Source organism: Halomonas getboli (assembly GCF_023094245.1).
Lineage (GTDB): Bacteria > Pseudomonadota > Gammaproteobacteria > Pseudomonadales > Halomonadaceae > Halomonas > Halomonas getboli.
This window is the reverse complement of sequence record NZ_JALMEW010000001.1, coordinates 500,262-556,440: the sequence shown is the minus strand read 5'-3', so window position 1 is coordinate 556,440 and position 56,179 is coordinate 500,262. Positions and strand designations below refer to the sequence as shown.

The 56,179-nt window shown below is 68.6% G+C and carries 52 protein-coding genes (2 of these 52 only partly in view); 34 read left to right on the top strand and 18 right to left on the bottom strand.

Annotated elements, in window-relative coordinates:
- Positions 1–2,072 carry the 5' portion of a type I secretion system permease/ATPase gene (locus MYL53_RS02750; RefSeq protein WP_247851878.1) on the bottom strand. The gene continues 100 nt to the left of window position 1, outside the view, so 2,072 of the gene's 2,172 nt are visible here — the first part of the coding sequence; it begins with the start codon at positions 2,070–2,072; its stop codon lies off the left edge, out of view.
- Between the two features lie 77 nt (positions 2,073–2,149).
- Complete coding sequence (locus MYL53_RS02745; RefSeq protein ID WP_345740346.1) at positions 2,150–3,928, bottom strand: TolC family outer membrane protein; 1,779 nt, start codon at positions 3,926–3,928, stop codon at positions 2,150–2,152.
- 477 nt (positions 3,929–4,405) lie between these two features.
- Here MYL53_RS02745 and MYL53_RS02740 point away from each other — a divergent pair, with 477 nt between their 5' ends.
- The 7 genes from MYL53_RS02740 (at position 4,406) to MYL53_RS02710 (ending at position 13,262) form a co-directional block, all read left to right on the top strand.
- Positions 4,406–4,687 carry a hypothetical protein gene (locus tag MYL53_RS02740; RefSeq protein ID WP_247851877.1) on the top strand — a complete coding sequence of 94 codons (282 nt, stop codon included), beginning with the start codon at positions 4,406–4,408 and terminating at the stop codon, positions 4,685–4,687.
- A gap of 117 nt (positions 4,688–4,804) precedes the next feature.
- Complete coding sequence (thiI, locus tag MYL53_RS02735) at positions 4,805–6,298, top strand: tRNA uracil 4-sulfurtransferase ThiI (protein ID WP_247851875.1); 1,494 nt, start codon at positions 4,805–4,807, stop codon at positions 6,296–6,298.
- A gap of 130 nt (positions 6,299–6,428) precedes the next feature.
- Positions 6,429–8,570, top strand: coding sequence for a putative bifunctional diguanylate cyclase/phosphodiesterase (locus MYL53_RS02730; protein WP_247851874.1), 2,142 nt, complete (start codon positions 6,429–6,431; stop codon positions 8,568–8,570).
- Between the two features lie 152 nt (positions 8,571–8,722).
- Positions 8,723–10,759 carry a methionine--tRNA ligase gene (gene metG, locus MYL53_RS02725; RefSeq protein ID WP_247851872.1) on the top strand — a complete coding sequence of 679 codons (2,037 nt, stop codon included), beginning with the start codon at positions 8,723–8,725 and terminating at the stop codon, positions 10,757–10,759.
- Positions 10,760–10,766: 7 nt separating this feature from the next.
- Positions 10,767–11,786 carry an RnfABCDGE type electron transport complex subunit B gene (locus MYL53_RS02720; RefSeq protein ID WP_247851870.1) on the top strand — a complete coding sequence of 340 codons (1,020 nt, stop codon included), beginning with the start codon at positions 10,767–10,769 and terminating at the stop codon, positions 11,784–11,786.
- 17 nt (positions 11,787–11,803) lie between these two features.
- On the top strand, positions 11,804–12,439 hold the full coding sequence (gene nth, locus MYL53_RS02715) for an endonuclease III (protein ID WP_247851869.1): 636 nt from the start codon (positions 11,804–11,806) through the stop codon (positions 12,437–12,439).
- 55 nt (positions 12,440–12,494) lie between these two features.
- Positions 12,495–13,262 (top strand): YdcF family protein, encoded by a 768-nt coding sequence (locus MYL53_RS02710; protein WP_247851867.1) that lies wholly within the window; start codon positions 12,495–12,497, stop codon positions 13,260–13,262.
- Between the two features lie 87 nt (positions 13,263–13,349).
- Here MYL53_RS02710 and MYL53_RS02705 read toward each other — a convergent pair whose 3' ends face one another.
- The 4 genes from MYL53_RS02705 to MYL53_RS02690 form a co-directional block, all read right to left on the bottom strand.
- Positions 13,350–13,544 (bottom strand): hypothetical protein, encoded by a 195-nt coding sequence (locus tag MYL53_RS02705; protein ID WP_247851865.1) that lies wholly within the window; start codon positions 13,542–13,544, stop codon positions 13,350–13,352.
- 15 nt (positions 13,545–13,559) lie between these two features.
- Positions 13,560–14,768 carry a YeeE/YedE family protein gene (locus MYL53_RS02700; RefSeq protein ID WP_247851863.1) on the bottom strand — a complete coding sequence of 403 codons (1,209 nt, stop codon included), beginning with the start codon at positions 14,766–14,768 and terminating at the stop codon, positions 13,560–13,562.
- Between the two features lie 63 nt (positions 14,769–14,831).
- A complete protein-coding gene (locus MYL53_RS02695) occupies positions 14,832–15,800 on the bottom strand; it encodes a sulfurtransferase (protein WP_247851862.1) in 969 nt (322 codons plus the stop codon).
- A 142-nt stretch (positions 15,801–15,942) separates the two neighbouring features.
- Entirely contained in the window at positions 15,943–16,620 is a 678-nt protein-coding gene (locus MYL53_RS02690; protein WP_247851861.1) for a glutathione S-transferase family protein, read from the bottom strand.
- Between the two features lie 133 nt (positions 16,621–16,753).
- Here MYL53_RS02690 and MYL53_RS02685 point away from each other — a divergent pair, with 133 nt between their 5' ends.
- From MYL53_RS02685 to MYL53_RS02670, 4 genes are read left to right on the top strand one after another with little or no spacing between them, the layout of a single operon-like run.
- Positions 16,754–17,140, top strand: coding sequence for a response regulator transcription factor (locus MYL53_RS02685; protein WP_247851859.1), 387 nt, complete (start codon positions 16,754–16,756; stop codon positions 17,138–17,140).
- On the top strand, positions 17,137–19,200 hold the full coding sequence (locus MYL53_RS02680) for an exonuclease domain-containing protein (RefSeq protein ID WP_247851857.1): 2,064 nt from the start codon (positions 17,137–17,139) through the stop codon (positions 19,198–19,200). The genes MYL53_RS02685 and MYL53_RS02680 overlap by 4 nt, the downstream gene beginning before the upstream one ends.
- Entirely contained in the window at positions 19,197–19,385 is a 189-nt protein-coding gene (locus tag MYL53_RS02675; protein WP_247851855.1) for a hypothetical protein, read from the top strand. The genes MYL53_RS02680 and MYL53_RS02675 overlap by 4 nt, the downstream gene beginning before the upstream one ends.
- Positions 19,382–22,165 (top strand): ATP-binding protein, encoded by a 2,784-nt coding sequence (locus MYL53_RS02670; protein ID WP_247851854.1) that lies wholly within the window; start codon positions 19,382–19,384, stop codon positions 22,163–22,165. The genes MYL53_RS02675 and MYL53_RS02670 overlap by 4 nt, the downstream gene beginning before the upstream one ends.
- Here MYL53_RS02670 and MYL53_RS02665 read toward each other — a convergent pair.
- The 3 genes from MYL53_RS02665 to MYL53_RS02655 form a co-directional block, all read right to left on the bottom strand.
- Positions 22,125–23,255, bottom strand: a complete 1,131-nt coding sequence (locus MYL53_RS02665; protein WP_247851853.1) for a DUF294 nucleotidyltransferase-like domain-containing protein — start codon at positions 23,253–23,255, stop codon at positions 22,125–22,127. The two genes, MYL53_RS02670 and MYL53_RS02665, sit on opposite strands and share 41 nt — an antisense overlap.
- A gap of 147 nt (positions 23,256–23,402) precedes the next feature.
- A complete protein-coding gene (locus MYL53_RS02660) occupies positions 23,403–23,705 on the bottom strand; it encodes an HlyU family transcriptional regulator (protein WP_247851851.1) in 303 nt (100 codons plus the stop codon).
- 50 nt (positions 23,706–23,755) lie between these two features.
- Positions 23,756–24,976, bottom strand: a complete 1,221-nt coding sequence (locus MYL53_RS02655) for an argininosuccinate synthase (protein ID WP_247851850.1) — start codon at positions 24,974–24,976, stop codon at positions 23,756–23,758.
- A 148-nt stretch (positions 24,977–25,124) separates the two neighbouring features.
- Between MYL53_RS02655 and rnt the strand changes: the two genes are divergently transcribed.
- The gene (gene rnt / locus MYL53_RS02650) at positions 25,125–25,790 is read left to right on the top strand and encodes a ribonuclease T (RefSeq protein WP_247851849.1); all 666 of its coding nucleotides are present in this window, start codon (positions 25,125–25,127) and stop codon (positions 25,788–25,790) included.
- Between the two features lie 162 nt (positions 25,791–25,952).
- On the opposite strand, the gene MYL53_RS02645 is transcribed toward rnt, so the two are convergent.
- The gene (locus MYL53_RS02645) at positions 25,953–26,297 is read right to left on the bottom strand and encodes a Grx4 family monothiol glutaredoxin (protein ID WP_247851847.1); all 345 of its coding nucleotides are present in this window, start codon (positions 26,295–26,297) and stop codon (positions 25,953–25,955) included.
- 156 nt (positions 26,298–26,453) lie between these two features.
- Between MYL53_RS02645 and argF the strand changes: the two genes are divergently transcribed.
- The 5 genes from argF to MYL53_RS02620 all read left to right on the top strand — a co-directional run bounded on the left by argF (position 26,454) and on the right by MYL53_RS02620 (position 30,463).
- Positions 26,454–27,374, top strand: a complete 921-nt coding sequence (argF, locus tag MYL53_RS02640) for an ornithine carbamoyltransferase (protein WP_247851846.1) — start codon at positions 26,454–26,456, stop codon at positions 27,372–27,374.
- A 213-nt stretch (positions 27,375–27,587) separates the two neighbouring features.
- Positions 27,588–27,890, top strand: coding sequence for a hypothetical protein (locus tag MYL53_RS02635; protein ID WP_247851844.1), 303 nt, complete (start codon positions 27,588–27,590; stop codon positions 27,888–27,890).
- A gap of 238 nt (positions 27,891–28,128) precedes the next feature.
- Positions 28,129–29,049: a beta-keto acid cleavage family enzyme gene (locus MYL53_RS02630; protein WP_247851843.1), complete on the top strand. Its 921-nt coding sequence runs from the start codon at positions 28,129–28,131 to the stop codon at positions 29,047–29,049.
- A complete protein-coding gene (locus tag MYL53_RS02625; RefSeq protein WP_247851842.1) occupies positions 29,046–30,002 on the top strand; it encodes an L-carnitine dehydrogenase in 957 nt (318 codons plus the stop codon). Before MYL53_RS02630 ends, MYL53_RS02625 begins: the two co-directional genes overlap by 4 nt.
- Complete coding sequence (locus MYL53_RS02620; RefSeq protein ID WP_247851841.1) at positions 30,002–30,463, top strand: thioesterase family protein; 462 nt, start codon at positions 30,002–30,004, stop codon at positions 30,461–30,463. The genes MYL53_RS02625 and MYL53_RS02620 overlap by 1 nt, the downstream gene beginning before the upstream one ends.
- Before the next feature lie 96 nt (positions 30,464–30,559).
- Here MYL53_RS02620 and MYL53_RS02615 read toward each other — a convergent pair whose 3' ends face one another.
- Positions 30,560–31,579, bottom strand: a complete 1,020-nt coding sequence (locus MYL53_RS02615; RefSeq protein WP_247852397.1) for a hypothetical protein — start codon at positions 31,577–31,579, stop codon at positions 30,560–30,562.
- 153 nt (positions 31,580–31,732) lie between these two features.
- On the opposite strand from MYL53_RS02615, the gene MYL53_RS02610 reads away from it, so the two are divergent.
- Entirely contained in the window at positions 31,733–32,407 is a 675-nt protein-coding gene (locus MYL53_RS02610; protein ID WP_247851840.1) for a Fe2+-dependent dioxygenase, read from the top strand.
- Between the two features lie 9 nt (positions 32,408–32,416).
- On the opposite strand, the gene MYL53_RS02605 is transcribed toward MYL53_RS02610, so the two are convergent.
- On the bottom strand, positions 32,417–33,379 hold the full coding sequence (locus MYL53_RS02605) for a GlxA family transcriptional regulator (protein ID WP_247851839.1): 963 nt from the start codon (positions 33,377–33,379) through the stop codon (positions 32,417–32,419).
- Between the two features lie 157 nt (positions 33,380–33,536).
- On the opposite strand from MYL53_RS02605, the gene MYL53_RS02600 reads away from it, so the two are divergent.
- The 3 genes from MYL53_RS02600 to MYL53_RS02590 all read left to right on the top strand — a co-directional run bounded on the left by MYL53_RS02600 (position 33,537) and on the right by MYL53_RS02590 (position 36,316).
- On the top strand, positions 33,537–34,490 hold the full coding sequence (locus MYL53_RS02600; RefSeq protein ID WP_247851838.1) for a GlxA family transcriptional regulator: 954 nt from the start codon (positions 33,537–33,539) through the stop codon (positions 34,488–34,490).
- A gap of 123 nt (positions 34,491–34,613) precedes the next feature.
- Positions 34,614–34,988 (top strand): Rieske (2Fe-2S) protein, encoded by a 375-nt coding sequence (locus MYL53_RS02595; protein ID WP_247851836.1) that lies wholly within the window; start codon positions 34,614–34,616, stop codon positions 34,986–34,988.
- 101 nt (positions 34,989–35,089) lie between these two features.
- Complete coding sequence (locus MYL53_RS02590) at positions 35,090–36,316, top strand: TauD/TfdA family dioxygenase (protein WP_247851835.1); 1,227 nt, start codon at positions 35,090–35,092, stop codon at positions 36,314–36,316.
- A 16-nt stretch (positions 36,317–36,332) separates the two neighbouring features.
- Here the strand turns inward: MYL53_RS02590 and MYL53_RS02585 are convergent, their stop codons facing one another.
- The gene (locus MYL53_RS02585) at positions 36,333–37,361 is read right to left on the bottom strand and encodes a GlxA family transcriptional regulator (RefSeq protein WP_247851834.1); all 1,029 of its coding nucleotides are present in this window, start codon (positions 37,359–37,361) and stop codon (positions 36,333–36,335) included.
- 134 nt (positions 37,362–37,495) lie between these two features.
- Here MYL53_RS02585 and tmpA point away from each other — a divergent pair, with 134 nt between their 5' ends.
- The 10 genes from tmpA to MYL53_RS02535 all read left to right on the top strand — a co-directional run bounded on the left by tmpA (position 37,496) and on the right by MYL53_RS02535 (position 47,803).
- Complete coding sequence (tmpA, locus tag MYL53_RS02580; protein ID WP_247851832.1) at positions 37,496–38,635, top strand: 2-trimethylaminoethylphosphonate dioxygenase; 1,140 nt, start codon at positions 37,496–37,498, stop codon at positions 38,633–38,635.
- Positions 38,632–39,219, top strand: coding sequence for an HD domain-containing protein (locus tag MYL53_RS02575; RefSeq protein ID WP_247851830.1), 588 nt, complete (start codon positions 38,632–38,634; stop codon positions 39,217–39,219). Before tmpA ends, MYL53_RS02575 begins: the two co-directional genes overlap by 4 nt.
- On the top strand, positions 39,216–40,811 hold the full coding sequence (locus MYL53_RS02570; protein WP_247851828.1) for a 5-guanidino-2-oxopentanoate decarboxylase: 1,596 nt from the start codon (positions 39,216–39,218) through the stop codon (positions 40,809–40,811). Before MYL53_RS02575 ends, MYL53_RS02570 begins: the two co-directional genes overlap by 4 nt.
- 67 nt (positions 40,812–40,878) lie before the next feature.
- Positions 40,879–41,820: an ABC transporter substrate-binding protein gene (locus tag MYL53_RS02565; RefSeq protein ID WP_247851827.1), complete on the top strand. Its 942-nt coding sequence runs from the start codon at positions 40,879–40,881 to the stop codon at positions 41,818–41,820.
- Positions 41,821–41,856: 36 nt separating this feature from the next.
- Entirely contained in the window at positions 41,857–43,050 is a 1,194-nt protein-coding gene (locus tag MYL53_RS02560; RefSeq protein ID WP_247851825.1) for a pyridoxal phosphate-dependent aminotransferase, read from the top strand.
- 7 nt (positions 43,051–43,057) lie between these two features.
- Positions 43,058–43,861, top strand: a complete 804-nt coding sequence (locus tag MYL53_RS02555) for an ATP-binding cassette domain-containing protein (protein WP_247851824.1) — start codon at positions 43,058–43,060, stop codon at positions 43,859–43,861.
- Positions 43,862–44,065: 204 nt separating this feature from the next.
- Positions 44,066–44,833 carry a transporter substrate-binding domain-containing protein gene (locus tag MYL53_RS02550; protein WP_247851823.1) on the top strand — a complete coding sequence of 256 codons (768 nt, stop codon included), beginning with the start codon at positions 44,066–44,068 and terminating at the stop codon, positions 44,831–44,833.
- Positions 44,834–44,911: 78 nt separating this feature from the next.
- Entirely contained in the window at positions 44,912–45,625 is a 714-nt protein-coding gene (locus MYL53_RS02545; RefSeq protein ID WP_247851822.1) for an ABC transporter permease, read from the top strand.
- Position 45,626: 1 nt separating this feature from the next.
- The gene (locus MYL53_RS02540) at positions 45,627–46,376 is read left to right on the top strand and encodes an ABC transporter permease (protein WP_247851821.1); all 750 of its coding nucleotides are present in this window, start codon (positions 45,627–45,629) and stop codon (positions 46,374–46,376) included.
- Positions 46,364–47,803, top strand: a complete 1,440-nt coding sequence (locus MYL53_RS02535) for an aldehyde dehydrogenase family protein (RefSeq protein ID WP_247851820.1) — start codon at positions 46,364–46,366, stop codon at positions 47,801–47,803. The genes MYL53_RS02540 and MYL53_RS02535 overlap by 13 nt, the downstream gene beginning before the upstream one ends.
- A 120-nt stretch (positions 47,804–47,923) precedes the next feature.
- Here the strand turns inward: MYL53_RS02535 and MYL53_RS02530 are convergent, their stop codons facing one another.
- Positions 47,924–48,910, bottom strand: coding sequence for a LysR family transcriptional regulator (locus MYL53_RS02530; protein WP_247851819.1), 987 nt, complete (start codon positions 48,908–48,910; stop codon positions 47,924–47,926).
- Positions 48,911–49,054: 144 nt separating this feature from the next.
- Here MYL53_RS02530 and MYL53_RS02525 point away from each other — a divergent pair, with 144 nt between their 5' ends.
- The 3 genes from MYL53_RS02525 (at position 49,055) to MYL53_RS02515 (ending at position 53,397) form a co-directional block, all read left to right on the top strand.
- The gene (locus MYL53_RS02525; protein WP_282103358.1) at positions 49,055–50,188 is read left to right on the top strand and encodes a 4-oxalomesaconate tautomerase; all 1,134 of its coding nucleotides are present in this window, start codon (positions 49,055–49,057) and stop codon (positions 50,186–50,188) included.
- Positions 50,189–50,251: 63 nt separating this feature from the next.
- Positions 50,252–51,373, top strand: coding sequence for a Bug family tripartite tricarboxylate transporter substrate binding protein (locus MYL53_RS02520; RefSeq protein WP_247851816.1), 1,122 nt, complete (start codon positions 50,252–50,254; stop codon positions 51,371–51,373).
- Between the two features lie 74 nt (positions 51,374–51,447).
- Positions 51,448–53,397 carry a tripartite tricarboxylate transporter permease gene (locus tag MYL53_RS02515; protein WP_247851815.1) on the top strand — a complete coding sequence of 650 codons (1,950 nt, stop codon included), beginning with the start codon at positions 51,448–51,450 and terminating at the stop codon, positions 53,395–53,397.
- 98 nt (positions 53,398–53,495) lie between these two features.
- Here the strand turns inward: MYL53_RS02515 and MYL53_RS02510 are convergent, their stop codons facing one another.
- The 4 genes from MYL53_RS02510 to MYL53_RS02495 form a co-directional block, all read right to left on the bottom strand.
- Positions 53,496–53,834, bottom strand: a complete 339-nt coding sequence (locus tag MYL53_RS02510; protein WP_247851813.1) for a tRNA-binding protein — start codon at positions 53,832–53,834, stop codon at positions 53,496–53,498.
- 49 nt (positions 53,835–53,883) lie between these two features.
- The gene (yddG, locus tag MYL53_RS02505; RefSeq protein ID WP_247851812.1) at positions 53,884–54,816 is read right to left on the bottom strand and encodes an aromatic amino acid exporter YddG; all 933 of its coding nucleotides are present in this window, start codon (positions 54,814–54,816) and stop codon (positions 53,884–53,886) included.
- A gap of 73 nt (positions 54,817–54,889) precedes the next feature.
- Complete coding sequence (locus MYL53_RS02500; protein WP_247851806.1) at positions 54,890–55,573, bottom strand: helix-turn-helix transcriptional regulator; 684 nt, start codon at positions 55,571–55,573, stop codon at positions 54,890–54,892.
- A 51-nt stretch (positions 55,574–55,624) separates the two neighbouring features.
- Positions 55,625–56,179, bottom strand: the 3' portion of a protein-coding gene (locus MYL53_RS02495; RefSeq protein WP_247851805.1) for an NAD(P)-dependent oxidoreductase. The gene runs 327 nt beyond the window's last position; 555 of the gene's 882 nt are visible here — the last part of the coding sequence; its start codon lies off the right edge, out of view; it ends in the stop codon at positions 55,625–55,627.

Genomic DNA, 56,179 nt, shown 5'->3' with positions numbered 1-56,179 from the left:
CGATCGACCAGCGACAGCAGCGACGTGCGGTGGGTCACGATCAGCATCGTCTTGCCGGCGCCCACATCCCGGAGCTGCGCCTTGAGCGCCTCCTCGGAGGAGTGGTCCATGGCACTGGTGGGCTCGTCGAGCAGCAGGATGCGCGGATCGTGCACCAGCGCTCGGGCGATGGCGACCTGCTGACGCTGGCCGCCGGAGAGGCGCTGGCCGCGCTCGCCGACATCGAGATCGATGCCATCGGGATGCCCGTCGACCAGCCCCGCGAGCCCGCTGATGTGGATGACTCTCAGCAGCGACTCGTCATCGACGCCGTCGCTGCCGGCACCGGACAGGATGTTGTCGCGCAGCGAGCCGTGGAAGAGCGTGACGTCCTGGGGCACATAGCCGAAATGGCGCCGCAATTGCACCGGGTCGTACTGGCGAACATCCACGCCGTCCAGGCGTACCGCTCCGGACTCAGGCTCATAGAGCCCCAGCAGCAGCTTGTGCAGGGTCGTCTTGCCGCACCCGACCCGCCCCAGCACCGCGACCTTCTCGCCGGCCGCCAGGGTGAGCGACACGTCACGCAGCGCCTCGCGCTGCTCGTCAGGATAGCGGAACGTCACCTTGTCGAAGCCGAGCTCGCCACGCACCACCGGACGATCGATGAAGGGCTTCGCCTGGCCCCGTTCCACGGGCAGCGACATCATGCCGTCCAGCGAGCGCAGGGCCGTCGCGGCCTGGTGGTACTGCGCCAGCAGCGCGGCGGCCTGGCTGACCGGCGCCATGGCGCGCGACGACAGCAGGTAGGCGGCGATCAAGCCCCCCTGGGTCAGCTCACCCTCGATGATCAGATAGACGCCGGTGATGACGACCGCCACGGCCACGGTGTGCTGCGTCCACAGCGCCACGCTGGTGACCGAGGAGCTGACCAGCCTCAGCTGCGCCGCCGTGCGCGACAGGAAGGCCGAGGCCCGCTCCCAGATGCCCTGCACCCGGCTCTCGCCGCGCAGCGCCTTCAGGGTCTCGAGCTGGGAAATCGACTCGACCAGCGTCGCATTGCGCTGGGCGCTGGCTCGCCAGGTCGTTTCGGACAGCTCGTGCAACTTGCCCTGCGCCGCCAGCGCATAGAGCAGCACGAAGACGATGCCCGCCAGCACCGGAATCACCAGCGGCGGGCCGATCAAGGCGATGATGGCGGCGAACAGCAGCACGAACGGCAGGTCGACCAGCCCCACCACCGTGGCCGAACCGATGAAGGCACGCACCGACTCGAAGGACTGCAGCATGGACGCGAAGGATCCGGTAGAGGTCGGCCGAGCCGCCATCTTGAGCCCCAGCACCTGCGCCATCAGCGCCGAGGACAGCTTGACGTCGGCGCGACTGGCCGCCAGGTCGACGAAGGCCCCGCGCATCAGCCGAAGCGCCAGATCGAAGCACAGCACCACGAAGACACCGATTGCCAGCACCCACAGCGATTCGGTGGCATGGTTGGGCACAACGCGATCGTAGACGTTGAGCACGAACAGCGGCATGGCCAGCGCGAAGAGATTGATCACCACCGAGCCGGCGATCACATCGCGATAGAGACGCCGATTCTCGCGGATAACGCCCCAGAACCAGTGTCGATCGCGCTTGCGTCTGACCTCCGGACCACGGGCGTCGAAGCGGAAGCGTGGCCGCACGTAGATGGCCTGGCCGCTGTAGCCGTCCTGCAGGCCATCCAGATCGACCTCGGTCTCCGCTTCGCCAAGCTCCGGAAAGATGACCCGGGCACGGCGTGCCTTCAGGTCCAGCGCCAGCAGCACGCAGGCACGGCCCGGCTCGAGCAGCAGCACAGCGGGAAAGAGCGCGGGATTGAGCTGTACCAGGCGAGAGCGCACGATTCTTGCCGACAGACCGGCCCGCGCCGCCGCCCGCGGAAACACTCCCGGCGTCAGCCGCCCGTCCTCGAGCGGCAACCCTGCCGTCAACGCATCGGCGCTGACGTCATGTTCATGCGCCAGCGCGATGCTCTGCAGACATTCGAGCAGCTCGTCCTGAACGGCCGACCGAGCAAGACCGCCGTCGTCGAGCGCTTCACGTTGTGTCAATTCGTACCCCTGCGTGACGAACTTTCAGAAAACAGCGCGGCCGGGCCACCGGCCCGGCCTCTCGCCGACGACACGACCTAGGGTCGATAACCGGCCATATCGAGATTCTCCCCCGCTCGCTCGAGGGTGATCTCCACGCGACGATTCTGCCGGCGCCCCTCCACGGTAGCGTTGGTCGCCACGGGCCGGCGCGACCCGAAGCCCTCGGTCTGGATCAGTGACGCGTCCACGCCCTGGCTCACCAGATAGTCACCGACGCTCTGGGCGCGTCGACGGGACAGCGGATCATTGATGGCATCGCTGCCGGTGGAATCGGCGTGACCGGCAATATAGACACGCACCAGGTCATCGCGACCGCGGATCCGCTCGGCAAGCTCCGACAGTTCATCGCGCGATTGCAGGCTCAGCTCGGCGCTGTTGACCGCGAACAGCGCATCCGCCGAGAGCGTGACATCCGGCGCCCGGGCCGGCGCCGTGATATCGCCCGTGAAGTCGGCCAGGGTAAAACCGGTCGGCCCCGGCGCCGGACAGATCGTCTCGGGATCGAGCGACACGCCATCGCTGCCCAGCTCGGCCAGGGTCGGCATGTCGTCCCGCCGCACATCCAGGGTCTGCATCAGTTCGCCCATGGCCGCCAGGGTCCGGGCATCGGCCAGCGCCACGTCGTAGCGGGCATTCGAATAGGCGCGGCTGGACTCGAAGTACTCGTTCTCGGTGTCCAGCACGTCCAGCAGGCTGCGCTGGCCGATATCGAACTGCTGCTGGTAGGCGCCCCGCACGCGGTCGGTGGAGAGGCGATGCTGGTTGAGATATTCGAGCTGCTCACGCAGCCGCTGGGTATCGTTGTAGGCGATCTGCGTCGTCTGGCGCACGTCGTTACAGGCCTTCTCGCGCAGGTTCACGGCCTGCTCGACGCGCTCGCTGGCGGCGCGGAAGCTGGCCAGATCGCTGCCGCCGCGATACAGGTTCATGCTCGCCACCAGCTCGACCCGGCTGCGATCCTGCCGCTCGTCGGGGTCTTCGATCGTACCGCTGTCGCTGTCCCGGTAGCGCCCGGTGCTGGCGACCAGATCGAGGGTCGGATGGAAGGCGGAGCGCTCGCCGCTCTCGGCGGCTCGCTTGGCGGCGATGTTCTCGATGGCGGCATGGAACTCGGGATTACCCTGGAAGGCCATGTCCAGGGCGGCGGCGACATCCGCGGGCAGTCGATCGCCGAAGTCCGGCGCCGGCGCCAGCGAGGCCGCCGGCAGATCGCCGACGATGCGCTGATAGCGGGCGGTCACGTCGTGCAGGTTCGAGGCCTCGGTCATCAGGTTGGATTCGGCCAGCGCCAGGCGCCCACTGATCTGCTCGAGATCGACGCCGCGACCGGCCCCGGACAGGGTGCGCTCCTCGATCTGGTTGAAGACCTCCAGATGCTTGGCATAGTTGTCCTGCGCCAGCCGCACCAGCTCGCGATAGCGCTGCACGTCCAGGTAGGCCTGAACCGCATCCAGCGAGACCTGCTCACTGGCGCCGAGCAGCTCGTAATAGCGCACCAGCTGGGCACGATCGAGACGCTCCACTTCACTGCTGGTGGCGAAGCCGTCGTAGATCATCTGGGTCAGCGCCACCTCGGCATAGTCGGTGCCATAGCTGCCGCGGCCGTCGTGCTCGCGATCCTCGCGCCCTACCCCGGCGTTGACGTCCACGCTCGGCAGATAGTTGCCCCAGGCAGCGCGACGATCCTGCCCCGAGGCCAGGAACTCGCGCCAGGCGGCCTGCACCTCGGGATTGGTCGAGATCGCCTGCTGCACGACGCTCTGCAGGTTACTGGATCCCGGTGACATCAGCCCCGACGGCAGCGACTGGGCCACGGCCGACGCGATGGGTAGCAGGGCAAGCCCGGCTCCGACAACGAGCCCCCTGACGAGACGCCCGGTCGAGGGGCGCAGCGGAGTAACGACGCTCGTGCGATTCATGTCAGTTCCCATCCCTTGTGAGCCAACGACAGGCAGGCGCGGCTGTTATCGAGTGTTGTGACCTGCCGCCCGCGCCAACCGCAGGAAAACCGAATCGGCCGAAGGCGACATTGCTCCTTTCGCGCGGCATGACCCTCATGCGAAAAGAGCAGCCCGTTGCGATAAACGTATTAACACACATCCTGTTACATAGAGTAACCAAATTCAGACGCGACGCCAGTACTCGGGCATGGCGTCGACGTACGATATATGCTCACAGAAATGTAAGACTTGTCTTACAAGGCCGCCCCGACCGCCGCTGCTCTCACGGCCGGCCCCAAACGTGCTATCGTCGGCACCATCAGTCACACGGCCCGCCCAAGGAGAAACGGCATGTCGTCATCGGAGATCCAGAAGACTCGTGTCATCAATGAGCTACGCAGCTTCATCAAGAAGCTGCTGCAGGACCCCAAGATCCTCGAGCAGTCGCTGACGATCGCCCGTGAACGCCTCGGCGAGGGCGATCAGGCGAACGTCATGGCCCAGATCGCCAACGAGATTTCCGACACCACCAGCGTGCACATTCCGGAAGATCCCAAGGAGCACTCCGAGGCCGACCGCCTGTTCCTGGAACTGCTCAAGGAAGTGGTGCGCGAGGAGCAGGCGCTCTACTGAGCCCTTGACCGCCTCCGGTCGAGGGTGGCCTTACCCGGCATCGCCTCCCTCGACCTGCGCGCGTTCACGCCAGCTGGTACAATGCGCGCCCTTTTCCCCGCTTCAACGCCGCCTCGCATGCTCTATCTCCTCAAGCTCCACCCCGAGATCACCATCAAGTCCCGTTCGGTCCGCCAGCAGATGACACGCTGCCTGACGGCCAATATCCGCAATACCTTGCGCCGCCTGGACGAGCGCGTGCGGGTCAAGGACCAGTGGGATGCCATTCGCGTACGGCTGCCGGAGGGCCTCGACGCCGACACGACGGCCGCCATCGAGGACAGCCTCACCCGCATCCCCGGCATCCAGCAGATCCTGGCCACCGAGGAGCTACGCTTCGACTCGCTGGAGCAGGCCGCCGAGCACATCGTGCCGCTGTGGAGCCCGGTGATCGCCGGACGCAGCTTCCGGGTCCAGGCCAAGCGGCGTGGGGAGCACGATTTCACCTCGGCGGACATGGAGCGCTATCTCGGCGGTCGCCTGCTGCAAGCCACCCCGAGTGCCCGCGTCGACCTCAAGCACGCCGAGGTGGTGGTGCCGGTGGAGCTCAACGATCGGCGCCTGCAGGTGATCCGCGCGCGCTGGAAGGGGCTTGGCGGCTACCCGCTCGGCGTGCAGGGCCAGGCCCTGGCGCTGATGTCCGGCGGCTTCGACTCGCCCGTGGCGGCCTGGAAGATGATCCGCCGCGGGGTCAAGACCCACTTTCTGTTCTTCAACCTCGGCGGCCCGGCCCACGAGGCCGGCGTGCGCGAGGTCAGCCACCATCTGTGGGAGCGCTATGGCGTCTCGCACAAGGTGAAGTTCATCTCGGTGCCCTTCGACGGCGTGGTCGGCGAGATCCTGCGCACCATCCCCGACGGCCTCATGGGCGTGGTGCTCAAGCGGCTGATGATCCGTGCCGCCAACCGCGTCGCTCAGCGGCTGCGCATTCCGGCCCTGGTGACCGGCGAGGCCATCGCCCAGGTCTCGAGCCAGACGCTGGCCAACCTGGCGGTGATCGACGACGTCAGCGAGCGGCCGATCCTGCGACCGGTGCTGACCGACGACAAGCAGGACATCATCGACCGGGCCCGCCTGATCGACACCGCCCGCATCGCCGAGTCCATGCCCGAGTACTGCGGCGTGATCTCGCGGCGCCCCCACAACAAGGCGCCGCTGGATGACGTCCTGGCCGCCGAGCGCGACTTCGACGACAGCGTACTGGACGCGGCCATCGAGGCCGCCGTGGTCAAGCGCATCGATCAGGTACTGGAACGCGAGACCGCTCCGGGCGAGGTCGTATCGGTGGACAGCCCGGAAGCCCTCACCAGGCTCGATGCGCCCTGCATCATCGATATCCGGCGCGCCGACGAGCGCGAGGCCGCGCCGCTGACGCTGCCCCGGGCGCTGTCGCAGGTGCCGCTGATCGAGATCCCCTTCTACGAGCTGCAGGACAAGGCCTCGGAGCTGTCCGACCAGCGACACTACCTGCTGTACTGCGACCAGGGCGTGATGAGCCGCATGCAGGCGCTGCATCTCGCCGATCGCGGCCTGCATCACTTCGGCGTCTATCAGCAGCGCGCCGAGGCCTGATACAACGCCTTTACTTCCCTGAGATCATTCTATTTTCCTACTTCGTGATGGAGTGATCTCCTACTCGACGGCCCGGCGGACGACGAGCTTCCCCACTATAGTGAGGACACTTCTCTCCACGAGTCGTCTGATGATGGGTATAGGTTCCGATGCCCGGGCCGGCAGCCAGCTGCTGGCCTGTCTTTCCTCTGCGGCCGAAACGGCCGATGGGCGTCACGACGGTCGCGATGACATTCTGGCCCTGATCGAGCACCTGTTTGGCCGCGCCCCGATCCTGCTCGACGGTTTCGATGCCCGGGGCCGCTGCATTCTCTGGAATCGCCAGTGCGAGGCCACCTTCGGCTGGACGGCCGACGAGATCATGGCCCACCCCGACCCGCTCTCCCTCTTTTATCCCGATGCCGCGGAATATCAGTCGGTCGCAGCCGGCCTGTCCTCGCACGACGGCTCGATGTTCCAGGAATGGACGCCCACCACTCGAGACGGGCGGCGACTCACCATTCTCTGGGCCAACGTGGCCCTGCCGGGCGGCGACATGATCTGTCTCGGGCATGACATCACCCAGCAGCGTCAGGCGGAGAACCAGCGCCGCCTGGCCGCCAGCGTCTTCGAGTCCAGCTCGGACGCCATTCTGATCACCGACGCCGAACGACGCATCTGCGACATCAACTCCGCCTTCACGCGCATCAGCGGCTTTTCCCGAGAAGAGGTGCTGGGCCTGACGCCCGACATGCTGGGCGCCGCCCATCACGACACCGAAACCTATGAGGCCATCTGCCAGCACCTCGACCACCAGAACCACTGGAAAGGCGAAGTCATCGGCCAGCGTCGCAACGGCGACGATTATCCGCTGCAACTTTCCGTCTCGGTGGTACGAGATGCGCTGGGCCAGGTGCTCCACTATGTCGCCACCTTTGCCGACATCACCCACCTCAAGCGTCATCAGGACGAGCTGCATTACCTGGCCCGCCACGATGCGCTGACCGAACTGCCCAATCGCCGCCACTTTGCCGAAAAGCTCGTGGAGGCCCTGCCCAAGGCACGACACGACGACACGCTGCTGGCGATCTGCTTTCTCGACCTGGACGGCTTCAAGCCGATCAACGACACCCTGGGACATGCCGCCGGCGATCAGGTCCTGGTCACCATCAGCCAGCGGCTGCGAAACGCCTTGCGTGCCGATGACATCCTGGCACGCCTGGGCGGCGACGAATTCGCCCTGCTGCTGACCGGGCTGAAGGACCGCCACGAAGGCATGCAGATCGTCGAACGCATTCGGCGCCTGATCAATCAGCCCATGCCGCTGGACGATACCCTGGTGCGCATTTCCACCAGTATCGGCGTCACCCTGTTTCCCCACGATGACGCGGAGGCGGAGATCCTGCTGCGCCACGCCGACCAGGCCATGTACCGCGCCAAGCACAGCGGCAAGAACCGCTACAGCCTGTTCGACCCGGCACTGCGTCAGGAAGCGCATCGCAGCCGCCGACGGCTCGACCGTCTCGAGCAGGCCTTTCGCGATGACGAGCTCGTGCTCTATTACCAGCCACGCGTGGATCTGCGCAGCGGCAAGGCCTGCGGACTGGAGGCCCTGCTGCGCTGGCAGCATCCCGAGCGCGGCCTGCTGGAACCCTCCGACTTCCTGCCCCAGCTGCTCGGCAGCCGACTCGAGACGCCCCTCGGCGACTGGGTGATCGAACGGGTCCTCGTCCAGCTCGACCACTGGCAGCGCCAGGACCTGTCGCTGCGGATCAGCTTTAACGCCAGTGCCAACCACCTGGCCCTGCCGGAGTTCACCGACCGCCTCGGCGCGGCCCTGTCGCAGCATCCCGGCCTGAACGGTCAGCTGCTCGAGATCGAGTTCCAGGAAAGCGCCGCCCTGGAGGATCTCGACGCCATCACCCGATCGCTGCGGCGCTGCCGCGAGGCGGGCCTGACCATCTCCCTGGACGACTTCGGCACCGGCTACTCGTCGCTGTCTCACCTGCGCGAGCTGCCGATCGACACCCTCAAGATCGACCAGCGCTTCGTCGGCACCCTGCTCGCGGACGATCGCGACGCGGCCCTGGTACAGGGCATCATTCAGCTGGGCGAGTGGCTGGGGCTCGACGTGGTCGCCGAGGGGGCCGAGACGCCGGCGCACTGTCGACGACTCCGCCAGCTGGGTTGCCCCATGGCGCAGGGCTACGCCATCGCGCGCCCCATGCCCGCCGCTCAGGTCATTCCCTGGCTGGCCGCTCACGCCTCCGGCCGCGCCCCACCCGCGTCCTGAGGCCCGCCAGCGCGAAGCAGGCGGATGCAGTCGGCGAGGAAAATGCTACAATCCGGGGCCTGATTTCACGGATATCCGCATGGCGGCCTCGACTTCGCCCAGGCGTCGAGTCGGCCGCCATGTTCCACGTCTACGGGAACCTCTGAGCCACCATGTCGAACACCGCCCCGCGCAAGATCCTGGTCACCAGCGCCCTGCCCTACGCCAACGGCGCCATCCACCTGGGCCACCTGCTGGAATACATCCAGACCGACATCTGGGTGCGCTTCCAGAAGAGCCGCGGCCATGACTGCCACTACGTCTGCGCCGACGACGCCCACGGCACCGCCATCATGCTGCGCGCCGAGCAGGAGGGCATCACCTCCCAGGCGCTGATCGACCGCGTCAGCAACGAGCACCAGGCCGACTTCTCGCGCTTCGGGGTCGCCTTCGACAACTATCACTCGACCCACTCCGAGGAAAACCGCTACTTCAGCGAGCTGATCTACACCCGGCTGCGCGACCAGGGCCATATCGCCACCCGCGACATCGAGCAGATGTACGACCCGGAGAAGGGGCTGTTCCTGGCCGACCGCTTCATCAAGGGCACCTGCCCGAAGTGCAAGGCCGACGACCAGTACGGCGACAACTGCGAGGCCTGCGGCGCCACCTACACCCCGGCCGAGCTGATCGAGCCGGTCTCCGCCATCTCCGGCGCCACCCCCGAGGTGCGCAGCTCCACCCACTACTTCTTCAAGCTGCCGGACTTCGCCACCTTCATGGAAGGCTGGATCAACGACGATCACGTCCAGCCGCAGATCCGCAACAAGCTGATGGAGTGGTTCGAATCCGGCTTCAACGAGTGGGACATCTCCCGCGACGCGCCCTACTTCGGCTTCGAGATCCCCGACGCCCCGGGCAAGTACTTCTACGTCTGGCTGGATGCCCCCATCGGCTACCTGGCCAGCTTCAAGAACCTCTGCGAGCGCGAGGGCCTCGACTTCGACGCCTACTGGCGCGAGGACTCCGACGCCGAGGTCTACCACTTCATCGGCAAGGACATCGTCTACTTCCATGCCCTGTTCTGGCCGGCCATGCTGCACGGCGCCGGCATGCGCACGCCGACCGCGGTCAACTGCCACGGCTTCGTCACCGTCAACGGCGCCAAGATGTCCAAGTCGCGCGGCACCTTCATCAAGGCCGCGACCTACGCCGAGCACCTGAACCCCGAATACCTGCGCTACTACTTCGCCGCCAAGCTGACCGCCGGCGTCGATGACCTGGACCTCAACCTCGAGGACTTCGCCCAGCGCGTGAACGCGGACCTGGTCGGCAAGGTGGTCAACATCGCCAGCCGCTGCGCCGGCTTCGTCAAGAAGCTCGGCGGCGGCAAGCTCTCGGCCCACTGCGCCGAGCCCCAGCGCGTCGCCCGCTTCGTCGCCGCCGGCGACGAGATCGCCGAGGCCTTCGAGGCCCGCGAGTTCGGCCGCGCCATGCGCAAGGTGATGGAGCTCGCCGACGAGGCCAACACCTACATCGCCGAGGCCGAGCCCTGGGTGCTGGCCAAGCAGGAAGGCCGCGAGCAGGAAGTGCTCGACATCTGCTCGGTGGGCATCAACCTGTTCCGCCAGCTGATGGTCTACCTGGCCCCGGTGCTGCCGGAGATGGCCGAAGGCGCCCGTGCCTTCCTGAAGCTCGACTCCCTCGACTGGGACAGCCGCCAGGAACTGCTGGTCGATCATGAGATCGCCAAGTTCAAGCCGCTGATGACTCGGGTCGAACGTGACCGCATCGACGCCATGATCGAAGCGTCCAAGGAGGATCTGGTGGAAGAACAGAAGCTCAAGGACACGCCCAAGGGGCCGCTGGCCGACAATCCCATCGCCGAGCAGATCGAGTTCGGCGACTTCGCCAAGGTCGACCTGCGCATCGCGCGCATCGCCAAGGCGGAATACGTCGAAGGCGCCGACAAGCTGCTGCAGCTGACCCTCGACCTCGGCGGCGAGACCCGCAACGTCTTCGCCGGCATCCGCAAGGCCTACGCCCCCGAGGCCCTGGAAGGCCACCTGACGGTGATGGTCGCCAACCTCGCGCCGCGCAAGATGCGCTTCGGCGTCTCCGAAGGCATGGTGCTGGCCGCCGGCGACGACGACGGCATCTACCTGCTGGAGCCTCATTCCGGCGCCCAGCCGGGCCAGCGCGTGAGCTGAGTCGGGCATGACGCAGCCCGCCCTGATCGAGGCCGTCGATGCCGCCTTGCCGCAGACCCAGTGCGGCAAGTGCGGACACGACGGCTGTCGTCCCTACGCCGAGGCCATCGCGGAAGGCGAGGCGATCAACCGCTGTCCGCCAGGCGGCGAGGCCACCGTGTCACGGCTGGCCGAGCTGACCGGCCGCGCCGCGCTGCCGCTGGAGCAACCGGCTCAATCGCCGCTGGTGGCGCGGATTCGCGAGGCCGAGTGCATCGGCTGCACCAAGTGCATCCAGGCCTGCCCGGTAGACGCCATCCTCGGCGCCGCCAAGCACATGCACACGGTGATCGAGACCGAATGCACCGGCTGCGAGCTGTGCGTGGCCCCCTGCCCGGTCGACTGCATCGACCTGCTGCCGCATCCGGACTGGCAGGCGGCCGACAACGAGGCCGAGCAGGATGCCTACCTGGCCCGACGCGCCGAGCGTGGCCGACGCCGCTTCGAGGCGCGCAACGCGCGTCTAGCCCGCGAGGAAGAGGCCAAGCGCCGGCGGCGGCGCGAGCGCAGCGCCCGGCACGCTTCTGCTGCCACCACGCCCGCCCAGGCCCAGGCGCAGCAGCCCGCTCAGGCGCCGGCGACCTCCTCCAGTGCCCTGCGCGCCAGTCGAGTCAGCCTGGTCGCCAGCCTCAAGCGACTGGATCGCCAACGGCAGGCGAGCGATCTCGCGCCCGACAAGCGCGACGAGCTCGAGCGGCGCGACGCGGAGCTGCGCGATCGCCTAGCCGACATCGATCGCCAGCTTGCAGGTGCCGACGGCAGGCAGGCATCGCATGGCGCCGCGGACAAGGCCACCCGGCAGGCCGAGCGTCAGCGCCGCTTCGCCGTCAACGCCGCCGAGCAGGCCCGGCGCCGCGCCCGCCAGCAGCTGGCCCACGCCGAACGCCAGCGCGACGACGACGCCATCGCCGCCGCCCACGAGCAGATCGAGCGCGCCGAGCGCATGCTCGCCGAGGCGCGCGCCGCCCTCGATCCCGCCTCCCACTGATCACTGTCGGCCATGCCATGAACGCCCAGAAACGCCACGAGATCTTCGCCCGCTTGCGCGAGCACAATCCCGAACCCACCACCGAGCTCAACTGGTCGACGCCCTTCGAGCTGCTCGCCGCGGTGCTGATGTCGGCCCAGGCCACCGACGTGGGCGTCAACAAGGCCACCGACCGGCTGTTTCCGGTGGCCAACACCCCGGCGGCCATCCTCGAACTGGGCCTGGACGGCCTGAAGGAACACATCAAGACCATCGGCCTGTACAACACCAAGGCCGAGAACCTGATGAAGACCTGTCGCATCCTGATGGACCAGCACGGCGGCGAGGTCCCGCGCACCCGCAAGGCGCTCGAGGCGCTGCCCGGCGTCGGCCGCAAGACCGCCAACGTCATCCTCAACACCGCCTTCGGCGAGCCGACCATCGCCGTGGACACCCATATCTTCCGGGTCTCCAACCGCACCGGCATCGCCAAGGGCAAGGACGTGGTCGAGGTGGAGCAGAAGCTGCTCCGCCACGTGCCCAAGGAATTCCGCCAGGACGCCCACCACTGGCTGATCCTCCACGGCCGCTACACCTGCGTGGCGCGCAAGCCGCGCTGCGGCAGCTGCGTAATCGAGGATCTGTGCGAGTTTCCCGACAAGGTGGAGCTCTAGGCGCCCTTCACATACCGCCCAACGCGCCGGACATGACCGGCGAGGGAGACGCTGGATGGCCCTGCTCCAATCGCTGCTGCTGCCCCCGTTGCTCAACGCCTGGCTGATTCTGCTCGGCGGGCTGCTGTGGATGCGCCTGCACGTGATCGGCGGACTGCTGGTCGCGCTGGGACTGGGCGGCCTCGTCCTGCTCGCCACGCCGACGGTCAGCCATGCCCTGCGTCAGGGGCTGGAGCCGCCTCCCCTCACCGCCGGCGCTCTCATGGACGGTGCCCAGGGGCAGCGAGCAAGCGCCATCGTGATCCTCGGCGGTGGCCGCGACGTAGACGCCCCCGAATTCGGCTGGGGCGACGCTCCGTCCAACGCCAGCTGGCGACGCCTGGCCTACGGCGCCTGGCTGCACCGTCTGAGCGGCCTGCCGATCCTGGTCAGCGGCGGTCGGGTCCATGACGAGCACAGCGCCGAGGCCAGCCTGATGGCCGCCGCGCTGCGCGACGTGTTCGACGTCCCCGTGCGCTGGCTGGAGGGTGGCAGCGCCGACACCGCGGAAAACGCCCGAAACAGTGCCGCCATCCTGCAGGCCGAGGGCATCGAGCATATCGCGCTGGTCTCGCAGGCCTGGCATCTGCCCCGGGCCACGGACGAGTTCGAACGCGCGGGCCTGACCGTGACCCCGGCCCCCACCGAATTCGCCAGCCCACCGCCGGCGGGGCTCCTGGCCTGGCGACCGAGCGCCTATCACCTGCATCAGAGCACGCGGGCCCTGCACGAATGGCTGGGGCGCGGTGAGGGGTGGCTTCGCGATACCCTTCTGCATCGCTGATATACCAAAACGCCGCGGCTGGGACGCGGCGTTTTTTCCTGGTCGGGCGAGGTCGCGTCAGGCAACGTTTCCCGGGTGTCCAAGTACCTAGTCTCGCGTCGATGGACACGGCGCCCCGCAGGGCGCACAGGCGCTGGCATCGCGCTGTACCAGCGCGGACGGCGCCCGACCATCGCCCATGTTGAAGGCGAAGGTGGGGCTGTTCAGGTGATCGATCAGGATCAGCACCAGAATCGCCAGCAGGATGCCGACGATGCGGTGACGTTTGTAGGCAGCATTCATGGCGTCTTCCTTCGATCAGTTGGGCAGGCGGAAACAGGGCCGCAGGCGAATGCCGATCATCGAGCCGGCGAAGGCGCAGGCGAACCAGATCCAGGCATGCACGCTGGCCGAGGCCAGGCCGGAGAACAGCGCGCCGATGTTGCAGCCGAACGCCAGCCGCGCCCCGTAGCCCAGCAGCAGGCCTCCCACGACCGCCGCCAGGAAGGGCCGCCCCCGGGGCGTCTGCCGGCTGGCCTCGTTGAAGCGGCGGGCCATGCCCGCGGCCAGCATCGCGCCCAGCAGCAGGCCGAAGTTCATCACCGAGGGAATATTGACCAGCACCGAGTCGGCCAGCGCCTGGGCGGGATAGGCCCAGTTCCAGAACTCGAACTGGCCCATGTCCACCCCGAGCCCCTGCAGCACCTTGGCGCCCCACAGGTTGAAGGCGAAGGTGATGCCCCAGGGCGAGCCGCCGATCACCAGCGTCAACGCATTGCCGACGGCCAGCACGATGATCGCCCACAGGAACGGCCAGCGGCCGGTGAACAGGGCCTTGGCCACGCTGCCCTCGGCCGGCCGCAGGCGCAGTTCGGTGCGCTCCAGGGAACCGTGCGCCCGCCGTTCGACGCGATTGACCCACAGCGCCACGGCGCCGAGGCCCAGCCACTGCACGGCGATCGCCCCCGGCACCCCGACCCAGTCGATCAGGCTGATCGGATCCACCGCCGGCAGGTCGAGCCACCAGGGCAGATGGATGGAGCCGAGCACGGCCCCGACGATGAAGAACAGCAGCGTCACCATCATGCGCAGATTGCCGGCGCCGACGGTGAACAGGGTGCCGGAGCCGCAGCCGCCGCCCAGCTGCATGCCGATGCCGAAGATGAAGGAGCCCACCACCAGCGAGGTGCCCACCGGCGCCACCGCGCCGATCACGTCGTCGCGGCCGCTGCCCAGGATCGGAATCATGATCAGCGCCGCCAGGGCGAACAGCATCAGCTGGGCCCGCATGCCGGCCCCGCGCTTTTTGGTCACCAGGTTGCGCCAGCCGGCAGTGAAGCCGAAGGCACCGTGGTACAGGGCCACGCCCAGCACGGCGCTTACCGCCAACAGCGCCAGCAGAAACGGCGCCGTCTCGAGCCACACCAGCCCGCCCAGCACCACCAGGCCGGCCAGCGCCAGCCCCACCACGAAACGATCGGGCCCCGGGCGGGTCGCCGCCGGGGCCATGGAAGTCGCTTGAGTCATCGTATCCCTGCTCTACTCAAATGAGCCTCCCGGGCACACCGCCTCGAGAGGCGTGGTCGCGGCTCAGTCCTCGACGCCGAAGAAATCGAGCACCTTGCCCAGGCCGCGCTTGGCCACCGTGACCGGGCGCGCGTCGTCCTGGGACCACTCGGCCATCGAGCCGTCGTAGAGGGCCACATCGTCGAGCCCCATCACCTCGCTGAGCACGAACCAGTCGGTCGCCGCCCAGTGCCCGGTATTGCAGAAGGATACCGTCGGCTTGCCGGCCTCGATGCCCGCCGCGTCGACGCGCGACTGCAGCACCTCCTGGTCGAGATACCAGGCCTGCTGACGCTCGCCCAGCAGCGTCTGCTGGGGCAGGTTGAGGGCGCCGGGAATGGTGCCGGGGACCTTGGCCGCGGGCGACTGGTTCTCGCCGCGGAAGTAGTCCGCCGGGCGGGCATCGACCAGCTGGGCCTGCCCCGCCTCGCGGGCGGCCTGCACTTCCTCGGTGGTGGCGATCAGCTCGGGCTGCAGCTCGCCCTCGAAGTCGGCGAACTCGCCGCGCTCGGGCGCGCCGCTGGCCACGTCCATGCCCTGGGCCTGCCAGCCGGCGAAGCCGCCATCGAGGATCGCCACCTCGTCGTGCCCCAGAACCTTGAAGGTCCAGTAGACACGGGCCGCGCTGCCGAAGTCCGTGGCGCCGGTGCCGGCGGGCACGACCACCACGGTGTCGTCGTTGTCGATGCCGAGACCGCCGATCAGGCGTTCGAGGCTGGACACGGGGGGCAGCACACCGGTCACGCCGTCGCGCGACTCGCGCCAGCCGTCGTCGGTGTAGCTGCTGTAGACGCTGCCGGGAATATGCGCCGCCTCGAAGGTGCCTCGATCGCCGCCGCCGTCGATGCCGGAGCGCACGTCGAGCACCACCAGATCGTCATCGCCGAGGTGATCGCTCAGCCAGTCGGCCTCCACCAGCGGCGAGATGTCGGCGGCCAGCGCCGAGGAAGCCGCCATCATCAGTCCGGCGCCTGTCAGAAGGGGTTTCCACATATACCTGACCTCTATCATCGGGATTAAGGGGCAACCATTATCCGGGTCGACATGGCGACTGCAATATACGGCAAACGCATAAATCCAAATTTTTTAAACGCATATCGTTATTTCAAGGAAGCGCATCGCCCAGCCAGTGTGATCAGCCCAGCGAGAACTCTCCGCCGCACTCGATGGCCCGCCGATAGGCCGGGCGCTCACGGCAGCGGGCCAGGAAGTCCTGCAGCCGCGGCGCTCCCTCGAGCCCGCCGCGGCCCTCCAGCGCCAGCACCGGGAAGCTCATCTGGATGTCCGCGGCGCTGAAGGCCTCGCCGGCGAACCAGGGCGAACCCTCGAGCTCGCCCTCCCAGTAGTCGCGCAGTTCGGTGATCCGCGGACCGAGGAAGCTCCGCTCCACGCCCTTGGCGAACTGGCGCCCCAGCGGCCGCACCAGCGCCGGCACCGGCGGCTTGCCGAGCCGCGAGAACACCAGCCGCATGACCAGCGGCGGCATCGCCGAGCCCTCGGCGTGGTGCAGCCAGAAGCGATAGCGCTCGCGCTCGTCGCTGCCGACCGGCGGCGCCAGCCGGCCGTCGGCATCGTGATGCTCGAGCAGGTACTCGATGATCGCCCCGGACTCGGCGATGGCCCGCCCGCCCCGCGCCTCGTCGGTGATCACCGGCGACTTGCCCAGCGGATGCACCGCCTTGAGCGAGGCCGGGGCCAGCATGGTCTCGGGATCACGCCGATAGACGACCAGCTCGTACTCGGCGTCCAGCTCCTCCAGCAGCCACAGCACACGCTGGGACCGCGAGTTCTCCAGGTGATGCACGTGAATCATGAGGCGTCCTCCCTGTCCTGACATGAATCGCCAGTGTAGCGGGCTTGGCCCAAGGTCGTCTTTGCCCTCCTGCGGAGCGACACTAGACTCGAAGAAACAGGCATTTAATGCGCGGCATCGCGGGGAGTGCGACATGACCAAGGTGCTGGTGGTAGACGACGAGCCCAACATCGTCCTGTCGCTGGAGTTTCTGATGCAGCAGGCCGGCTTCGAGGTGATGACCGCCGAGGACGGCGAGACGGCGCTGACCCGCGTGGCCGAGACGCGACCGGACCTGGTGCTGCTCGACATCAGCCTGCCGGGCATCGGCGGCTTCGACGTGCTGGAGCGGCTGCGCGCCGACCCCGACCTCGCCCGACTGCCGGTCATCATGCTCACCGCCCACGGCCGTGAGGTGGAGCGCGAGAAGGGCCTGGCGCTGGGCGCCGACGACTACGTCACCAAGCCCTTCTCGACCCGCGAGCTGGTCGAACGGGTCAAGGCACTGCTGGGCGAGGCCGGCCAGGAAGGCGCATCATGACCCGCCGCTCCGGACCGCCGCGCCGCCAGACCCTGATCGGGCTGTGGCTGCTGCTCAGCGGCGTGAGCCTGCTCGGCGGCGCGCTCTTCGCCCTGTGGCTGGACGGCCTGCTCGCCCCCGAGGGCCCGGCCCGCTGGGCGCTATGGGCCGGCAGCTTCTCCGGCGGCGGCACCCTCTTCGTGGTCGGCCTGATCCTCGAACGCCGGCTGTTCGCGCCGCTGCGCCACCTTCAGGTGCAGCTGGCACGCCTGGTGGCCAATCCCGACGCCCAGGACGACTACCCGCCGGAAGGCTGGCTGCGCGGCCTGGGGCCCGACCTGATGCGCATCCGCGAGGCCTGGCGCGACGATCGCGCCCGGTTGGGCAACGCCCGCGCCGAAGGGGCGCGCAGCGCCGCCCGCATCCGCCAGGAGCTCGAGGCGCTGCTGCAGGTGCTCGACACGCCGCTGCTGCTGTGCGACCGCCACCGCCGGCTGCTGCTGTTCAATCCGGCCGCCGAGGCGCTGTTCGCCGACGCCCCCGGGCTGGGGCTCGGCAAGCGACTCGACGCCCTGCTGCCCACCGCCAGCCTGCAGGAGGCCCTGCGCCGGCTGCCCGAGGACGCCACGCCCCGAGAACTGCTGGTGCCCTGCGGCGAGCGCTGGCTGCGCGCGACCCTGAGACGCATCCCGGAGAGCCAGGGCGAGACCCTGCTGACGCTGGTGGATGCCACGGCCAGCTGGCACAACGAGCTGGGTGCCGGCGCCGCCCTGGCAGAGCTGCTGCCGGCCCTGCGCCGCCACGGCGCCGGCCTGACCAGTGCCGCCGATGCCCTGGGCCATTTGTCCGGCGCCGACAGCGACGCCCTGCGCCGGCGTCTGGCCAACGTGGTCGAGGAGGAAGGCCGCGGGCTGGCCGAACGCCTGGAGCGGCTGGGCGAGACCCTCGACGCCCAGCAGCGCCAGGCCGAACGCCTGTCGCCGCTGTGGTCCAACGACCTCTGGGCCAGCCTCGCCGAACGCCTGCCCGAGCAGGGCCTGACCCTCACGCCGGTCGGCATGCCGGCCTGGCTCAAGGGCGACGCCCCGGTGCTGCTCGAGGCCCTGAACAGGCTACTGATGCGGCTCAGCGAGCGCACCGGTGAGACCCGCTTCGACGGCGAGGTCTGCCTGGGCAACCAGCGCGCCTACGTCGACCTGTGCTGGCAAGGTGCGCCGCTCAGCGAGCACGAGCTGTCGGCCTGGCGAGGCGAACGCCTCGAGGCCCTGCCCCTCGCCCCGACCCTCGGCGAAGTGCTGCGCCAGCATGCCAGCGACGCCTGGAGCCTGGCCGACCACGACGGCGTTCATGCCCGCCTGCGGCTGCCCCTGCCGGCCCTGGAACGCGTGGGCGCGCCCCGCCAGGTCCCGCCGCCGCGGCCCGAGTTTCACGACTTCGGTATCGCCGAGCTGCCGCCGCCGGACGCCGAGCTCGCCGCCCGGCCGCTGCGCGCGCTGGAGATCGTGGCCTGCGACACCGAGACCACCGGCCTGGAGCTGCGACGCGGTGACAGAGTCATCAGCATCGGAGCCTGCCGCATCGTCAACGCCCGGCTGCTGGCCAGCGAGACCTTCGACCTGCTCATCGATCCGGGCCGGCCGATCCCCCCGGCCAGCACCGCCATCCACGGCCTCACCGACGCCGACGTCGCCGGGGCCCCGCCCGCCGCCGTCGCCCTGCCGCGCTTTCGCGACTACGTCGGCGACGCCGTGCTGCTGGCCCACAACGCCGCCTTCGACCTGCTGGCCCTGCAGCCATCGGACGGGGGCGTCTCCCTCGACATGCCGGTGCTCGACAGCCTGCTGATCTCCCGCGGCCTGGATCCCAGCCTCGACGGTCATGATCTGGATTCCCTGGCCGAACGCTACGGACTCGCCTTCCCGCCGGGCAGCCGCCACACGGCGCTGGGGGATGCCCGAGTCACCGCCGAACTATGGCTGGCCCTGCTGCCGCGCCTCGAGGCCCGGGGCATCGACACCCTGGAGGCCGTGCTGGCCCTGCAGGCCAGGGCCTTCGATCGGGAGGACGCCAGCGCCTCATGATGCCGACACGCCGCAAGGAACGCCTGATTGCCCTGATCATTCTGGCGACGCTGCTGTTCACGCCGCCGCTGCTGCTGGTCACCGAGCGCCTGGGCCCCGGCGCCCTGACGCTGTCTGTCTTCCTGGCCTGGGCCGCGGTGATCGCGCTGGCCGCCTGGCTGCTGGAAGGCGGGCGCAGAGAGTGAGCTGGCGCAGCGAAGCGACGGTGCTGGCCGTGGCCTTCGGCTATCTGGCCCTGCTATTCCTGATCGCCGCCTGGGGCGACCGGCGCGCCGAACGCGGCCGCTCGATCATCGGCTCGCCCACCATCTACGCGCTGTCGATCGCCGTCTACTGCACCGCATGGACCTTCTACGGCAGCGTCGGCCGCGCCGCCGAGACCGGGCCCAGCTTCCTGCTGATCTATCTCGGGCCGACGCTGGCCATGCTGCTGGCCCCCTTCGTGACGCGCAAGATGGTGCGCATCGCCCGCGCCCAGCGCCTGACGTCCATCGCCGATTTCATCAGCGCCCGCTACGGCAAGAGCACCGGGCTCGGCGCCCTGGTGGCACTGATCGCCCTGGTCGGCATCACGCCCTACATCGCCCTGCAGCTCAAGGCCATCACGCTGAGCCATGCGGTGCTGGTCGACTACCCTGAGGCGACCGGCGGCACGCTCGAGAACGCTCCCTTCTGGGCCGACAAGTCGTTCTGGGTGGCCCTGGTGCTGGCGGTATTCATCATCCTGTTCGGCACCCGCCATCTCGACGCCAGCGAACGCCACGAGGGCATGGTCGCCGCCATCGCCTTCGAGTCGCTGGTCAAGCTGACGGCCTTCCTGGCGGTCGGCGCGTTCACGGTCTTCGTGCTCTACCGCGGTCCAGGCGAGCTGTTCGCACGGGTCGCCGAGACCCCGGCGCTGCTCGAGGTGCTGGGCCTGGCCGCGGTACCGGGCGGCGCTCTGGGCTGGGTGGGCACCCTGGCGCTGGCCTTCCTGGCCTTCCTCGGTCTGCCGCGCCAGTTCCAGGTGATGGTGGTCGAGAACGTCGACGAGCGGCACATCACCCGGGCGGCCTGGCTGTTTCCGCTGTATCTGCTGGCGATCAACCTGTTCGTGATGCCCATCGCCCTGGCCGGCCTGCTGGGCGATGCCGGCGGCAACCCGGACGGCTTCGTGCTGACGCTGCCGCTGGGCACCGGCGCCGAGGGGCTGCCGCTGCTGGTCTTCATCGGCGGGCTGTCGGCGGCCACCGGCATGATGATCGTCGAGACCATCGCGCTGTCGACCATGGTCAGCAACCAGCTGGTGATGCCGCTGCTGCTGCGCGCCCGCCTGCTGCCGCGCGGCGGCCAAGGCGCGCTGGCCGGCTGGGTGCTCGGGGTGCGTCGCCTGGCGATACTGGCCATCCTGCTGCTGGGCTACGGCTACCATGCCCTGGTCGGCGATGCCTACAGCCTGGTTACCATCGGCCTGGTGTCCTTCGCCGCCGCCGCCCAGTTCACCCCGGCGCTGCTGATCGGCCTCTACTGGCGCGGCGCCAATCGGATGGGCGCCGGACTCGGCCTCACGGCCGGCTTCGTCCTCTGGGCCTGGACCCTGCTGATTCCGGGCTTCGCCCAGTCCGGCTGGCTCGACGCCGGCTTCCTGACCCAGGGGCCGTTCGGCATCGAGTGGCTCAGGCCCTATGCGCTGTTCGGCCTGGAAGGTTGGGATATCTACACCCATGCGCTGCTGTGGAGCCTGGTGGCCAACGTCGGCCTGCTGGTCGGCGTCTCGCTGTTCACGCGCCAGTCATCGCTGGAGCAGACCCAGGCCGCGCTGTTCACCGAGGCGCTGCATCCGCGGCTCGACCAGGCCTCGCTGGGCCACGCCGGCCACACGCCGCGGGGCGAGCTGCGCGCCCTGCTCGATCGCTATCTGGGCGCGGCCACCACCGCCCGGGTCTTCGCCGAGGAACCCGATCAGGACGACCGGCACCCCGCGTCGCCGGCGCTGGTGGCGCGGGGCGAACGGGCGCTGGCCGGGGCGCTGGGCAGCGCCTCGGCGCGGGTGCTGATCGACTCGGTGGTGCGCGGCGAAGCGCTCGACTTGCCGGCGCTGCTGAGCATCCTCGACACCACCTCCGAGACGCTGGAGATGAACCGCCGCCTCGAGCAAAAGTCCCGCGAGCTCGAGCGCGCCGGTGAGGCGCTGCGCGAGGCCAATGAACGGCTACGCGAACTCGACCGCCTCAAGGACGAGTTCGTGGCCATGGTCAGTCACGAGCTGAGGACGCCGCTGACCTCGATCCGCGCCTTCGCCGAGATCCTGCGCGATCATCGCGACCTGCCCGACGACAAGCGCGAGCACTTCCTCGAAGTGGTGGTACGCGAGAGCCAGCGCCTGTCGCGGCTGATCGAGGAGATCCTCGACCTGGCCCGGCTGGAGAGCGGCCGACTGACGCTGCATCCCGAGCGGCTCGACCTCGCCGAGCTGGCCCGTCGCGGCGTCGAGGCGATGCAGCGCCCCCTGGAAGAACGCGGCATAACGCTGGAGGTCGCCTTCGAGGCGGACGCCGCGCCGGTGATCGGCGACCCCGACCGGCTCGAGCAGGTGGTCATCAACCTGCTCGACAACGCCGGCAAGTTCGCCGACGCCACAGCGCCCCGGGTGCGCCTGACGCTGGCGCGCCACAAGCGCGGCTTCCGGCTGGCCGTGGAGGACAACGGCGCCGGCATCGCCGAGGACGAGCGCGAGCGGGTGTTCGAGAAGTTCCACCAGATCCAGCATCAGGACGACGGCGCCCCGCGCGCCCGCCCGCGAGGCAGCGGGCTGGGCCTGCCGATCTCACGCGGTATCGTCGCCCATCTCGGCGGCCGACTGTGGGTCGAGGACGCCCCGACGCTGGGCGGCGCCTGCCTGGTGATGGAACTACCGGAGGCGCCGGACGACGACGCCGCCCCGCCTACTCCACCGACTGCACCCGCTTCACCAGCCGCCGAATGACGGTGAGGTCATGGCGCAGCAGCAGGCGCCGATCCTCGCCAAGCGCGTCGAGGTCGATCCAACCATCGGCGATGCGACCCTGACGCAGGGCATCGCGCTGGGCCGTCAGCAGCAGCACCTGCAACCGCTCCAGCGCCCGCCGCAGTTCGGCCGAATGCGATGCTTCCAGTGTCCCCGCCGCCACCAGGGCGGACAGCCGTTCCCGGGTGGCCATCGCCCGCACCCGATGACGCACGCTCAGCAGGCGCACGGCGCCGATCAGCAGCAACAATCCACGATGCTTGAGATCCAGCGCCGACTCGGCCGGCGCCCCCTCGCCCCCGCCGGCCAGTCGTCCGAAGCGGTCGAGCGCCACCGGGCATTCATTCAGCAGCGCCGCCATCTCATCGAGAAACAGTCCGGCCTCGGGAACGTGACGCATCACACCATCGATCAGTCCGGTCGCCAGCGCGGCATCACCGTACACCGGTGAAGCATCGAGCAGGATAGTGGCCTGCTGCACGCGCTTGACCCGCCGCTCGGCGGTCCAGATGGCCAGCTGGGCCTGCCACTCCGAAAGGCGCTTGCGCCACATCGGCCAGCGCGCCATGACGTGCCCGGGGCAAAGCGGGATGCCGGCGGCGTCCAGGCGGTCGGTGAAGCGCTGACCCAGCGCCTGGAAGTAGCCATCGATCTCGGTATGACGGGCGTCGGGATAGTCGGCGATGACCATGGCGTTGTCCTGGTCCGGCACCAGCAGGCTCTCATGGCGAGCCGCCGACCCCAGCGTCATCACGCAGAACGCCACCGGCGGCGCGCCCCAGCCCTGCTCCTGCATGGCGTCGAGTGACATCTCGATGGCCCGGCGATAGAGCGCATCGTTATGGTCGCTGATCAGCTGAGCGATGCGCCAGGCGGGCAGGTCGAGACGCACCAGCGCCTCCACCAGGTGCCGCTGCCAGGCATGCGCCTCGGCCAGGCCCGGCGTCGGCCCCAAACGCTCGACGGCCTCGTCCAGCGGCGCTAGCAGCGCCGGCAGCCGGCCGGCATCTGGCACGAGATCGTCGGCAAACAGCGAGCGCCAGGTCGAGGTTCGGTGGAGCAGATGCATCGGCACTCCGAGTGATGGGACCGCTTCCAGCGTAGCAATCCCCTCGCCCACCGCGATTGACCTCGGGCACTCGCCGAGCGAGCCACATATAAAAAAAGACGGCGCCCGGGATGGGGCACCGCCTTCTGGCAGGAGGCGTGAGCCGGCTCAGCGATCGTCGAACAAGGCGTCGCCGACCTCGTCGATCATCCGCTCGGCCTTGCTGACCATCAGCGCCTCGCAGGCCTCGCGACCGGGCACCACGTCGGAGCGCTCGAAGCGATGCTCGAGCATCGCCTCGCCCTCGCCGCCGGGCTTGCGGATCCAGCCGCTGACGCGATACTGGCCGCCCATCTCCTCGCACTGGGGCACGATCAGGTAGCCCTGGTAGGACACCGGCTCGCCCTCGGGTGCGGCGGCGGGCGTCGACTCTCCCTGGCCGAACAGACCGGATAGCAGTTTCTTCAGCATCGAAGCCTCCTGGATCAAGAGCGCCGACTTGATCGTCGGCGCTTTCTGGATCAGTCCTGCTGACGCCCCTTACCCGCCGCAATGCGCAGACGCAGGGCGTTGAGCTTGATGAAGCCCTCGGCATCCTTCTGATCGTAGGCGCCGGCATCGTCCTCGAAGGTAGCGATGGACTCGTCGAACAGCGAGGCGTCGGACTTGCGGCCGGCCACGGTGGCGTTGCCCTTGTAGAGCTTCATGCGCACCACGCCGGAGACGTTCTTCTGGGTCTCGTCGATAGCGGCCTGCAGGGCGCGGCGCTCCGGACTCCACCAGTAGCCGTTGTAGATCACCTCGGCGTACTTCGGCATCAGCTGATCCTTGAGGTGGGCCTCCTCGCGATCCAGGGTCAGCGACTCGATGGCGCGGTGGGCGCGCAGCATGATGGTGCCCCCCGGGGTCTCGTAGCAGCCGCGGGACTTCATGCCCACGTAGCGGTTCTCGACGATGTCGAGACGACCGATGCCGTTGTCGCCGCCCAGCTGGTTGAGCTTGGAGATGACTTCATGGGGACGCATCGGCTCGCCGTCGATAGCCACGATGTCGCCGTTCTCATAGGTCAGCTCGACGTAGGTCGGGGTGTCCGGCGCGGCCTCCGGGGAGACGCTCCAGCGCCACATGTCTTCCTCGGCCTCGGTCCAGGGGTCCTCGAGGTTGCCGCCCTCGTAGGAGATGTGCAGCAGGTTGGCATCCATGGAGTACGGCGACTTCTTATTCTGGCTGGTGAAGTCGACCGGGATGTCGTGCTGCTGGCAGTAGGCCATCAGCTTCTCGCGGGAGTTGAGGTCCCACTCGCGCCACGGGGCGATCACCTTGACGCCCGGCTTCAGCGCGTAGGCGCCGAGCTCGAAACGCACCTGGTCGTTGCCCTTGCCGGTGGCACCGTGGGAGATGGCGTCGGCGCCGGTCTGGTTGGCGATCTCGATCAGGCGCTTGGCGATCAGCGGACGCGCGATGGAGGTGCCGAGCAGGTACTCGCCTTCGTAGATGGTGTTGGCGCGGAACATCGGATAGACGTAGTCGCGGGCGAACTCCTCGCGCAGGTCCTCGATGTAGATTTCCTTGACGCCCAGCGCCTCCGCCTTGGCGCGAGCCGGCTCGACTTCCTCGCCCTGGCCGATGTCGGCGGTGAAGGTCACCACTTCGCAGTCGTAGGTTTCCTGCAACCACTTGACGATGACGGACGTGTCCAGGCCGCCGGAATAGGCAAGCACGACCTTCTTGACATCGGACATGCTGAGGCTCCTTTTAGCTATTCGGTGTAGGGCAGCGATTATAGCGCGCCGAGACTGGCGCGAATACCGGCCCGGCGGGACGCATCGCGGTGAAACTGCTAGACTCCCGCGTTTCGAGACAACCCGACCCCAAGTCAAGGAGAGGTGCATGAGCGAGGTGGCCGCCCGCGAACTCATGGCACAACGCTTCCGCAGTTTCCTGCCCGTGGTGGTGGACCTGGAAACCGGCGGCTTCAATGCCCAAGGCGACGCGATCCTGGAGATCGCCGCCGTGACCCTGACCATGGACCCCGAGGGCAACCTGATGCCCGACGCCACCTATGCCTATCACGTCAATCCCTTCGAGGGGGCCAACGTCGAGCAGTCCGCGCTGGACTTCACCGGCATCCGCCTCGACGACCCGCTGCGCCAGCAGGTCGCGGTGAGCGAGGCCGAGGCACTGGGCGAGATCTTCCGCCCGGTGCGCAAGGCGATCAAGGCCAGCGGCTGCACCCGCGCGGTGCTGGTGGGGCACAACGCCGCCTTCGATCACGGCTTCCTGAACGCCGCGGTGGAACGCTGCGGGGTCAAGCGCAACCCCTTCCACCCCTTCTCGAGCTTCGACACCGCCTCGCTGGCCGGTCTGGTGTACGGGCAGACCGTGCTGGCCCGCGCCTGCCGCGCCGCCGGCATCGAGTTCGACAACAGTGAAGCCCACTCGGCGCGCTACGACACCGAACGCACCGCCGAGCTGTTCTGCGCCATGGTCAACCGCTACAAGGACCTGGGCGGCTGGCAGCTGGCCCAGCGCGAGCAGGGCATCGAAGAGCCGTAAGCTGCGAGGCGCGAGGCGCGAGGCGCGAGGCGCGAGGCGCGAGGCGCGGCAACATGTTACGGTGCCCCCAGATGCAAACACCCCCCGCAGCCAGGCTGCGGGGGGTGTTGTTCTTCCAGCTTCACGCATCCAGGCGCGAAGCGCCGCTCTTCAAGCTTCCGATCAGCCTTCGGCCTGATCGTCCTGATGCTTGGCGGCGGTTTCCTTGATCAGGGGCTCGAGCTCGCCGTTCTGGTACATCTCGACGACGATGTCGCAGCCGCCGACCAGCTCGCCCTCGACCCACAGCTGCGGGAAGGTCGGCCAGTTGGCCACCTTGGGCAGCTCGGCACGGATGTCCGGGTTGTCCAGCACGTTGACGAAGGCGAAGCGCTCGCCGCAGGCCATCAGCGCCTGGACGGTCTGGGCGGAGAAACCGCACTGCGGCAGCTGGGGGGTGCCTTTCATGTAGATCAGGATCGGGTTCTCGCTGATCTGGCGCTGGATGTTCTCGACGGTGGTACTCATCTGCATTCCCTCTGGATCGGTGGTGGCCGCCGCGCCTAAGGACAATACCCGAGCGCGCAGGTGGGCCTTCGATGCCGACATTGTACGGATGCCGGCCGCGTTGCGCATCCCCCGCCGGCTGGCTAGGATGGTCGTTTTTCTCCGTGGAGTGACGCCATGGCCACCCGCCATTTCCTGACCCTGCTCGACCTGAGTCCGGAAGAGCTGCGCTACCTGATTCAGCGCGGCATCACGATCAAGAACGGCCTGAAGACCCACGGCCCGACCTACACCCCCTTCGCCAATCGCACCCTGGCGATGATCTTCGAGAAGTCGTCGACGCGCACGCGGGTGTCGTTCGAGACCGCCATGGCCCAGTTCGGCGGCCACGCCCTGTTCCTGTCGCCCCGCGACACCCAGCTGGGCCGCGGCGAGCCGATCGGCGACACCGCCCGCGTACTCTCGGAGATGGTCGACGCGGTGATGATCCGCACCTTCTCCCATGACGGCCTCGAGGAGTTCGCCGCCGCCAGCGAGGTGCCGGTGATCAACGCCCTGACCGATGATTACCATCCCTGCCAGCTGCTGGCCGACGTCATGACCTGGACCGAGCTGCGTGGCAGCGTGCGCGGCCGCACGGCGGTATGGATCGGCGACGGCAACAACATGTGCCACTCCTGGATCAACGCCGCCCGCCAGTTCGAGTTCGACCTGCGCGTGGTCTGCCCCGAGGGCTACGAGCCACGCCAGGACATCCTCGACGCCGCCGGTGATCGGGTGACCATCCACCGCGACCCCATGGCCGCCGTGGAAGGCGCCGACCTGGTGACCACCGACGTCTGGGCTTCCATGGGTCAGGAAGAAGAGCAGGCCAAGCGCGAAGCCGACTTCGCCGGCTTCCAGGTCAGCGAGGCGATGCTCGACCGCGCCGCCGCCGACGTGCTGTTCCTGCACTGCCTGCCGGCCCACCGCGGCGAGGAGATCAGCGAGACCCTGCTCGACGATCCTCGTGCCGTGGTCTGGCAGGAAGCCGGCAACCGCCTGCACGCCCAGAAGGCACTGATCGAGTTCCTGCTGCTGGGCCGCGTCGAGAACTGATCGACGTCTGCTTCGCTGCCCTCACGACGCCTCGGCAACGCCGGGGCGTCGCTGTGTCTGCGGCTTTTCCACGCGACTGACACCATCGCAGCCACCGGCGACCAGCCGAGGAGCGGCGACGACTCACACCTCACACCTTATACCTTGGTCTAACTCCCTCCCGCCGGTATAATGCGCCGCAACATATGTCACCGCGAGACAGGCCGTCCCTCCATGACCACCCTCTCCGCCGGCACCATCGCCCAGCGCAGCCTCCGCCAGTGCCTGTGCAACATGGCCGAGCTGCTCTATCGCCAGGGCCATGTCCTGGAAACCGTCTCCAGCCCGCACCGCGGCCTCGACCGCCGCGCCCTGAACGCCCTTGCCCAGGCCGAGCACGACTGGCCGAGCCATCAGCGCACCCTGGAGCACAGCGAGGCCGCCACCTTCAACGCCCAGCGTCGCTTCGTGCTCACCGACCTGGGTCGCGAGCTGCTGTTCGAGATGTTTGGCGAGGGCGCCGCCGATATTGCCTAGGTGCGAGGTGCGAGGTGCGAGGTGCGAGGTGCGAGGTGCGAGGTGCGAGGTGGGCGTAGAGTAGATACGCGTCAGCGCATCTACCATGGTCAGGTCCCGAGGAAACCGACCCTCGGCCAGGAGAAATAAGCGCCAGCGCATCCGATTCGGCGACTTGCGTCAACTCTGCGTCGCCTTGTGACAACTCCCTTCCGACGCCATGACGGACACTCCGTGCAGTTCACGCAAGGAGGTCCCCATGAACCGCAATGTCATCCTGACCTGCGCCATCACCGGCGCCGGCGATACCGCCGACAAGAACCCCAACGTGCCGGTCACGCCCAAGCAGATCGCCGACGACTGCATCGCCGCCGCCAAGGCCGGCGCCAGCGTCGCCCACATCCACGTCCGCGACCCCGAGACCGGCGGCATCAGCCACTCCACCGAGCACTTCCGCGAGGTGATGGATCGTGTCCGCGAGGCGGACACCGACATCGTCATGAACATCACCGCCGGCGGCGGCGGCGACTGGATCCCCGACGCCGAGGACCCGACCCGCGGCGGCCCGGGTACCGATATCCAGACCCCGGCCGAGCGCCACGCGCCGGTGGGCGAGCTGCTCCCCGAGCTGTGCACCCTGGACTGTGGCAGCCTCAACTTCGGCGACATGGTCTACGTCAACACCGCCGACTGGCTGCGCGAGCACGCCCGCCTGGTGCAGGCCGCCGGCGTGAAACCGGAGCTCGAGTGCTTCGACCTGGGCCACGTCTGGTTCGCCCGCCAGCTGCAGCAGGAAGGCCTGCTCGACGGCGATCCGCTGTTCCAGCTGTGCCTGGGCATTCCCTGGGGCGCCGAGGCCGACCCCGAGACCATGCTAGCGATGCGCAACAAGCTGCCGGAGAATGCCAACTGGGCGGCCTTCGGCATTGGCCGCCAGCAGATGCCCATGGTCGCCCAGGCCATGCTGCTCGGCGGCCACGTCCGCGTCGGCCTGGAGGACAACCTCTATCTGAGCAAGGGCGTGAAGGCCACCAACGCCCAGCTGGTCGAGAAGGCCGGCACCCTCATCGACAACCTCGGCGGGCGCATCATGACCCCGGCCGAGACCCGGGCGCATCTCAAGCTGCGCGACCCCAAGACCGGCCTGACCGCCGAGACCGCCGTGGGAGGTGAGGCATGAGCCACCAACTCTCCGTCATCGGCACCGGCGTCATCGGCAACGGCTGGATCGCCCGGGCCCTCGCCCAGGGCTGGGACGTGGTCGCCTTCGACCCGGCCCCGAACGCCGTCGAACGCACCCGCGCCTTCGTCGACAATGCCTGGCCGTCGCTCGAGAAGCTCGGCCTGGCCGAAGGAGCAGCCCCCACGCGCCTGACCTTCGTCGACAGCCTCGAGGAGGCCGTGGCCGGCGCCGACCTGGTCCAGGAGAACGTGCCCGAGCGCCTCGAGCTCAAGCGCGAGATCCTCGCCGCCATCGACGCCGCGGCCGCACCGGGTGCGATCATCGGCTCCTCCACCTCGGGCTTCAAGCCCAGCGACCTGCAGCGCGACTGCCGCTGGGTGCCGGGCCGGGTGATCGTCGCCCACCCCTTCAACCCGGTCTACCTGCTGCCGCTGGTGGAGCTGGTCGGCGGCGAGGCCACCGAACCCCGCCAGATCGAGCAGGCCCAGGCCCTCTACCAGGAGCTGGCCATGCGGCCGCTGGTGGTGCGTCGCGAGATCGAGGGGCATATCGCCGACCGGCTGATGGAGGCGCTGTGGCGCGAGGCCCTGCACCTGGTCAACGACGGCGTGGCCACCACCGAGGAAGTGGACGCCGCGGTCGTCTACGGCTGCGGCCTGCGCTGGTCGCTGATGGGCACCTTCCTGACCTTCCATCTGGCCGGCGGCGAACAGGGCATGCGCCACATGCTCGAGCAGTTCGGCCCGGCGCTGAAGCTGCCCTGGACCAAGCTCGAGGCGCCCAAACTCACCGATGAGCTGATCGACAAGGTCGTCGAGGGCTGCGAATTCCAGGCCGCCGATCGCCCGGTGGCCGAGCTCGACCGCCGCCGCGACGACTTCCTGGTCGAGCTGCTCGACCTGGTGCAGAAGTACTGGCCCGAGGCCGAAGGCCTGGAAGGACGCATCTGATGGCGCTGCTCGACACCCGCGTCGCCCCGGAATGGGTCGACTACAACGGCCATATGAACGATGCCGAATACGCCCGGGTGTTCTCGCTCGGCGTGGAGGCGCTGATGGACGCGATCGGCCTCGACGAGGCCGGCCGCCGCGATCATGGCTACACGATCTACACCCTGGAGACCCACCTCTGCTATCGCCGCGAGGCTCACGAGGGCCAGCCGCTGGTCGTCGAGGCGACGCTGCTGGACCGCGACCCCAAGCGCCTGCACGTGTTCTTCGAGATGTTCGATACCGAGGGCACCCTGCTGGCCACCAGCGAGCAGATGCTGATGGGCATCGACAGCGAGGCCGGCCGCCCGGCGCCCTTCCCCGCCGCCGTCGAGGCGGGAATCGATGCGCTGCCGCGTGTCGCTGCCGACGCCTGGCCTGAGGCCGCCGGCCGCCACATCGGGCTGCCCGGCAAGCGCTGAGCCCGGCGCTTGCCGCACCTGGAACGTCAAGAGGCCCGATCCGGCTCTGCCGGATCGGGCCTCTTGTATCAAGGCATGCGCCCGTGAAGGCCAGGCTCAGTACTGGCCGAGCGTGGCCTCCAGCTTGAACATCGAGGCGGACAGCTCGCCCGGCGACATCACCGGCGACTCAGGCGCCACGGCAGACGGCCAGGCCGTCAGCGTCTGGTCGTAGGCCGCCAGCAGGCTCTCGCGGGTATCGTCGTCGTACAGGTCGGCATGCTGCTCGAGCAGGGCCTTGGCGGTCTGCACGAAGCCGAAGCTGTCCTGATACTCCAGGACGTTGACGAACTCGCCGTCCTCGCCGATGGCTTCTTCATACTCGGCCATCGCCTGATGCAGCAGCGCCAGCTGGACGCGGCTCTGGAAGGTCACGTCGCCGAGCAGATCGGCATCGACCGTCTGAAGCGCGCCGTCGATGGCCGCGAACGCCGCCTCATAGGCCTCGGTGTGGCTGCCCCACTCGCCGCCTTCGCGGGTATCGGCAATCAGCGCTTCGAGCTTGGGCTCGAAGTCGTCGACGCCGCGCGCCTCGAAGGCCGGTTCCATGGGCTCGTAGAGCTCGTGAATGGGATGGCCGAAGTGCGGCTGGGCGGCGGTCTGTTCGCCTTCCTGGTAGAGCTCACGCGCCACGGTGAGATGGCCCTTCATCATGGCCAGGTTGGTGGCGTAGACGCCAGGATTGCTGACGTCGAGGGCGTGGCCGGCCTCACCGCCTTCACCGCCTTCACCGCCTTCGCCGCCGCCGGAAGCGTTCAGGTAGGAGAAGACGGCATACGCATCGGCGCCACCTTCGCCACCTTCGCCACCTTCGCCACCTTCGCCACCTTCGCCACCTTCATGGTGACCGGACTCGCCGCCTTCACCGCCATCATGGTGACCGCTTTCGCCACCTTCATGATGGCCGCCTTCGCCGCCTTCACCACCCTCTCCACCGTGACCGTCCTGAACCTGCATCGGCTCGTCGGCCGTCTGGCCGGGCTCGGCGGATTCATCGGCCCAGCTGATGCCGCTGGCCCCCAGCAGGACGCTGGTACCGACACCGACCCAGAGCTTGGTGCGAGTAGTATGAGACATATGCGCGCTTCCTTTTGATGTTGTGATAGCCGGGACACACGGCCCCTCAGGCCGACTCGGACGGCCATAGAGTGCCGCCATAGAGAAGTTAATGCAAACGATTCACAGTCGTTTATAATCGCCACACATTCTCGACCCGCCGGAGCTCCGACCGTGATTCTCTGCATCGACCAGGCCATCCCTCCCGAGCTGCTGTCCCACGTGCGCACGACCCTGGCCGACAGCGAATTCCGCGACGGGCGCGAGACGGCCGGCTGGCACGCGCGCACGGTCAAGCAGAACCAGCAGGCCGACGGCCGTCGCCCCGAGATCGCCGAGCTGCGCCAGGACATCGCCAAGGCCCTTCAGGCGCATCCGTTGTTCCAGATGGCCGCGCGCCCGAAGCGCCTCAAGCCGCTGATGTTCAGCCGCTACCAGCCGGGCATGTCCTACGGCAACCACGTCGACGACGCGGTAATGGCCGGGCCCCAGGGCGCCATGCGCACCGATCTGTCGTTCACGCTGTTCCTCAACGACCCGGACGGCTACGAAGGTGGCGAGCTGCTGATGGACACCACCGCCGGCGAACAGACCTACAAGCTGCCGGCCGGCGGACTGATTCTCTATCCCTCCTCGACCCTGCATCGCGTCGAGCCGGTCACCCGCGGCGAGCGCCTCGCCGCGGTGGGCTGGGCCCAGAGCCAGGTCCGAGACCCGCAGCAGCGCGAGATCCTGTTCGACCTGGATACCACCCGGCGCCAGGAATTCGACGCCAACGGCAAGACCCGCACCTTCGACATGCTGTCGAAGAGCCTGGCAAACCTGCTGAGGATGTGGGCGGAGGTGTGAAGCGCTCCGTCAGCCTCGCCGCATCTCCCGCGGCGAGGCATCGAAGTGCTGGCGGAAGGCCCGCGAGAAGCTGGAGCTCGAGGTGAAGCCGCAGGCCAGCCCCACGGTGAGCACCTCGAGGTCGGTCTCTTCCAGTAGCTGGCGCGCGCGATTCAGGCGCAACGCCAGATACCAGTCCCGGGGCGAGCGCCCCAGCTCGCGCTCGAACAGCCGCTGCAGCTGACGCAGCGAGACGCCGCTGCGCCTGGCCACCTCGTCCAGGCTCAGCGGCGCTTCCAGGTGACGCTCCATCAGGTCGACGGCCTCCGCCAGCCGCGGGCTGTGGGTCTCCAGGCGTCGCGCCTGGGTCATGCGCTGGGCGTCGTGGCGGGTGCGCATGCGCTCGTGAATCAGCTGCTCGGACACGTCGATGGCCAACCGCTGGCCATGGCGGCGAGCGATCACCTCCAGCGCCATGTCCATGGCCGCCGCCCCGCCGGCGCAGGAGAAGCGCCGCTCGCCCAGTTCGAACAGCTCGTCGGTGGTCTCGATCGCCGGGAAGCGCTCGCGGAAGGCCGGCAGGCTCTCCCAGTGCAGGGTCACGCGCTCACCCTCGAGCAGCCCCGCCGCGGCCAGCAGGAAGCCGCCGGTATCGAGCCCGCCCAGCGCGCAGCCGGCCCCGTCCAGGCGATGCAACCAGCGCATCAGCGCGCGGCTCAGGTAGCGCTCGGGGTCGAAGCCGCTGCACACCGCCAGCGACGCGGGATGATAGCGCGCCTCGAGGCCCTGATCGGCCAGCAGCGTCATGCCGTTGGAGGCCGTGACCGGGCCACCGTCCTCGCTGATCAGCGTCCACTCGAACAGTGGCCGACCGCTGATGCGGTTGGCGATACGCAGCGGTTCGATCGCCGAGAAGAAGGCCATCATCGAAAAACGGGGAAGCAGCAGGAACCCGATCGGCTCGGGCAGAGGGCCGGCATAGTCGAGACGCATGGCATCGAAGGGGCAACGAAAGGATCGCTCATCATGACCGGCCGGCCTCCGAGTCACAAGCCGCCACTAACGCGCCCGGCATGTCGCGGCCGAGATTGCATCGGGCGGCACTCGCCCTACAATCGGGAAGTCCAATCCTGCCGCCGCGACGAGGCCCATGAGACTGAAGCCCGACGTCCCTACCCCGGAGCGGATCGATTTCCTGCTGCTGCCGCGCTTCGCCATGGTGGCGTTCTTCTCGGCGATCGAACCGCTGCGCATCGCCAATCGCATCCGCGGCGAGACGCTGTTCGAATGGCGCGTGATCGGCCGCGACGGCGAGCCGGTGGTCGCGTCCAACGGCATGACCCTGGCCGTCGACCACGCCCTGGCCGAGGCGCCGTTGTCCCCCAGCCTGGCGGTATGCGCCAGCTTCGAGCCGGAGGCCGCCATCGATCAGACGCTGATCGACTGGCTGCGCGAGCGCGCCGCGGCGGGCTGTCGGCTGGGCGGCATGGACACGGGCTGCTTCGTGCTGGCCGCCGCCGGCCTGCTCGACGACCAGACGGTGACGCTGCACTGGGAGTCGCTGCCCGAGTTCCGAGCACGGTTTCCGGACATCGACGCGGTGGAGTCGCTCTACGAGGTCACCCCGGAGGGCTTTTCCTGCGCCGGCGGCAGCTCGTCCATCGACATGAGTCTCGACCTGATCCAACGTCGCCACGGCCGAGCACTGGCCGAACAGGTCCGCGACCAGCTGGTCCACGATCAGGGCCGCCGCCCGGCCAGCCGCCAGCGCGACCCGGCGGTCCCCGACGATCCGACGCTCCACCGCGCCCTCGCGCTGATGGATGCCAACCTGGACACGCCGCTGGAGATTCGCCGGCTGGCCGAGGAGCTCGAGCTCTCCTGGCGGCGGCTCGACCGGCTGTTCGCCCGGCATCTGGGCACCTCGCCACAGCGGGCCTATCTGGCCCGGCGACTGGACCACGCCCGAGGCCTGCTGTGCGAGACCCGCCACAGCGTGATGGATGTCGCCGTGGCCTGCGGCTTCGCCTCGGCCTCGAGCTTCACCCGCGCCTTCCGCCGACGCCATGGCATGACGCCCAGCGAGCTGCGTCAACGACGCTGAGCCCCGATACTCGAACTCCGACACCCGAACTCCGACACCCCGGGACGTTCACCGCATTGACACTCGCACGCCCAGACGGTTTCACTTGAAACCAAGTTAAGCCGCGACAAGAGGAGCCTCATCATGACCGCCGCCTGGCAGCAGTACCGCAGCGCCCCACCCCTCGGCACCCGCGTGGCTCGCGCCACCGACCTGCCAGACCAGGGCCACTTGAGTCTGACCGTGGAGAGCGAGAACGGCCGCTTCCCGCTGCTGGTGGCACGCCTCGCCGACGAGGCCCTGGTCGCCTACGTCAACGCCTGCCCGCACCAGTACCTGCCGCTCGACCAGCGCGGCAATCGCCTGCTCAGCGACGACGGCGAGACCCTGCGCTGCACCAACCACGACGCCGCCTTCGCCACCCGCACCGGTGAGGGCGTGGGCGGCCTGGGACTGGGCTGCGCCCTGGACCCGGTGCCGGTGCATGTGGAGGACGGCTGGCTGATCATCGGCAAGTAGGGGTCTGTCGAATCGTGCACAGTCGGTGTCCAATCCTGCCGCCAGGCGTCGGACTGTCGCTGGCATCCTGAGCGCAACACTCACCGCTCGGGAGACGCCCCATGACCGACGCCACCCTGCCTCTCACTCCGGACTACGACGCCTGGCCGATCGACGCCGATATCGACGCCGTCTCCTTCACCCCGCGCCTGGTCACGCTGCGCTGGAGCGACGGTCGCGTCAGCCGCTATCACGGCATCTGGCTGCGCGAGAACGCCGCCGACGACACCACCGTCAATCCGGCGACCCGCGAGCGTATCCTGGACCTCTCGGCCCTGCCGGCCTGGCCGGAGATCGAAGGGGCCGAGATCGATGCCGCCGGCGCGCTGTGCGTGACCTTCGCCCCCGAGGACCGGCGCCTGCGCTTCCACCCAGGCTGGCTGCGCGCCCACGACTATGACAACGCCGGCGATCCCGAGGCGCCGCTGGTGCCGGTGACCCTCTGGCACGGCGGCCCCGACGCCGGCCCTGACACCCTCGACGCCGGCGGCCTGCTCGACACCGCCCCCGGAAGCGAGGCCGAGGAGGCGACCCTCGCCCCGGCACTCGAGAGCGTGCTCGGCAAGGGCCTGGTACGACTGCGCGGCCTGCCCACCGAACCCGGCTCGCTGGAGGCCATCGCCCATCGCATCGGCCCGATCCGCGATACCAACTTCGGCGGCCTGTTCAACGTCAGGGCCAAGCCGGATCCAGACTCCAACGCCTACACCTCCATCGCCCTGCCACCTCATACCGACCTGCCGACCCGCGAGTACCATCCGGGCCTGCAGATGCTGCACTGCCTGGAAAACAGCGTGGAGGGCGGCCAGGCGGTGATGCTCGACGGCTTCGCCGTGGCCGAGGCGCTGCGTGAGCGCGCCCCGGAGGCGTGGAATACCCTGACCCGGGTGCGCTGGTGCTACGCCAACACCGCCAGGACCACCGACTACGTGTGGTTCGAGCCGATGATTCGCCTCGACGCCCGCGGCGAGCTGCTCGAGGTGCGCATCGCCGACTTCCTGCGCGGCCCGCTGCAGACCGCCTTCGAGGACGTGGAGCCGGCCTATGAGGCGCTGATGGCGCTGCAGCGGCTGCTGCGCGACCCGGCCTTCGCCATCCGCTTCACCTACGAACCCGGCGACCTGGTGATCTTCGACAATCGCCGCCTGCTGCACGCCCGCGACGCCTTCGAGGGCAGCACCGGCCATCGCTGGCTGCAGGGCTGCTACATGGAGCGCGACGAGATCCGCTCGCGCTATCGCATGGTGCAGCGCGCCCGTCGCCAGCGGTACATCGGCGTCGAGGCCTGACCCGGGCCTCGTCTCCCTAGCCGGGGCCTCGGGCCGCCGTATCTCTTGGAGACTCGCCAAACCGCGCCCGATAGGCCCGGGAAAAGTGCGCGGTATGCGTGAAGCCGGTCGCCAGGGCGGCCTCGGTGACCGTGGCGTGGCTGGCTGACAGCAGCCGCTGCGCCCGGTCCAGGCGCATCCCCAGATAGCACTGTTTGGGTGTCTCGCCGAACCTGGCCAGAAACAGCCGCGACAGCTGCCGCTGGGACTGTCCCGCCAGGCGACAGATCTCGGGGATCGGCAGCGCCTTCGCCAGGTTGGCCTCCATCACCGCCAGGCTCTTCACCACGCTGCGCGGCAGGTTCGCGTAGCGCGCCGGGGGGCCCCCTTCCGACGATTCCCCATCTTCGTCGCCCGGCGCATCGTGCCGGTCATGGACCAGCTGGCGACTCACCGCATCGGCCAGCGCCGGCCCGTAGTCCCGGGCGATGCGATCCAGCATCATGTCGATGCCGGTGGTCCCGCCGGCACCGGTCTGGCGCGACGCATCAGACTCGAAGGCACGACGGCTGATGCTCAGGCCGGGAAATTCGCGCCGGAAGGCCGGCACGCTCTCCCAGTGCAGCGCCACCCGATGCCCCTCCAGCACCCCGGCCCGCGCCAGGATGAAGGGCGCGGTATCCAGCCCCCCCAGCCAGCCGCCGTAGGCCGCCACTCGCCGCAGCACCGCGCGGTCCTGAGCCATCACCGTGGCCTCCGCCTCGTAGGACGACACCACCATCAGATGGGCATCGTCGGGTACCTCGGCCAGCCGGCCGTCCACCTCGATGCGTACCCCGTTGCTGGCCACCACGCCCCCGCCATCCACCGAGCGCAGCCGCCAGGCGAACAGGTCGCGCCCGAAGCGATTGGCCACTCGCAGCGGCTCGAGCATGCAGAACAGCGTCAGCATCGAGAACTTGGGCAGCAGCCACACATCCAGGGTCTGCTCGGCCTGCTCCGGCGACAGCAGCGGCGGCGAATCCGGCCGTGGATAGGGCCAGGCCGGAGAAATATCGTCGCTCATGTCCAAAAAGATCAATCTTATGGCTAATTTGATCAAATGATAGCGCTGGAGCGACGTTAGGGTACAGCAGTGTCACGTCATCGGCGCCGCTGACCACGACCGTTCAAGCCCTGACCACCCGGAGATTCATCGCCATGACTGCAAGCGCCAAGGCAAGGCTGTCCGCCGACGGCAAGCGTCTGATCCTCGACCTCGATGGCCGTTCTCGCGAGTTCGCGGCCCTGTGGCTGCGCGAGCGCTCGCCGGATGCCGAGACCCTGGACCCTGGCACCGGCCAGCGGCTGATCGAGGCCGCCGAACTGCCGCTGGAGCTCGCCGTGGAACACGCCGACATCGACGGCAACGCCCTGGCGCTGCGCTTCAGCGACGGTCACGCGACGCGCTTTCCCCTGGCCGCACTGGACACCCACGACGGGGAACGCGGCGATAGCGTCCCAGGCCGCACCCTGTGGGACGCCGACCTCGACGCCCTGCCCCGGGCCGACTTCGCCGCCGCCGTCTCCGACGATGCCGCGCTGCTCGAGCTGCTCGAAGGCCTGCACCGCTACGGCGTGGCGCTGGTCTCCGGCGTGCCCACCGACGAACACGGCATGCAGGCGCTGATCGACCGTGTCGGCCCGCTGCGGCGCACCAACTGGGGCGGCATCGCCGACGTCAAGTCGGTGGCCAACGCCTATGACCTGACCATGACCCAGCGCGGCCTGGAGCCGCACACCGACAACCCCTATCGCGATCCGATCCCCGGCTACATCTGGCTGCACTGCCTGACCAATGCCGCCGACGGCGGCGACAACACCCTGGTCGACGGCTACCGCGCCGCCCAGGTGCTGCGCGAGCGCGACCCGGCGGCCTTCGACTGCCTGACCCGGGTCACGCCGCGCTTCCGCTATCGCGACGAGGGCACCTGGCTGGAGAGCGAAGGCCCGCTGATCGAGCTGGACAGCCGGGGTCGAGTGAGCCGCGTGCGCTTCAACAACCGCACCGAGCGGGTCGACGCCCTGCCGGCCGACGAACTCGAGCGCTACTACGCCGCGCGCCACGCCTTCTATGCGCTGATCACCTCCGACGAGCTGACCGTGCACCTCAAGCTCGATCCGGGCCAGATGCTGATCATGGACAACTATCGCCTGTTCCACGGGCGCAGCGCCTTCGAGCTGGCCGGCGGCGTACGCCACCTGCGCCAGGGCTACGTCGATCGCGACAGCACCGCCAGCCGCCGCCTGACCCTGCGCACTCGGCTGACCGACGTCGCCACCCCCGAGGAGGTCGCATGAACCAGGCCCGTTTCCGCCACTTCGGCGAGGCCAGCCGCGACGAGTGGGCGCTGATCGACGACCGCTTCCGCGACTACGTCACCGACGCCCCGCGCCGCGTGCTCGCACACCTGCACCGCCTGGCCGGCGATACCCACGGCTATCCGGTCGACCGCTACGAGCACTGCCTGCAGACCGCGACCCGCGCCCTGCGCGACGGCGCCGACGAGGAGATGGTGGTCTGCGCCCTGCTCCACGACATCGGCGACGACCTGGCCCCGGCCAACCACGCCGAGATCGCCGCGGCCATCCTCGAGCCGTTCATCGACCCGCTCAACGCCTGGATGATTCGTCATCACGAGCTGTTCCAGGGCTATCACTATCGCCACTATTTCGGCCTCGACCGCCACGCCCGGGAGCAGTTCCGCGACCATCCGGCCTACGAGCGTACGGTGCGCTTCTGCGACGACTGGGATCAGACCAGCTTCGACCCGGACTACGACACCCTGCCCCTCGAGCACTTCGTGCCGATGGTGGAACGCGTCCTGAATCGAGCGCCCTTCGGCGGCCTGCCGCCCATCATCGAAGAGGAGCCCCGTTCATGAACTGCGCCCAACATTTGATCTCCCTGCTCGAGGCCCACGGCGTCGACACCGCCTTCGGCATCCCCGGCGTGCATACCATCGAGCTGTATCGCGCCCTGGGCGATAGCGGCCTGGTCCACGTCACCCCGCGCCACGAACAGGGCGCCGGCTTCATGGCCGACGGCTACGCCAGGGCCAGCGGCAAGCCGGCGGCCTGCTTCATCATCTCCGGCCCCGGCATGACCAACATCGCCACCGCCATGGCTCAGGCCCTGGCCGACTCGGTGCCGATGCTGGTGATCTCCAGCGTCAACCAGCGCGCCACCCTCGGCCGCGGCCAGGGGCGGCTGCACGAGATGCCGCACCAGGGCGAGACCCTCTCCGGCGTCAGCGTGTTCAGCCACACCCTGCACGACCCGGCGGCGCTGCCCGAGGTGCTGGCCCGCGCCTTCGCGGTGTTCTCGAGCGCCCGCCCGGGCCCGGTGCACATCGAGATCCCGCTCGACGTGATGGCCGCTCCGGCGCCCGATATCGCAGCAACACCGGCCACGGTGTTTCCACCGGCGCCGGCGCCCGAGGCGCTGGCCCGGGCCGGCGAGTGGCTGGCAGGCGCCGAGCGCCCGCTGGTGCTGCTCGGCGGCGGCACCGCCGCCGCGCCGGAGCTCGCCCGGCGCCTGGCCGAGCGCCTCGACGCTCCCGCCTTCACCACCATCAACGCCAAGGGGGTGCTCGGGCTCGACCATCCGCTCGATCTCGGCGCCACCCAGAGCCTGCCCGCGGCGCGCCGACTGGCCGCCGAGGCCGACGTGGTGCTGGCGATCGGCACCGAGCTCGGCGAAACCGACTACGACCTGGTGTTCGACGAGGGCTTCCGGCTCGACGGTCGGCTGATCCGCATCGACATCGACCCGCAGCAGCTGGGCCGCAACCAGGCCGCCGACCTCGCCCTGCTCGCCGAGGCCGGCCAGGCCATGCGCGGTCTGCTCGAGGTGCTGCCGGAGGCGGCGAACCGCGACGGGGCCGCACGCGCCGAGGCCGTGCGCGAGGCACTGGCGCTGGCTGCGGACCCGGAGCTCGCCCCCTATGTGCCGCTCTACGCCACTCTGCGCGAGGCGTTGCCTGAAGCGATCGTGGTCGGCGACTCCACCGGCCCGGTCTACGCCGGCAACTTCCTGGCCGCGATGCCGACGCCGAGGCGCTGGTTCAATGCTGCCACCGGCTTCGGCACCCTCGGCTACGGCCTACCCGCAGCCCTGGGCGCCGCCTTGGCTCGCCCCGAGCAGCCGGTGGTCGCCCTGGTCGGCGACGGCGGCCTGCAGTTCGTGCTCGGCGAGCTGGGCACCGCCCGCGACCTGGGCTGGCCGGTGGCGCTGGTGATCTGGAACAACGACGGCTACGACGAGATCCGCCGCTACATGTCGATGAGCGAGGTGCCGCATCTCGGCGTCGACCTGGCCGCCCCGGACTTCCGCGCCCTGGCCGAGGCCTACGGCTGCCGCCACGTCGGCGTGACCGACCCGGCGAGCCTGCACGACGCCCTGGGCCGGCTCGGCGATGCCGGAAGCCCGCTGATCGTCGAGGTCGATGCCGCCGCCTGGACCGCATCGCTCTGACCACTTGGGACAAGCCCCTTTCCCTGGCCGGCCCGAGTCGGCCCACGACACAAGGAGACGTCCACGAATGAAGCCGCACACCAAGCCCCTGACCATGGCCTTGATCGCCGGCCTGGCCCTGTCCGGACCGGCCCTGGCCGCCGATCGCGACGACGAACTGCGCCTGGTCGTGCCGCCCTGGCCCGGGGTCACCGTGAAGAGCGAGATCCTCGCCCAGCTCATCGAGCCGCTGGGCTATACCACCAGCACCCAGGAAGTCAGCTCCACGGTGGGCTACAACACCCTGCAGACCGGCGACAGCGATGCCTTCCTGGCCGGCTGGATGCCCGCCCAGCAGGAGAGCTACGACGCCGCCATGGAGGCCGACGCCATCGTCGACCTGGGCAACAACGTCACCGGCGCCCGGATGGGCTTCGCCGTGCCGGGCTACGTGGCCGAAGCGGGGATCACCCGTGCCGAGCAGCTCGCCGACCCCGAGATCGCCGAACGCTTCGATCACACCATCTACAGCATCGAGAGCGGCTCCACGGTCACCGACATGATCGAGGGCGCCATCGAGTCCGACACGCACGGGCTCGGCGACTGGGACATCCTGCCCTCGTCGACGCCGGGCATGCTCAGCGAGGTGGCCGGCGCCGTCGACGAGGAGCGCTGGATCCTGTTCTACGGCTGGACCCCGCACTGGATGGTGCCCGAGTACGACGCGCGAATCCTCGACGACTCGGCGAACATCTTCGGCGCCGACGGCGGCCGCAGCGACGTCAAGACCATCGTCGCCAAGGGCTATGCCGAGGCCAACCCGAACCTCACTCGCCTGCTCGATCAGTTCGAGCTCAGCGCCGACGAACAGAGCGAGTTCATTCTCGAATACAGCCTCAAGGAGCGTGAGCTCGAGGACGTCGCCCATGAGTGGCTGGTCGCCCATCCCGAGCGCGTGGCCAGCTTCCTCGAGGGCGTCACCACCCGCGACGGCGAGGATGCCCTGACCGCGCTCAAGGCCAGCCTCTAGACGGCCCGACCAGATTCACGACAGAGCGAGATGCTGATGCGATTTTCCCGACTGACCCAGCGCATCGCCGGCGAAGGCGCCGCCGCCTGGGACATCCATAACCGCGCCCTGGCCCGCCGGGCCGCCGGCGAGGACATCACCGTGCTATCGGTGGGCGACCCGGATTTCGACACCCCGACGCCGATCGTCGAGGGCGCGGTGGCCAGCCTGCGCGCCGGTGCCACCCACTACCCCGACGTGCAGGGCAAGTGGGCCCTGCGCGAGGCCATCGCCGCGCGCTACCACGATCGCGGCCTGGAGGTCACCCCGGAGCAGCTGATCGTCATGGCCGGCGCCCAGTGCGGCCTCTACGCCGCCGCCCAGTGCCTGCTCGACCCGGGCGACGAGGTGATCGTCCCGGAGCCGAGCTACGTCACCTACGAGGCGGTGCTGCAGTCCACCGGCGCCGAGATGGTCCGCATCCCGCTGCGCGGCGACGCCGGCTTTCGCCTTGACGCGGCCGACCTCGAGGCGGCGATCACCCCGCGCACCCGGGCGATCCTGCTCAACAGCCCCCACAATCCCACCGGCCAGCTGATCGACGCCGAGACCTGGGCGGCCATCGCCGACCTGTGCCAGCGCCACGACCTGTGGCTGATCTCCGACGAGGTCTACGCCGAGCTGATCTTCGAGGGCGAACACGTCTGCGCCGCCGGCCTGCCCGACATGGCCGACCGCACCGTGGTGGTCGACAGCCTTTCCAAGTCCCATGCCATGACCGGCTGGCGGCTGGGCTGGGTATTGGGCCCCGAGGCGCTGATCGAGCATCTCGGCAACCTGGCGCTGTGCATGCTCTACGGCTGCCCGGACTTCATCCAGGACGCCGCCCGCGATGCCCTGAGCCAGCCCCTGCCCGAGCTGGACGCCATGCGCGAGACCTACCGCGGCCGCCGCGACGCCGTGGTCGCGGCGCTCGCCGACTGTTCCTCGGTCGACGTCATCACGCCCGACGCCGGCATGTTCCTGATGATCGATATCCGCGCCACCGGGCTGTCGTCCCAGGACTTCGCCGACCGCCTGCTCGACGAGCAGGGCGTCTCGGTGCTCTCCGGCGAGGCCTTCGGCCCCTCCGCCGCCGGCTTCGTGCGCCTCAGCCTGACCGTCGACGCGGCCCGCCTGAACGACGCCTGCCGCCGCCTGGCGCGTGTCGCCGAGCAGGCCCGCGCCGGCGCCCTGTCCACCATCGAATGAGTCGCCTATGACATCATCGCCCCAAGCCCCCTCTTCCGATGCCTCCCACCGCCTGGCGGTGGAGGCCCGACACCTCGGCAAGCGCTACGGCGAGCTCGAGGTGCTGCGCGACGTCTCCCTCGACGTGCCCGAAGGCAGCGTTACCTCGATCATCGGCGCCAGCGGCTCCGGCAAGAGCACCCTGCTGCGCTGCCTCAACCTGCTGGAGCGCCCCGACCAGGGCGATCTGGCGATTGCGGATGAGGCGATCCGCTTCGACCGTAATCCCCAGGGCGACATCGTCGGCCTCGACCGGCGCCAGCTCCAGCAGCTGCGCGCCAAGGTCAGCATGGTCTTCCAGCAGTTCAATCTGTGGCCCCACCTCACGGTGCTGGGCAACGTCACCGAGGCGCCGATGCGCGTCCAGGGCCTGTCGAAGCGTCGCGCCATCGAACGCGCGGAACACTACCTGGAGCGCGTCGGCATGGCCGACAAGCGCGACGGCTACCCGGGCTTTCTATCCGGCGGCCAGCAGCAGCGGGTGGCGATCGCACGGGCGCTGGCCATGGAGCCGCGCCTGCTGCTGTTCGACGAGCCCACCTCGGCGCTCGACCCGGAACGCGTCAGCGAGGTCCTCGGCGTGATCCAGGGCCTGGCCGCCGAGGGCCGCACCATGGTGCTCGTGACCCACGAGATGGCCTTCGCCCGCGAGGTCTCCGACCAGGTGGTGTTCCTCGATCGCGGCTTCGTCGGCGAGGCCGGCACGCCGCGCCAGGTCTTCGAGGAAAGCCAGGATCCGCGCTGCCGGCGCTTCGTGGCCCCAGCGGCCTGAGCCTTTCACTGTTGCTTAGCTCCATCAGGCAACAGCGATGAGCTTTTCCGGCGACAAGCCTTCGCGAGGCGCTGTGACCCCATCCCTGGGCGCTACTTTTGCCATCCCTGGCAAAAACCCTCGCTTCGCCTTGTCCCCGGCGCTCATCTCCTCGGGCGGGTCGGAAAGACATGCCCGCCAAACGACAATACCAAGGAGAACTGCATGAACCGTCCCCTGATCACCCTGACCGCCGCGGCCGTACTCGGTCTGTCCGCCACCGCCCAGGCCGGCGAGCCGCTGAAGATCGGCATCTCCGCCGAGCCCTATCCGCCGTTCACCTACACCTCCTCCGAGGGCGAGTGGACCGGCTTCGAGGTCGAGCTGGGCATGGCCATCTGCGAGGCCATGGAACGCGCCTGCGAGATCACCCCCACCGGCTGGAGCGGCATCATCCCCTCGCTCAAGGCCGGGCGCATCGACATGATCATGAACTCCATGTCGATCACCGAGGCCCGCCAGCGGGTGATCGACTTCAGCGATCCCTACTACTTCACCCCGGGTGCCTTCGTCGCCGCCGACGACCTGACGCTGAACGGCCCGGACGATCTCGCCGGCCAGGTGCTCGGCGTGCAGGCCGCCACTACCAACGCCACCTACGCCCGCCGGGCACTGCGCGACCAGGTCGGCGACATCCGCCTCTACGATCAGGCCGAACAGGTCAACCGCGACCTGCTGTCCGGTCGCCTGGACGTGATCCTGGCCGACAAGATCGCCATGACCGAATTCCTCGAGCGTGACGAGGCCGAGGGCTACGAGATCAAGGCCACCGCGCCGCGCCACGCGGCCTACGGCGAAGGCGTGGGCATCGGCATTCGCCAGGACGACGACGCCCTGGAGGCCGACCTCAACGCCGCCATCGCCAAGGTGCGCGAGGACGGCACCTGCCGCGCCCTGTCCGAGGAATACTTCGACACCGACATCTGCACCTGATCCGGTCCTCGACGACGCTCGTCCGGCGACCCTAGGGGTCGCCGGCCCGCCCTGTCTCATCAAGGACACGATTCCGCCATGAACCACGTTTCCCAAGAGGGATTGCTCGACTGGGCCGGCCCCATTCTCCAGGGGTCACTCACGACCCTCGAGATCGCCGTGCTGGCCTATGCCATCGGCCTGGTACTGGGGCTGATCGGCGCCAGCGCCCGGCTCAGCCCCTGGGCGCCGCTGCGCGGACTGGCCACCGCCTACTCCACCGCGGTACGGGCCGTCCCCGAGCTTCTGCTGATCATCCTGCTCTACTATGCCGGCTCCCAGGCGCTCACCGCCGTGACCAACGCCCTGGGACTGCCCGGCCAGATCGCCATCAACGGCTTCGTCACCGCCGTGGGCGTGCTGGCCTTCGTCCAGGGCGCCTACATGACCGAGGTGATGCGCGGTGCCATCCAGGCGATTCCCCGCGGTCAGCTCGAGGCCGCCGACGCCTTCGGCTTCTCCGCCTGGGACCGCTTCCGCCGCATCGTTGTCCCGGCCATGCTGCCCAACGCCCTGCCCGGGATGTCCAACCTGTGGCTGATCCTGATCAAGGACACCGCCCTGATCAGCGTGATCGGCTTCAGCGAGCTGTTCTTCACCATCCAGCAGGCCGCTGCCAGCACCCGCGCCCACTTCCTGTTCTACGCCGCCGCCGGGGTCATCTACCTGGCCATGACGCTGAGCTCCACGGCGCTGTTCACACGCCTGGAGCGGCACGTGCGCCGCGGCCAGCCGACCGGCGAGGAGGCCTGACATGGACTTTTCCTGGCTTCAGGACCCGTTCTATCAGGAGTACCTGATCGAGGGCTTCATCAACACCCTGTGGCTGCTGGCGGTTTCCGCCGTGGGCGGTCTGGCACTGGCCGTGGCGGTGGCCATGGCGCGACTCAGGGGACCGCGTCCGCTGGCCATGCTGGCCAAGGGCTTCACCGTGGTGATGCGCGGCACGCCGTTGCTGGTGCAGCTGTTCTTCTTCTACTACGGCGTCGGCCGGCTGCTGGAGGGGATTCCCGGGGTGCAGGACAGCGTGATCTGGCCGCTGCTGCGCGATCCCTTCTTCTATGGCGCCCTGACCTTCACCCTCAGCGTCGGCGCCTATTCCGGCGAGGTGCTGCGCGGCGCCCTGGCCAGCGTGCCCGCGGGCGAGCGCGAGGCCGGCCGCGCCTTCGGCCTGACGCCCTTCCAGGTGTTCGCCCGGCTGTGGCTGCCGCGGGCCGTCCAGCTGTGCCTGCCGACCCTGACCGGCGAGATGATCCTGCTGCTCAAGTCGGTGCCGCTGGTCTCCACCATCGCCCTGATGGACCTGCTGCAGGCCGCCAACATCATTCGCGACGAGACCTTCCTGGTCTACGAGCCGCTGATGCTGATCGCCGGCATCTACCTGGCCATGACCGTGGTGCTGACCCTGGTGCTGCGCCAGGTGGAGCGCCACTTTCCCGGCATGCAGCCGACGCGCCGCCGCTTCCCCCTTCGCCGAGTCGAGAGCGCCCCATGCAAGCACTGACCCAACACTTCATCGACGGCCGCTGGGTGGAGAGCCGCGGCCACCGGCGCCTGGCCGTCAGCGACCCGTACCACGAGGCGGTGATCGCCGAGGTCACCGCCGGCTCGCCGGCCGACGTCGACGCCGCGGTGAGCGCCGCCCGCCGGGCCCTGCCCGCCTGGCGCGCCCTGGGCGGCGCGGCGCGCGGCGACACCCTGGACGCCCTGGCCGACGTGCTGATGCGTCGCCGCGACGAGCTCGCGGCGCTGTCCAGCCGCAACAACGGCAAGCCGCTGGCCGAGGCCGAGCAGGACCTGGCCGACGCCATCGCCTGCTACCGCTACTACGCCGACGAGGCCCGCGCGCTGGACGAGCGCCAGGGCGAGACCGTGGCCACCGGCGAGGCGGAGCTGGTGTCGCGCCGCTACCGCGACCCGGCCGGCGTGGCCGGGCTGATCACGCCCTGGAACTTCCCGCTGGTCAGCAGCGCCTGGAAGCTGGCCCCGGCGCTGGCGGCCGGCTGCACGGTGGTGTTCAAGCCGTCCGAGGTCACCCCGCTGCCGGAGCAGGCGCTGGCGGAGATCGCCGAGCAGATCGCGCTGCCGCCCGGCGTCTTCAACCTGGTGCACGGCGACGGCGGCAACGTCGGGGCGCCGCTGGCCGCCCATCCGGGCGTCGACAAGCTGTCCTTCACCGGCAGCAACCGGGTCGGCGAGGCGGTGATGGCCGCGGCGACCCGGGGCACCCGCAACGTCTCGCTGGAGCTCGGCGGCAAGTCGCCGATCCTCGTCACCGAGGACGCCGATCTGGACCGTGCCGCCGCGCTGGTGCTGGCCGGCTTCTGCTACAACGCCGGCCAGATGTGCTCGGCCACCTCGCGGCTACTGGTCCACGAACGCGTGGCCGACGCCCTACACGACCGTCTGGATGCCGCCATCGCCGGGCTCGTCGCCGGCGATCCGCATGATCCGGCCACCACCCTGGGCCCGCTGGTCAACGCCGGCCAGCGCCGCCGGGTGAACGCCTATCTGGCGGAGGCCGAGGAAGAGGGGCTCACGCCGACCGCGGCGCCGATCGCCGTGCCCGGGAACGGCCACTTCGTCGCCCCTCGGGTGTTCCGCGACGTGCCGACCGCGAGTCGGCTGTGGCGCGAGGAGGTGTTCGGGCCGGTGCTGTGCGCGCGGACCTTCCAAAACGACGACGAGGCGGTGGCGCTGGCCAACGACAGCGCCTTCGGCCTGGCCGCCAGCGTGGTCGCCGGCACCGCCGAACGCGCCGAGGCCCTGGCCGCGCGGCTCGTCGCCGGCAACGTCTGGTGCAACACCGACCAGATCGCCCCGCCGGGGCTGGGCTGGGGCGGCATGAAGGGCAGCGGCATCGGACGCGAGCTCGGCCGCGAGGGCCTCGAGGCCTACCTGGAGACGCGCTACGTCACCCGGCCGGCATAGCGGCAGGGGACCGACTCCCCGATATCGGGCCGCCAGCCAGTGCGGCCCGCTGAGCCGGCACAGTGCTGCCTCCGCGTGGGCCGCGTTGATGCCGGCTCAGTGAGGCCGCCCCGGGCGGCCTCACCTTCCTGCCGGGCTCGGCTTTTCCTTCTCATCAGGCCCCGTGCCGCGTCCTTCTTCCACAGCCGCGCGCTCCTCTCTCGAGCCCGGATCGCTTCCCCAGTGCTCGAGCAGCATATCGATGAACAGCTGGGCGGTGCTGGAAATGCTGTGCGAGTTGCTTCGCACGAGGCCGATGGTGCGCTGAATGCGTGGCTCGGGCAGTTCGCGTGAACACAGGATGTCGTGGTCGGGACCCGGCATGGTCATGCGGGGCAGGATCGCCACGCCAAGTCCCGATTCGACCAGGCCCAAGGAGGTCGACAGATGCTGAACTTCGTAGAAGCTGTTCAGCCGGATGCCCTCGGCCGACAGGGTATTGTCCAGCAGCATCCTGTTGCCGCTGTCCCGACTGACGGTAATCAACCTGACCTGCTCGAGATCCGACCAGGCGATACGCTCCTTATCCGCCAGAGGGTGATCGGAGCGTAGCGCCAGCACGAACGGATCCCTCAGCAGCGGCGTGAAAGACACTTCCGGGCTCTGGGCACTGAACATGTTGATACCGAAGTCCGCCTCGCCGCTGATCACCTTCTCCAGCCCCTCCTTGGCACTGACGTCGAGGATCTTGATGCGGATGCCCGGCCAGGCCTCGCTGAACCCGCGAATCACGCTAGGCAGGAAGTAGAAGGCCGCGGTGGGAATGCAGGCAATGGTCACGGTGCCCTTTTGATGGGTGGCCAGCTCACGGATGCCCAGAATCGACGATTCGTACTCTTCGATCATGCGCCTGGCCCGCGGCAGGAAATCCGTGCCGATGGGCGTCAGTCGCGTTCGGCGTGTGGTGCGCTCCAGCAGATCGACCTCCAGCAGCTCCTCGAGCTTCTGGATGCGTCGTGACAGAGCCGGTTGAGAAAGATGCAGGCGTTGCGCGGCCTCGTGAAAGGAGCCCAGCTCGGCGACCTGGATAAAGGCCTGCAAATCAAGGAATTCAAGGCGATGCAGCATAGTCTCACTCTTGCATGGAGTAGATGCCATTGATAAGCATGCCACATTAATCCACAAAGCACATTGATTTTTGTATTTCTTTGCATTTGAAGCATTAAAACCCCGCTGACATGCTCATATCACAACTCCTAGACGCGATATGGCATGACGATGATGAACAGCATTCCCTGCATGATCATGCGCGGAGGCACCTCCCGGGGCCCTTTCCTGCGCATGAAGGACCTGCCCGACAGCCAGGAGGAACAGGCCGAGATCCTGCTCAACCTCATGGGCTCGGGCCATGCGCTCCAGATTGACGGCATCGGAGGAGGAGATCCGCTGACCAGCAAGGTCGCCATCGTCGAGCACTCGTCCCACCCCGATGCCGATGTCGACTATCTGTTCGCACAGGTCGATGTGCTCAATCGCCGCGTCGACTTCAATCCGAACTGCGGCAACATGCTGTCTGCCGTCGGGCCCTACGCCATCGAGACCGGGCTGGTCGAACCCCAGGACGGGACCACCGCCGTGCGGGTGCGAAACCTCAACACTCAGCGGCTGATCGAATGCCACGTCCCCACACCAGGACGCCAGATCGCCTACGAGGGCGAGGCGACGATCAGCGGCGTGCCAGGCACTGCCGCCGGCATTCAGCTCAGTTTCCTTGATATCACCGGCACCAAGACCGGTGCCCTGCTGCCGACCGGGCAGGCCGCCGAGATCATCGATGGCATCGAGGTGACCTGCCTCGATGCCGCCACGCCCATCATGATGGTCAATGCGGCCGACCTGGGGCTCAGCGGCCGGGAGTCGCCCGCGGAGCTGGACGCCCACACCGCCATGCTGGAGCGCCTGGAAATGATGCGTCGCCAGGCCGGACGGCGCATGGGGCTGGGCGATGTCAGCCAGAGCGTCCTGCCCAAGCCCGTGCTGGTCTCCGCGCCGGACACCGACAGCGGCGTGCTGTGCACTCGCTACTTCGTGCCTCACCGCTGCCACAAGGCCATTGCCGTCACGGGTGCCATTGCCGTGGCCACCGCCGTCAGCGTGCCGGGCACCGTCGCCCACCGCATCGCGGTGAACACGGGCAGGCTCGCCGCCGACGGTCTGCTGTCACAGGTCAGGCTGGAGCACCCCTCCGGGTTCATCGACCTGAACGTCGAGCACCGCAACGCCGACCCCATCGACATCGCACGCGTGTCGCTGATCCGCACCGCCAGAAAAATCATGAGTGGTACGATCTTCTACTCGCTTCCTGCCACGCCCGATCGAGATTCCCTGGCGTCCAAGGCCAGCTGAGCGACCCACCGACCGGGCCTTTCTCAAACACCATGACAACGACAACACGCCAGGAGAAATACCATGATGATCCCCAGGACTGAGACCAAAAACCCCCTCCTTGGAAAGCTCAAGAAAGCGGCCCTGCTCGGCATTGCGATCACCGGGATAGGCCTGGCAACCTCTGTCCAGGCACAAGACGCCGACGTGCCCGGCAATATCAAGTGGACCGTTCCCTTCGGCGTCGGCGGAGGAACGGATGTCTGGGCGCGCTTCTTCGCCCCCTGGCTCAGCGAATCGCTGCCGGGCGAACCCACCATCATGATCGACAACGTCCCCGGCGGCGGCTCCATCAATGGCGCCAACCTTTTCGCCATCCGTGCCAGAGCGGACGGTAGCAACTGGCTGGGCACTTCGGCCTCGACGCAGTATCCGGCCATGCTCGGCGATCCTCGCGTTCGCTACGACTACAACGACTGGACGCCCATCCTGGCCACGCCGACGGGGGGAGTGGTCTATGCCCAGCCCAGCCTCGGCGAAACGGCCGATACCGCGCTGGATGCCCTGCTCGAGCAGCCGGTCAAGCTGGCCGCCCAGAACCCGACCGGCGTCGAACTCCCGGTCCTGATCGCCCTGGACATGCTGGGTGCCGACGTGCAGGCCGTCTTCGGCATGCGCAGTCGAGGCGAAGGCCGTCTGGCATTCGAACGCGGTGAAGCCGACATCGACTTCCAGACCACCTCTGCCTATCTGAGCAATGTCGAACCGCTGGTGGAGGCCGGCAAGGCAGTGCCGCTGTTCTCGCTCGGGGTGCTGAACGACGAAGGACAGATCGTCCGCGATCCGACGTTCCCGGATCTTCCCACCTTCAACGAGATCTACCAGGCCCGACACGGCGAAGCGCCTTCAGGTCAGGAATACGAGGCATTCCGCAAGTTCTTCGCCTCCGGCTATGCCCTGCAAAAGCTGATCATGGTGCCAAAGGATACGCCACAGCCGCTGATCGACACCTATCGCCAGGCCGCTCGCGATTTCGTCGGCACCGACGCCTTCAAGGAAGCGGCCGCCGCCCAGCTGGGGCCCTACACGCCGGTCATCGGCGACGTCGCCCAGCGACACCTGGAGGATGCCATGTCCATCGACGAGGCCACGCGTGACTGGCTGGCCAACTGGCTGCAGTCCGAACACGACGTCAAGCTTCAATAAACAGTGGAACATGCCGGCCCAAGGGGCCGGCATCCCTGGCTCCTCCTGATCACACAATACAAGAGCCATACGCCATGCTCGATATCCTTCTCTCCAGTCTTGGGCAGCTGTTCACCCTGTCCCATCTGCTCTTCATGGTACTCGGCGTTCTCGTCGGGCTCGTGGTCGGCATCATCCCCGGCCTCGGGGGCATCGCCGGCATGTCGCTTCTGCTGCCCTTCCTCTACGGCATGGAACCCAGCGTCGCCCTCGGCATGCTGATGGGGCTGGTGGCCGTGATCCCGACCGGCGATACCTTTGCCTCGGTGCTGCTGGGCATCCCCGGATCCAGCGCGTCCCAGGCGACCGTCATCGACGGCTTCTCGCTGGCCAAGCGCGGTCAGGCGGCACGCGCGCTGTCCAGCGCCTTTCTGTCGTCCATGATCGGGGGCCTGATCGGGGCCGTCATTCTCACCGGCTTTATCCTGATCGCGCGCCCACTGGTGCTGTCGTTCTCGTCGTCCGAGCTCTTCATGCTGACCCTGCTGGGCCTGTCGATGGTGGCCGTTCTCTCCGGACGCGACCTCTTCAAGGGGCTGGCCGCCTGTGGCCTCGGCCTGCTGGTGGGGGCCATCGGCATGGCACCGGCCACGGGCGAGTTCCGCATGAACTTCGGGCTCGACTACCTCTACGATGGCGTGCCTCTGGTGGTCGTGGGCCTCGGGATCTTCGCCCTCCCGGAGATCATCGATCTGCTGGTCAAGCGCGGCGCCATCGCCGAAGAGCCCTGCAAACTCGGCGAAGGCTGGCGGCAAGGCATCCGCGATGTCCGTGAACAGCGCGGTCTCGTGGCGCGCTGTGCGGCAATCGGCAGCCTGATCGGCACCATCCCCGGGCTGGCCGGCTCGGTGGTCGACTGGCTCACCTACGGGCATGCCGTGCAAAGCGCCAAGGACAAGTCCGAATTCGGCCAGGGCGATATCCGCGGGGTGATCGCCCCCGAGTCCGCCAACAATGCCTGCGCCTGCGGCGCCATGGTGCCGACGCTGCTGTTCGGCGTTCCGGGTTCGGGCACGGCGGCGGTGTTCCTCGGCGGGCTGCTGCTGCTCGGGCTGCAGCCCGGCGTCGGCATGATCGAGACTCACCTCGACCTGACCTACACCATTATCTGGTCGCTGGCCCTGGCCAATATCCTGGGCGCCGCACTCTGCCTGGTGCTGGCGCGCCCGGTCGCCGGCCTGACCCGAGTGCCCTTTGCCACGCTGGCGCCCGTGATCACGGTGCTGATCATGTTCGCCGCCTTCCAGGCCACGCGCTCGGCAGGTGATCTGTTCGCCCTGGGGGCGGTCGGTGTCCTGGGCGTTCTGTTCAAGCAGGCCAACTGGTCGCGCCCCGCCTTCCTGATCGGTTTCGTGCTGGCTCCCGGCGCAGAGGGTTACTTCTATCAGGCGGTGCAGTTCCAGGGTACGGATGCCTTCATGCGCCCCGGCGTATTGATCATCGGTGCGCTGATCCTGGCGGCCCTCTTCATTCCCGTGCTGCGCTCGCTATGGCTCAAGCGTCGTCAGGCATCCACGGTCGGTGCCGCCTCCACGGCTCGTGCCGAACCTCCGACGCTGGGCGTCATCGACGTGGTGCTCTTCGCCGCCCTGCTGGCAACGGCTGTCGTTGCCTGGATCGATGTGGCCGACCTGACGCTGATCGGCGGCATCATGCCGCGACTGGCCATCACGATCCTCGCCGCGTCCTGCCTGCTGGAGATCGCTCGCTGCCTGCTGCATCGCCCCCAGCGGCAGCCTCAAGCCATCGGACAGCAAGGACTCTGGCTGATCGGCTTCTTCGCTCTGGTAGGGAGCATGCTATTGCTGGGGTTCGTCACCGCGGCGACGCTCTTCTCCCTCGTCTTCCTGCTGACCGTTGCGCGCCTCAAGCCTTGGATGGCGATCATCATGTCACTCGGCGTCATGGCTTTCCTGGTCGGCATGGCACAGTTCCTGACCCTGACCTATCCCCCCGGGATCATCGATCCCCTGCTGTTCGGCTGAGCCCGCCTCGACAGCCATACGCGACATGGGCCGGGGCATGCAGGCCGGCCCATGTCGCCTCATCACAGGGCCGCCATGAGCGATCATGGCGGCCCGCGTCATGCCAGCCGCGCCCCGTTCGGCACCGCCATATCGGGCACGGCCAGCGCCACGGCGCCATCGTCGCGGTGGAAGCCGGTAACCAGGCACTCCGACGTCATCGGGCCGATCTGCTTCGGCGGGAAGTTGACGACGGCGACCACCTGACGGCCCACCAGCGCCTCCGGGTCGTAAAGCTCGGTGATCTGGGCGCTGGACTTGCGTACCCCGATGGCCTCGCCGAAGTCGACGCGCAGCCGATAGGCCGGGCGCCGCGCCTCGGCAAAGACCTCGGCCTCGACGATAGTGCCCACCCGCAGTTCGACCCTGGCGAAATCCGACCATTCGATCTGTTCCATGACGGTGTCCTTCTGACCTCTTGAATGTGCCCGGCGACGCGCCGAGGGGTTATCCCCGCGACGACTCCGTCGCCTCACGCGAACGCCGATTCTTTCGCCCCCTCAACATGCCGCTACCGATCAACGCCCCGCCGCAGATCAGCAGCGCGGCCAGCAGCAGGGTCGGGCTGGGCGCGGCCAGACCGGCGGCAATCAGTACCAGGGTCGAGCACAGCGGCGTGGCATAGGACAAGAGCCCCAGCAGGCGCACGTGCCCACGCTTCATGCCCAGATCCCAGGTGAAGAAGGCGCTGCCCACCGGGCCGAGCCCAAGCGCCAGGATCGCCCACAGGTTGGCGCCCTCCGGCCAGCCGCGCGGTTCCCAGGCCAGATGGCAGGCGAGCGCCAGCACCGCAGCGCCGAGGCAGTTCCAGGCCACCGCCGTGGTCGGAATCCGCGCCAGCAGTCGCGACACCACCGAATAGCCGCTCCAGATGAAGGCCGCCAGCAGCGCCACCAGATAGCCCGACGTGTATTCGCCGGACCAGTCGAAGCCGTCGGGGCCGACCAGCAGCGCCGCGCCGATGAAGCCACACACGCCGCCCACCAGGTGAATGGTGCGCAGGCGCTCGCCCGGCAGCAGCCAGCCGGCCAGGATCACGATCAGCAGTGGCCACAGGTAGCTGATCAGCCCGGCATTGGCCGCCGGCGCGTTCTGCTGGGCGATGAAGTAGCACAGGTGGTAGCCGAACAGCCCGCCCACGCCCAGCAGCCAGCCCGCCGGCGGCTGGCGGAAGGCCTCGGCCAGGGCCCGGCCTTCGCCGCGCAGCAGGAACACCAGCAGCGCCAGGCCGCCGGCCAGGCCGAAGCACAGCGCGGTCAGCAGGAAGGGCGGCACCGGGCCGGCCCATTGGGTAAACAGCGCCAGCGTCGCCCAGCTCAGGACGGTACTGGCGCCCCACAAGGTGGCGCGGCGCGCCTCGGCGGGGGAAACAGCCGACATCTCGATTCTCCATTCGCGGGTCGGCTGAGCAGTATGAAGGGTAAGGAAGACGACGACTTGTCGATTTCGGCCGTCAGTGAGCGCGACGAAAGGCGCTCGGCGTCTGCCCTCGCCAGCGTCGGAAATGGCGGCTGAACTGGGCGCCGTCGGCGAAGCCGCAGGCCTGGGCGATCTCGGTGATGGAGGCATCGCTGGCGGTCAGCAGCCGCTCGGCCAGCGCCAGACGCTGATGCGTCAGCCACTGCCAGGGCGTGAGGCCGGTGAGCGCGACGAGGCTGCGGCGCAGCTGCCGCTCGGAGAGCCGTGCGGCCTCGGCCAGCCGGGCCAGATTCCAGGCCGCCGCCGGATCGGCCTGCACTCGCCGGGTCAGGCGCGCCATGTTGAGCCGCGGCCCCTGCCAGCCAGGCGCGGCGCCGAGCCGCGCCAGCAGGCTGTCGTCATCCAGCCCGGCGGCCTCCTCCGGCGCCAGGCGCAGGAAGCGAATGCACTCGAACAGCGCATCCACGGCCCCTCCCGCCGGCAGGTCCAGCACGCGGCAGCGGTTGTCGGCGTCGAGCCCCAGGTAGTGGTGAGTCGCCGCGGCGGGGATCAGGCACACGCTCCCCGGCGCCATGGCGGCGCCCCGCCCCTCGATCTCGACGTCCACGCGGCCGTCGAGCCCCACCAGCAGCTGGTGGTAGTCGTGGGTGTCGCTCAGGCAGTCGAGTGGATAGGAACGCTCGACGCTGCGGGGCGTGATGGGAAGATCGACGTTCATGGCCTACAGGATGCCGCGCCGGCGCCGTCGATGCCAGCGCCTCACTTTCCCTCATGACTCTCCCAGCAACGCCACCAGCTCCGGGGTCAGACGATCGCCGTGCCCGCGCTCGTTGACATCGCGATACAGCGCATCGATGGCGGCGGCCACGCCGCGTTCGGCGCCCAGGTCCCGGGCCATGGCGTTGTAGTAGCCGATATCCTTGTACGTGTTGGAGAGGCTGAAACGGAAACCCGAGGGGTCCCCTGCGGCAATGAACGGCCGCAGGCGTTCCAGCACCACCCCGCCACCGCCGCCGTTGCCCAGCACCTCGAGCAGGACGTCGTCCTCGATGCCGGCCCGGCGGGAAGCGGCAGCGGCTTCGGCCAGCACCGCGGTGAAGCCCAGCGACACGTAGTTGTGCAGCAGCTTGAGCTTGTGCCCCGAGCCCACAGGACCTCCATGGGTGATGTGCTCGGAGAAACTCTCCAGCAGCGGCTTCACCTCGCGGAACAGCTCGTCGGTGGCGCCGACGATCAGGTTGAGGCGCCCCTCGGCGGCCTCCTTGGGCGTGCGCGTCATGGCGGCATCCATGAACTGTCCGCCGGCGGCGGCGACGCGCTCGGC

What these genes read in the sequence shown, in the direction of transcription:
- MYL53_RS02535 (WP_247851820.1), top strand. Translation starts at nt 46,364, where the DNA reads ATGCAAGCACTGACCCAACACTTCATCGACGGCCGCTGGGTGGAGAGC.
- MYL53_RS02515 (WP_247851815.1), top strand. Translation starts at nt 51,448, where the DNA reads ATGCTCGATATCCTTCTCTCCAGTCTTGGGCAGCTGTTCACCCTGTCC.
- thiI (WP_247851875.1), top strand. Translation starts at nt 4,805, where the DNA reads ATGCTCTATCTCCTCAAGCTCCACCCCGAGATCACCATCAAGTCCCGT.
- MYL53_RS02575 (WP_247851830.1), top strand. Translation starts at nt 38,632, where the DNA reads ATGAACCAGGCCCGTTTCCGCCACTTCGGCGAGGCCAGCCGCGACGAG.
- MYL53_RS02690 (WP_247851861.1), bottom strand. Translation starts at nt 16,620, where the DNA reads ATGATTCACGTGCATCACCTGGAGAACTCGCGGTCCCAGCGTGTGCTG.
- MYL53_RS02660 (WP_247851851.1), bottom strand. Translation starts at nt 23,705, where the DNA reads ATGCTGAAGAAACTGCTATCCGGTCTGTTCGGCCAGGGAGAGTCGACG.
- MYL53_RS02555 (WP_247851824.1), top strand. Translation starts at nt 43,058, where the DNA reads ATGACATCATCGCCCCAAGCCCCCTCTTCCGATGCCTCCCACCGCCTG.
- MYL53_RS02500 (WP_247851806.1), bottom strand. Translation starts at nt 55,573, where the DNA reads ATGAACGTCGATCTTCCCATCACGCCCCGCAGCGTCGAGCGTTCCTAT.
- MYL53_RS02685 (WP_247851859.1), top strand. Translation starts at nt 16,754, where the DNA reads ATGACCAAGGTGCTGGTGGTAGACGACGAGCCCAACATCGTCCTGTCG.
- MYL53_RS02550 (WP_247851823.1), top strand. Translation starts at nt 44,066, where the DNA reads ATGAACCGTCCCCTGATCACCCTGACCGCCGCGGCCGTACTCGGTCTG.
- MYL53_RS02540 (WP_247851821.1), top strand. Translation starts at nt 45,627, where the DNA reads ATGGACTTTTCCTGGCTTCAGGACCCGTTCTATCAGGAGTACCTGATC.
- MYL53_RS02625 (WP_247851842.1), top strand. Translation starts at nt 29,046, where the DNA reads ATGAGCCACCAACTCTCCGTCATCGGCACCGGCGTCATCGGCAACGGC.
- MYL53_RS02525 (WP_282103358.1), top strand. Translation starts at nt 49,055, where the DNA reads ATGACGATGATGAACAGCATTCCCTGCATGATCATGCGCGGAGGCACC.
- MYL53_RS02510 (WP_247851813.1), bottom strand. Translation starts at nt 53,834, where the DNA reads ATGGAACAGATCGAATGGTCGGATTTCGCCAGGGTCGAACTGCGGGTG.
- MYL53_RS02675 (WP_247851855.1), top strand. Translation starts at nt 19,197, where the DNA reads ATGATGCCGACACGCCGCAAGGAACGCCTGATTGCCCTGATCATTCTG.
- MYL53_RS02620 (WP_247851841.1), top strand. Translation starts at nt 30,002, where the DNA reads ATGGCGCTGCTCGACACCCGCGTCGCCCCGGAATGGGTCGACTACAAC.
- MYL53_RS02560 (WP_247851825.1), top strand. Translation starts at nt 41,857, where the DNA reads ATGCGATTTTCCCGACTGACCCAGCGCATCGCCGGCGAAGGCGCCGCC.
- MYL53_RS02530 (WP_247851819.1), bottom strand. Translation starts at nt 48,910, where the DNA reads ATGCTGCATCGCCTTGAATTCCTTGATTTGCAGGCCTTTATCCAGGTC.
- metG (WP_247851872.1), top strand. Translation starts at nt 8,723, where the DNA reads ATGTCGAACACCGCCCCGCGCAAGATCCTGGTCACCAGCGCCCTGCCC.
- argF (WP_247851846.1), top strand. Translation starts at nt 26,454, where the DNA reads ATGGCCACCCGCCATTTCCTGACCCTGCTCGACCTGAGTCCGGAAGAG.
- MYL53_RS02570 (WP_247851828.1), top strand. Translation starts at nt 39,216, where the DNA reads ATGAACTGCGCCCAACATTTGATCTCCCTGCTCGAGGCCCACGGCGTC.
- MYL53_RS02600 (WP_247851838.1), top strand. Translation starts at nt 33,537, where the DNA reads ATGAGACTGAAGCCCGACGTCCCTACCCCGGAGCGGATCGATTTCCTG.
- MYL53_RS02710 (WP_247851867.1), top strand. Translation starts at nt 12,495, where the DNA reads ATGGCCCTGCTCCAATCGCTGCTGCTGCCCCCGTTGCTCAACGCCTGG.
- MYL53_RS02730 (WP_247851874.1), top strand. Translation starts at nt 6,429, where the DNA reads ATGATGGGTATAGGTTCCGATGCCCGGGCCGGCAGCCAGCTGCTGGCC.
- MYL53_RS02645 (WP_247851847.1), bottom strand. Translation starts at nt 26,297, where the DNA reads ATGAGTACCACCGTCGAGAACATCCAGCGCCAGATCAGCGAGAACCCG.
- MYL53_RS02695 (WP_247851862.1), bottom strand. Translation starts at nt 15,800, where the DNA reads ATGTGGAAACCCCTTCTGACAGGCGCCGGACTGATGATGGCGGCTTCC.
- nth (WP_247851869.1), top strand. Translation starts at nt 11,804, where the DNA reads ATGAACGCCCAGAAACGCCACGAGATCTTCGCCCGCTTGCGCGAGCAC.
- MYL53_RS02720 (WP_247851870.1), top strand. Translation starts at nt 10,767, where the DNA reads ATGACGCAGCCCGCCCTGATCGAGGCCGTCGATGCCGCCTTGCCGCAG.
- MYL53_RS02615 (WP_247852397.1), bottom strand. Translation starts at nt 31,579, where the DNA reads ATGTCTCATACTACTCGCACCAAGCTCTGGGTCGGTGTCGGTACCAGC.
- MYL53_RS02590 (WP_247851835.1), top strand. Translation starts at nt 35,090, where the DNA reads ATGACCGACGCCACCCTGCCTCTCACTCCGGACTACGACGCCTGGCCG.
- tmpA (WP_247851832.1), top strand. Translation starts at nt 37,496, where the DNA reads ATGACTGCAAGCGCCAAGGCAAGGCTGTCCGCCGACGGCAAGCGTCTG.
- MYL53_RS02545 (WP_247851822.1), top strand. Translation starts at nt 44,912, where the DNA reads ATGAACCACGTTTCCCAAGAGGGATTGCTCGACTGGGCCGGCCCCATT.
- MYL53_RS02565 (WP_247851827.1), top strand. Translation starts at nt 40,879, where the DNA reads ATGAAGCCGCACACCAAGCCCCTGACCATGGCCTTGATCGCCGGCCTG.
- MYL53_RS02585 (WP_247851834.1), bottom strand. Translation starts at nt 37,361, where the DNA reads ATGAGCGACGATATTTCTCCGGCCTGGCCCTATCCACGGCCGGATTCG.
- rnt (WP_247851849.1), top strand. Translation starts at nt 25,125, where the DNA reads ATGAGCGAGGTGGCCGCCCGCGAACTCATGGCACAACGCTTCCGCAGT.
- MYL53_RS02635 (WP_247851844.1), top strand. Translation starts at nt 27,588, where the DNA reads ATGACCACCCTCTCCGCCGGCACCATCGCCCAGCGCAGCCTCCGCCAG.
- MYL53_RS02705 (WP_247851865.1), bottom strand. Translation starts at nt 13,544, where the DNA reads ATGAATGCTGCCTACAAACGTCACCGCATCGTCGGCATCCTGCTGGCG.
- MYL53_RS02655 (WP_247851850.1), bottom strand. Translation starts at nt 24,976, where the DNA reads ATGTCCGATGTCAAGAAGGTCGTGCTTGCCTATTCCGGCGGCCTGGAC.
- MYL53_RS02740 (WP_247851877.1), top strand. Translation starts at nt 4,406, where the DNA reads ATGTCGTCATCGGAGATCCAGAAGACTCGTGTCATCAATGAGCTACGC.
- MYL53_RS02595 (WP_247851836.1), top strand. Translation starts at nt 34,614, where the DNA reads ATGACCGCCGCCTGGCAGCAGTACCGCAGCGCCCCACCCCTCGGCACC.
- MYL53_RS02665 (WP_247851853.1), bottom strand. Translation starts at nt 23,255, where the DNA reads ATGCATCTGCTCCACCGAACCTCGACCTGGCGCTCGCTGTTTGCCGAC.
- MYL53_RS02605 (WP_247851839.1), bottom strand. Translation starts at nt 33,379, where the DNA reads ATGCGTCTCGACTATGCCGGCCCTCTGCCCGAGCCGATCGGGTTCCTG.
- MYL53_RS02630 (WP_247851843.1), top strand. Translation starts at nt 28,129, where the DNA reads ATGAACCGCAATGTCATCCTGACCTGCGCCATCACCGGCGCCGGCGAT.
- MYL53_RS02520 (WP_247851816.1), top strand. Translation starts at nt 50,252, where the DNA reads ATGATGATCCCCAGGACTGAGACCAAAAACCCCCTCCTTGGAAAGCTC.
- MYL53_RS02700 (WP_247851863.1), bottom strand. Translation starts at nt 14,768, where the DNA reads ATGACTCAAGCGACTTCCATGGCCCCGGCGGCGACCCGCCCGGGGCCC.
- yddG (WP_247851812.1), bottom strand. Translation starts at nt 54,816, where the DNA reads ATGTCGGCTGTTTCCCCCGCCGAGGCGCGCCGCGCCACCTTGTGGGGC.
- MYL53_RS02680 (WP_247851857.1), top strand. Translation starts at nt 17,137, where the DNA reads ATGACCCGCCGCTCCGGACCGCCGCGCCGCCAGACCCTGATCGGGCTG.